The 57,671-nt window shown below is 45.2% G+C and carries 51 protein-coding genes (1 of these 51 running past the window's edge); 28 read left to right on the top strand and 23 right to left on the bottom strand.

Features of this window, described 5'->3' with window-relative positions; translation table 11 throughout:
* Positions 1-557 precede the first annotated feature (557 nt).
* The 19 genes from HUX74_RS18180 to HUX74_RS18095 all read left to right on the top strand — a co-directional run bounded on the left by HUX74_RS18180 (position 558) and on the right by HUX74_RS18095 (position 17,035).
* The gene (locus HUX74_RS18180; RefSeq protein ID WP_004292428.1) at positions 558-722 is read left to right on the top strand and encodes a hypothetical protein; all 165 of its coding nucleotides are present in this window, start codon (positions 558-560) and stop codon (positions 720-722) included.
* 187 nt (positions 723-909) lie between these two features.
* Complete coding sequence (locus HUX74_RS18175; RefSeq protein WP_174647175.1) at positions 910-1,947, top strand: DUF3871 family protein; 1,038 nt, start codon at positions 910-912, stop codon at positions 1,945-1,947.
* Positions 1,948-2,223: 276 nt separating this feature from the next.
* Entirely contained in the window at positions 2,224-2,505 is a 282-nt protein-coding gene (locus HUX74_RS18170; protein ID WP_174647174.1) for a hypothetical protein, read from the top strand.
* A gap of 104 nt (positions 2,506-2,609) precedes the next feature.
* Positions 2,610-4,217 carry a hypothetical protein gene (locus HUX74_RS18165; RefSeq protein WP_174647173.1) on the top strand — a complete coding sequence of 536 codons (1,608 nt, stop codon included), beginning with the start codon at positions 2,610-2,612 and terminating at the stop codon, positions 4,215-4,217.
* Positions 4,186-5,193 carry a hypothetical protein gene (locus tag HUX74_RS18160; RefSeq protein ID WP_254592891.1) on the top strand — a complete coding sequence of 336 codons (1,008 nt, stop codon included), beginning with the start codon at positions 4,186-4,188 and terminating at the stop codon, positions 5,191-5,193. Before HUX74_RS18165 ends, HUX74_RS18160 begins: the two co-directional genes overlap by 32 nt.
* On the top strand, positions 5,178-5,531 hold the full coding sequence (locus HUX74_RS18155) for a hypothetical protein (RefSeq protein ID WP_117867172.1): 354 nt from the start codon (positions 5,178-5,180) through the stop codon (positions 5,529-5,531). Before HUX74_RS18160 ends, HUX74_RS18155 begins: the two co-directional genes overlap by 16 nt.
* Before the next feature lie 173 nt (positions 5,532-5,704).
* A complete protein-coding gene (locus HUX74_RS18150; protein WP_174647172.1) occupies positions 5,705-6,391 on the top strand; it encodes a recombinase family protein in 687 nt (228 codons plus the stop codon).
* Positions 6,392-6,395: 4 nt separating this feature from the next.
* Positions 6,396-6,629, top strand: a complete 234-nt coding sequence (locus HUX74_RS18145) for a hypothetical protein (protein ID WP_117867170.1) — start codon at positions 6,396-6,398, stop codon at positions 6,627-6,629.
* Between the two features lie 235 nt (positions 6,630-6,864).
* A complete protein-coding gene (locus HUX74_RS18140; protein ID WP_371808739.1) occupies positions 6,865-7,518 on the top strand; it encodes a recombinase family protein in 654 nt (217 codons plus the stop codon).
* Positions 7,519-8,673: 1,155 nt separating this feature from the next.
* A complete protein-coding gene (locus HUX74_RS18135) occupies positions 8,674-9,900 on the top strand; it encodes a site-specific integrase (RefSeq protein WP_174647352.1) in 1,227 nt (408 codons plus the stop codon).
* Positions 9,901-10,517: 617 nt separating this feature from the next.
* Positions 10,518-11,120, top strand: a complete 603-nt coding sequence (locus HUX74_RS18130; protein WP_117867167.1) for a hypothetical protein — start codon at positions 10,518-10,520, stop codon at positions 11,118-11,120.
* An 89-nt stretch (positions 11,121-11,209) separates the two neighbouring features.
* Positions 11,210-11,380, top strand: a complete 171-nt coding sequence (locus HUX74_RS18125) for a hypothetical protein (protein ID WP_217451034.1) — start codon at positions 11,210-11,212, stop codon at positions 11,378-11,380.
* Between the two features lie 122 nt (positions 11,381-11,502).
* Positions 11,503-12,738: a hypothetical protein gene (locus HUX74_RS18120; protein ID WP_174647171.1), complete on the top strand. Its 1,236-nt coding sequence runs from the start codon at positions 11,503-11,505 to the stop codon at positions 12,736-12,738.
* A 505-nt stretch (positions 12,739-13,243) separates the two neighbouring features.
* Positions 13,244-13,912, top strand: coding sequence for a hypothetical protein (locus tag HUX74_RS18115; protein WP_174647170.1), 669 nt, complete (start codon positions 13,244-13,246; stop codon positions 13,910-13,912).
* 11 nt (positions 13,913-13,923) lie between these two features.
* Positions 13,924-14,385, top strand: a complete 462-nt coding sequence (locus tag HUX74_RS18110) for a hypothetical protein (RefSeq protein ID WP_174647169.1) — start codon at positions 13,924-13,926, stop codon at positions 14,383-14,385.
* Positions 14,382-14,480, top strand: coding sequence for a DIP1984 family protein (locus HUX74_RS20600; protein ID WP_217451033.1), 99 nt, complete (start codon positions 14,382-14,384; stop codon positions 14,478-14,480). Before HUX74_RS18110 ends, HUX74_RS20600 begins: the two co-directional genes overlap by 4 nt.
* Before the next feature lie 231 nt (positions 14,481-14,711).
* Positions 14,712-15,452 (top strand): hypothetical protein, encoded by a 741-nt coding sequence (locus HUX74_RS18105; RefSeq protein WP_174647168.1) that lies wholly within the window; start codon positions 14,712-14,714, stop codon positions 15,450-15,452.
* Positions 15,439-16,086, top strand: coding sequence for a hypothetical protein (locus tag HUX74_RS18100; RefSeq protein WP_174647167.1), 648 nt, complete (start codon positions 15,439-15,441; stop codon positions 16,084-16,086). The genes HUX74_RS18105 and HUX74_RS18100 overlap by 14 nt, the downstream gene beginning before the upstream one ends.
* A 34-nt stretch (positions 16,087-16,120) precedes the next feature.
* On the top strand, positions 16,121-17,035 hold the full coding sequence (locus HUX74_RS18095) for a YafY family protein (RefSeq protein ID WP_174647166.1): 915 nt from the start codon (positions 16,121-16,123) through the stop codon (positions 17,033-17,035).
* 174 nt (positions 17,036-17,209) lie between these two features.
* On the opposite strand, the gene HUX74_RS18090 is transcribed toward HUX74_RS18095, so the two are convergent.
* From HUX74_RS18090 to HUX74_RS18055, 8 genes are all read right to left on the bottom strand, one after another.
* Complete coding sequence (locus HUX74_RS18090) at positions 17,210-17,830, bottom strand: hypothetical protein (protein ID WP_174647165.1); 621 nt, start codon at positions 17,828-17,830, stop codon at positions 17,210-17,212.
* Positions 17,831-18,206: 376 nt separating this feature from the next.
* On the bottom strand, positions 18,207-18,911 hold the full coding sequence (locus HUX74_RS18085) for a LytTR family DNA-binding domain-containing protein (protein WP_174647164.1): 705 nt from the start codon (positions 18,909-18,911) through the stop codon (positions 18,207-18,209).
* Positions 18,880-19,932, bottom strand: a complete 1,053-nt coding sequence (locus tag HUX74_RS18080) for a sensor histidine kinase (protein WP_174647163.1) — start codon at positions 19,930-19,932, stop codon at positions 18,880-18,882. The genes HUX74_RS18085 and HUX74_RS18080 overlap by 32 nt, the downstream gene beginning before the upstream one ends.
* 19 nt (positions 19,933-19,951) lie before the next feature.
* On the bottom strand, positions 19,952-22,393 hold the full coding sequence (locus HUX74_RS18075) for an outer membrane beta-barrel protein (RefSeq protein WP_174647162.1): 2,442 nt from the start codon (positions 22,391-22,393) through the stop codon (positions 19,952-19,954).
* Positions 22,311-22,607: a hypothetical protein gene (locus HUX74_RS18070; protein ID WP_174647161.1), complete on the bottom strand. Its 297-nt coding sequence runs from the start codon at positions 22,605-22,607 to the stop codon at positions 22,311-22,313. Before HUX74_RS18070 ends, HUX74_RS18075 begins: the two co-directional genes overlap by 83 nt.
* Before the next feature lie 64 nt (positions 22,608-22,671).
* Positions 22,672-23,694 (bottom strand): BT4734/BF3469 family protein, encoded by a 1,023-nt coding sequence (locus HUX74_RS18065; RefSeq protein ID WP_174647160.1) that lies wholly within the window; start codon positions 23,692-23,694, stop codon positions 22,672-22,674.
* A gap of 432 nt (positions 23,695-24,126) precedes the next feature.
* Positions 24,127-25,821, bottom strand: a complete 1,695-nt coding sequence (locus HUX74_RS18060; protein WP_174647159.1) for a hypothetical protein — start codon at positions 25,819-25,821, stop codon at positions 24,127-24,129.
* The gene (locus HUX74_RS18055) at positions 25,805-26,026 is read right to left on the bottom strand and encodes a hypothetical protein (protein WP_131225496.1); all 222 of its coding nucleotides are present in this window, start codon (positions 26,024-26,026) and stop codon (positions 25,805-25,807) included. Before HUX74_RS18055 ends, HUX74_RS18060 begins: the two co-directional genes overlap by 17 nt.
* 339 nt (positions 26,027-26,365) lie before the next feature.
* Here HUX74_RS18055 and HUX74_RS18050 point away from each other — a divergent pair, with 339 nt between their 5' ends.
* From HUX74_RS18050 to HUX74_RS18035, 4 genes are all read left to right on the top strand, one after another.
* Positions 26,366-26,704 carry a hypothetical protein gene (locus HUX74_RS18050; protein ID WP_174647158.1) on the top strand — a complete coding sequence of 113 codons (339 nt, stop codon included), beginning with the start codon at positions 26,366-26,368 and terminating at the stop codon, positions 26,702-26,704.
* Positions 26,701-27,135, top strand: a complete 435-nt coding sequence (locus tag HUX74_RS18045) for a hypothetical protein (RefSeq protein WP_174647157.1) — start codon at positions 26,701-26,703, stop codon at positions 27,133-27,135. The genes HUX74_RS18050 and HUX74_RS18045 overlap by 4 nt, the downstream gene beginning before the upstream one ends.
* A 155-nt stretch (positions 27,136-27,290) precedes the next feature.
* A complete protein-coding gene (locus tag HUX74_RS18040; RefSeq protein WP_174647156.1) occupies positions 27,291-29,888 on the top strand; it encodes a BACON domain-containing protein in 2,598 nt (865 codons plus the stop codon).
* A 109-nt stretch (positions 29,889-29,997) separates the two neighbouring features.
* A complete protein-coding gene (locus tag HUX74_RS18035) occupies positions 29,998-30,474 on the top strand; it encodes a hypothetical protein (RefSeq protein ID WP_174647155.1) in 477 nt (158 codons plus the stop codon).
* Between the two features lie 270 nt (positions 30,475-30,744).
* On the opposite strand, the gene HUX74_RS18030 is transcribed toward HUX74_RS18035, so the two are convergent.
* The 13 genes from HUX74_RS18030 to HUX74_RS17970 all read right to left on the bottom strand — a co-directional run bounded on the left by HUX74_RS18030 (position 30,745) and on the right by HUX74_RS17970 (position 44,860).
* A complete protein-coding gene (locus HUX74_RS18030) occupies positions 30,745-33,291 on the bottom strand; it encodes a fimbrillin family protein (protein WP_174647154.1) in 2,547 nt (848 codons plus the stop codon).
* Positions 33,292-33,321: 30 nt separating this feature from the next.
* A complete protein-coding gene (locus tag HUX74_RS18025; RefSeq protein WP_174647153.1) occupies positions 33,322-34,608 on the bottom strand; it encodes a hypothetical protein in 1,287 nt (428 codons plus the stop codon).
* Complete coding sequence (locus tag HUX74_RS18020) at positions 34,595-35,578, bottom strand: hypothetical protein (protein ID WP_174647152.1); 984 nt, start codon at positions 35,576-35,578, stop codon at positions 34,595-34,597. Before HUX74_RS18020 ends, HUX74_RS18025 begins: the two co-directional genes overlap by 14 nt.
* Positions 35,579-35,901: 323 nt before the next feature.
* Positions 35,902-37,188 carry a hypothetical protein gene (locus tag HUX74_RS18015; RefSeq protein ID WP_174647151.1) on the bottom strand — a complete coding sequence of 429 codons (1,287 nt, stop codon included), beginning with the start codon at positions 37,186-37,188 and terminating at the stop codon, positions 35,902-35,904.
* A 50-nt stretch (positions 37,189-37,238) separates the two neighbouring features.
* A complete protein-coding gene (locus tag HUX74_RS18010; protein WP_254592890.1) occupies positions 37,239-38,132 on the bottom strand; it encodes a FimB/Mfa2 family fimbrial subunit in 894 nt (297 codons plus the stop codon).
* Positions 38,133-38,134: 2 nt separating this feature from the next.
* Complete coding sequence (locus HUX74_RS18005; RefSeq protein ID WP_174647150.1) at positions 38,135-39,511, bottom strand: tetratricopeptide repeat protein; 1,377 nt, start codon at positions 39,509-39,511, stop codon at positions 38,135-38,137.
* A gap of 15 nt (positions 39,512-39,526) precedes the next feature.
* Positions 39,527-40,057: a DUF3575 domain-containing protein gene (locus HUX74_RS18000; protein WP_174647350.1), complete on the bottom strand. Its 531-nt coding sequence runs from the start codon at positions 40,055-40,057 to the stop codon at positions 39,527-39,529.
* Positions 40,058-40,475: 418 nt separating this feature from the next.
* Positions 40,476-41,036 (bottom strand): hypothetical protein, encoded by a 561-nt coding sequence (locus HUX74_RS17995; RefSeq protein WP_254592889.1) that lies wholly within the window; start codon positions 41,034-41,036, stop codon positions 40,476-40,478.
* Between the two features lie 10 nt (positions 41,037-41,046).
* Complete coding sequence (locus tag HUX74_RS17990) at positions 41,047-41,187, bottom strand: hypothetical protein (RefSeq protein ID WP_174646762.1); 141 nt, start codon at positions 41,185-41,187, stop codon at positions 41,047-41,049.
* A 200-nt stretch (positions 41,188-41,387) separates the two neighbouring features.
* Positions 41,388-43,286, bottom strand: coding sequence for a hypothetical protein (locus HUX74_RS20850; protein ID WP_254592888.1), 1,899 nt, complete (start codon positions 43,284-43,286; stop codon positions 41,388-41,390).
* A gap of 78 nt (positions 43,287-43,364) precedes the next feature.
* Positions 43,365-43,907, bottom strand: coding sequence for a hypothetical protein (locus HUX74_RS17980; RefSeq protein ID WP_174647149.1), 543 nt, complete (start codon positions 43,905-43,907; stop codon positions 43,365-43,367).
* Between the two features lie 22 nt (positions 43,908-43,929).
* Positions 43,930-44,313: a hypothetical protein gene (locus HUX74_RS17975; protein WP_174647148.1), complete on the bottom strand. Its 384-nt coding sequence runs from the start codon at positions 44,311-44,313 to the stop codon at positions 43,930-43,932.
* A 115-nt stretch (positions 44,314-44,428) separates the two neighbouring features.
* The gene (locus HUX74_RS17970; RefSeq protein WP_131225502.1) at positions 44,429-44,860 is read right to left on the bottom strand and encodes a hypothetical protein; all 432 of its coding nucleotides are present in this window, start codon (positions 44,858-44,860) and stop codon (positions 44,429-44,431) included.
* 468 nt (positions 44,861-45,328) lie between these two features.
* Here HUX74_RS17970 and HUX74_RS17965 point away from each other — a divergent pair, with 468 nt between their 5' ends.
* Positions 45,329-46,156, top strand: a complete 828-nt coding sequence (locus HUX74_RS17965) for a hypothetical protein (RefSeq protein WP_174647147.1) — start codon at positions 45,329-45,331, stop codon at positions 46,154-46,156.
* Between the two features lie 148 nt (positions 46,157-46,304).
* Here HUX74_RS17965 and HUX74_RS17960 read toward each other — a convergent pair whose 3' ends face one another.
* On the bottom strand, positions 46,305-48,164 hold the full coding sequence (locus HUX74_RS17960; RefSeq protein ID WP_174647146.1) for a tyrosine-type recombinase/integrase: 1,860 nt from the start codon (positions 48,162-48,164) through the stop codon (positions 46,305-46,307).
* Positions 48,165-48,321: 157 nt separating this feature from the next.
* Between HUX74_RS17960 and HUX74_RS17955 the strand changes: the two genes are divergently transcribed.
* Positions 48,322-49,389, top strand: coding sequence for a metallophosphoesterase (locus HUX74_RS17955; protein WP_174647347.1), 1,068 nt, complete (start codon positions 48,322-48,324; stop codon positions 49,387-49,389).
* 1 nt (position 49,390) lies between these two features.
* On the opposite strand, the gene HUX74_RS17950 is transcribed toward HUX74_RS17955, so the two are convergent.
* On the bottom strand, positions 49,391-52,360 hold the full coding sequence (locus tag HUX74_RS17950) for a PEP/pyruvate-binding domain-containing protein (RefSeq protein WP_117600059.1): 2,970 nt from the start codon (positions 52,358-52,360) through the stop codon (positions 49,391-49,393).
* Positions 52,361-52,486: 126 nt separating this feature from the next.
* On the opposite strand from HUX74_RS17950, the gene HUX74_RS17945 reads away from it, so the two are divergent.
* The 3 genes from HUX74_RS17945 to HUX74_RS17935 form a co-directional block, all read left to right on the top strand.
* Positions 52,487-56,419: a two-component regulator propeller domain-containing protein gene (locus tag HUX74_RS17945; protein ID WP_174647145.1), complete on the top strand. Its 3,933-nt coding sequence runs from the start codon at positions 52,487-52,489 to the stop codon at positions 56,417-56,419.
* A 130-nt stretch (positions 56,420-56,549) separates the two neighbouring features.
* Positions 56,550-57,491 carry an ROK family protein gene (locus HUX74_RS17940; RefSeq protein ID WP_117600061.1) on the top strand — a complete coding sequence of 314 codons (942 nt, stop codon included), beginning with the start codon at positions 56,550-56,552 and terminating at the stop codon, positions 57,489-57,491.
* Positions 57,492-57,513: 22 nt separating this feature from the next.
* Positions 57,514-57,671, top strand: the beginning of a protein-coding gene (locus HUX74_RS17935) for a 6-phosphogluconolactonase (protein WP_057097540.1). The gene runs 574 nt beyond the window's last position; only the first 158 of its 732 coding nucleotides appear in the window; its start codon is at positions 57,514-57,516; its stop codon lies beyond the right edge, outside the window.

The raw sequence follows: 57,671 nt of genomic DNA, 5'->3' as shown, positions 1-57,671 counted from the left end.
ATCCCTATTTTTGATTCATATACTGAAAATCAGGAATTTAAGAACTAAATTTCTCTTTTTTCGTACTTATATGCTTTAAGTAGAACACCACAAAGATAGGGATTCTTTTTTATCTAAAGACATTTTACCCTGCCATTTTTTGAACTTGGCAGGGTATTATTTCTCTCCATTTCCAAAGCCCTCAAATCCTTATATATGAGAAAAAACTTGGAGCATTATTAAGCACCATTGAAATAAGGTGCGAGCTTCAAGCATTAATGATAAAAACAATTACCGGGTCACGCTTATTTTCAGACGATGGATAAGATGGAGATTCGATGATGCGTAGCAATTCCAGTATGTGGACAAGACATAAAGTTCCCCACGAAAGAATGTATGCCGCATGATAGGCCAAGTAAATGCGAGGAGCTGTTTACAACGGTTCAACTGTCACAACCAGTCGAAAGACCGGTCTATCTTTTTTCTTCTCCCCCTTCCTTTATTTCCCCTCAAAGCCTTATATATGAGAAAAGTATATAAGAGAAATAATAACTAACAATTTAAAACAACTAAGAGACATGGGAAATTTAATTAAAGGATTGAAGGTCGCAGCTTATGTGGCCGAGATTATCGTGGCAGGTTCCGTAGTAATCGAGCTTGCAGAAAAGTATAGTGGCAAATTCGGAAAAAAGAAGATTGCCACGGGTGAAGTCAAGGCCGTTGATGCTGCGACTGAAAACTGATAGAACGTCTGTGAATGGATTATGACAAGAAAGCGGACGTGATAATAACCGTATTGGAGGTAGCAACTTCAATACTCAAAGGAATAAAGAAGCTAAGAGGTATATTCATAAAAGCAAAGAAATGACACCTCTTGGCTTTTTGTTTTTTCACCGCATTTTATTAACCGACTAAAAAAATAACAAGAGTATGGAAACAATGACTAATGAACTTACTGTCATTCCAAGAACAATCGGAATGGTAACAAGAATGATGGATGCAGTTAATATCGAAGATGCTGTAATCGTATCTGAAGAAGAACAGAAAGAGCATCCTAATTTTATTGAGAGCAACACTTCGGGAATAACACTTGAAGAACTTGAAAGGAACTGTATTGTACCCAGCTTCGGAGACAACCAGCTAACAATCAGCCACCAGAAATTTATCCACCAGGTAGAAGATGCTGCGAGAGTATATTTTACCGGAGAGAACTTTGGAAACACAGAAATCAGAGTATCACATAAAATCCTGGGCAGAGTGCCAAGTGCATTGACCAAGAGGAAGGAGGAACTTAAACCGGAGGACGAGACCATCTACTACCAGAGAATGGCCTTCTGTTTTCATATCCGTTCCATGAGCAGAATGATGAACGGCGAGGAAGTACATTTATGTATTGGAGGTGTAAGAAGCCTGAACGAGGAAAACTTATACGCCCGAAAATCCCCCGAGAAATTCAAGATCTTTATCGGGTGGAGGGTTCGTGTGTGTTCAAATCTGATGCTGACCAACGATGGCTTGACCGGACGACTGGAAGTAATGAGTGATGCAGATATTTATAGTTCAGCACTCAGACTATTTCAAGATTTCAAACCGGAGCAAAATTTGAGACTTCTTGAAAACCTGGGAAGAACCAAGATTTCACAAGAACAGTTCTGTCAGATAATAGGCAGGCTCAGATTGTATCAAGCCTTGCCTGCTTCACAACTCAGAGAACTGCCGAAGGTAATTCTGGGTGATTCCAATGTCAATGCGGCTACGAAAGGCTATATAGAAAACCCTAATTTCGGGTTACGTGGCAGAGAGAATATTACTTGTTGGGATTTGATGCAGCTACTCAATGATGCCGCAAAGCAATCCTACATAGACAAGTTCCTGGAGAGAAATCAGAACTGCACTGATTTTTCTGTAGGTATCCAGAGAGCCTTGAATGGTGAAGATACTGAGAATTATGAGTGGTTTTTGAGCTAGACCTGAAAAATAATTAGCTCACAAGGGAGAAAGAGCTGAAATAACAAATATGGTCCTTCTCCCTTTTTTGTTGAACCCTTTGACAGATATATGATATGGAAGTGAATGATATTATGACATACATAGACAGATTGCTGCAAGGCTGTTCTGATAAAAGATGTGCTGAGATTCTAAAGGAAGTAATGGAGGAATGTCAGTCACGTATAGATGAATGTAAGAAAGGTGCTTATTCTAAATCATTGCAATAGGAATAATATATAAACAATAATGAATATTATGGAAAGATATGAATTGGAAAACAGCAGGGAATTCAAGGCTGCAAAAGAACTTGAACATGCCCTGAACGACTATGGGTGGAATGAGAAAAGGTTCGCTATTGCAGTTACCACATTCCACAGGACCCTACAACAGACCTTATTCAGAAGTATGGTTGAAGTAATAAGAGTCATGGGAAGCGAAGGTTACGGATATGACCTGAGGAACAAGGCTTCCCATGAGATATGTAAGAAGATTGTGGAATCCGGAGTCTTGGAGGACGAGACGATACCATTTATCTAAGACGGTTGAGACATACCGAGATAATATTCCGAGGAGGGGTATTTCCGATCAAAAGGAAGTATCCCTCCTTTTTTATTTACCGACAATTTAAAATTCAGAAGACTATGTTATACTATAATTTTTACGGTTATGAAGAATTCAAGGCCCGTTTCGGACTTGAGAAGAGAGACAATGGTGTGGCGGTAAGAAAGAACAAGATATTGCTGAGCCACCTGAAAAATCCTGCATTGCTCAGATATTGCAGGGAACATAACGACTATACTCTGCTGCATATATATGATATGGCTGACCTACAGAAAAGAGTGGTTGAAGCCGTCTTGAAATCAGGAGAGAATGATGAAAAGCTGCCTTATAGGGTGGAACTGATAGGCAAGACATATTATTCCTCCCGATATCAGACTGACGAAAGCAAGGGTGTATGTGAGGATCTGGATAAAAGTTCAGTCCGCTATGTCAACATTGAACGTAACCGAGTCTTCAAGATGAGGGCCGGAAAGTTCATGAGGGAGCTTATACTTGAAACAGGGATAGGGAAACTTATTTCTCCCTGTGTCGTAAACTGGATTGCAGGAGATGTTTTCACTCAGCAATGGTGTACTTATACTCATGGGAAATCACCTGATATGGAACTTCATGTCAACAATGATTTTGGGAGAATCTATGACAGTAACTATTGTAAAGGGAGTTTCGGTTCATGCATGGTGGATGAGAACAGGACTTCGTTCTATCATGATTCGGTAAAAGCCAAGGCTGCATACATAATAGACAAGACGGGGCTGATTGTAGCCAGAGCCATTCTTTTTACCGATGTTACGGATCAGGACGGCAAGAAATGGAGGCTGCTTGAAAGGCAGTATTCCTCGGAAGGTGATGATGTATTGAAACGCCTGCTTGTGGATAAACTTATTCAGGAAGATTATATTGACGGCTACAAGGTGATCGGTGCTTCCTGTCATGAGGCGAACGCATTTGTGGATGTTTGTGGCAACTCGTTGTCTGACAGAAAATTTGAAATAGATTGTGAACTGGAACTGGAAGACACGCTTTCCTATCAGGATTCTTTCAAATGGTATAGTTATAATCAGAACAAGGCCTATAACTACGAGAACTCCGGGACCTCATACAACCTTGATACAACAGACCTTAATCTTTACGGGGATGATGATGAAGATGATGGGGAATGGGATGCTTACCACCAATACTATTGCGATGATACAAGGCTCTGTTATCGGAATGGAATAGAAATCTGGGTGGATTCAGACAACCTGGATGATTTTGTATGGATAGAATCAAAACGGGAGTATCACCATGAGAACGATTGTGTATGCTGTGACAATTGTGGAGAGAACCTGCTGAAAGATAATGCGGAATACTCCGAGGTGACAGAAGAGCATTATTGCTGCAAGGAGTGTATGGAGAAAGCGGAAGATGAATTCAAGCGGAAGAACTGGTATTATTCCGAGTATGATGAAGCATGGTATGAGAACCTTGATGATATAACCCGGATCAATATTTGGAATGACTCGGAAGGAGTATATGAAGAGAAATCCATTGGTATAGACACTTTGGATGGATTGATTGAGAATGAAGATGTATGGGAGTTCGGTGAGGATGTATTTGACAAGGTAAATCCGAGTACCAATCTCCCGTATGGTTATAAACTAAAAAAAGAAATGAATCATGAATATACAATTATTGAAGAAGCTGTATAGTATCTACAGCCCCAGCGGAAAGGAACAGAAGATGGTGAAGTTCCTCTGTTCCTACATAAGACAACTTCCCGGAAACATATCCGTGTCAAAGGATGAATTCGGGAACCTGTATGTAGTAAAGGGTAAAGCTGAAACTTATCCCTGCCTGGTGAGCCATATCGACCAGGTTTCACACTGCAACCACTCAAAGGATTTCAAGGCGGTGGAGACCAGGGAAATCATATTCGGTTATTCGCCAAAGAACAGGAGGTTTGAGAATCTGGGAGCCGATGACAAGAACGGAGTGTTCATCTGCCTTGAATGCCTGAAGAAGTATGATTCTATTAAAGTAGTGTTTTTCAGAGAGGAGGAGACCGGATGCAGGGGAAGTTCTGAAGTGGTGATGTCCTTCTTCGATGACGTAAGGTTCGTTATCCAGCCTGACCGGAAAGGTAATTCGGATCTGATTACAAGTATCGGATATTCCGGGTTGTGTTCAGACGAGTTCATTGAAGCGATAGAACCTGAGAAATGGAACTATAAGGAAGAAAGCGGCTTGATGACCGATGTTCTGGCATTGAAAGAAAACGGACTTGGGGTCTCCTGCATCAATGTCTCATGCGGTTACTACAATGCCCATTCTGACGAGGAGATAACAATGAAGAAAGACCTGCTGAAATGCCTGATGTTTATAGGGCATATCATAGAGGACTGTACCGGTGTCTATCCCCATGTTCAGGATGATTCATATTTCAGCCCCTATGAGTTTGAGGACGAGGTTTACGATATGCTGAACCATGACCCGACATTAACCCCTGAAGACCTTTATGACATGTATTCCACCAATTTTCCTCATTTCGGGCTGGAGGATTATCGAAGGATATGTAATGACTATCGGATGTTCTGGTGTGATGAAGAAGAAGATATATATGAAGAAGATATATATGAAGAAAAAAGTATGGACTTAAAAACTTTGGAAGTATGGAAAGAGACATGAATTACGATTTGGAACTGGCCAGGTATATCTGGTCAATCCTGAAATCCGATCTCCCCGTCCTTATGTCCTGGGGAGTTGAGATTGAGACGGTGAAAGTGATAAAGTGTGGTATTGAATTCAAGGTCAACGGATTCAAGCATACTGGAAAAGTTCAGATTGTATTGAATGAAGGCTTGGATTTATTTGAAGCTTATCTGATTGGTGAAGATGGAGAAATCAGGGATAAGAGAGAAGACATCTACTTTGATATGCTTGTTTCTGAGGTGGATGAACTTGTAGAGAAAACCGACGATTATGAAAAGAGGATTGCTGAAACATATAATATTATAAGGTATTAGCGGTTCTCTGAGAAATCGGGAAATGTGATAACGGGCTTTCTGTGAGGGAGTAGATTTTATAAGAACTCGAAATCTCATGGAAAGCCTTTTTTATGAACCAACGTGAATGGTTCCATAGATTAGACGAACATCTAACTTGTGGAACCACTGTTAAAACTATTAAAAAAAAGACGATGAAGAATGAAAACCAATATGTGGCTTATCTTCGGGTAAGCACACAAAAACAAGGATACTCAGGACTGGGACTTGACGCACAGAGGGAGATAATACAGAAATACCTCTGTGGAAAAACTCCGGTTGCTGAATATATCGAAATTGAATCGGGCCGGAAAAAGGACAGACCCAAACTTAAGGAAGCGTTGACCCTATGTAGAAAAGATGGAGCAACGTTGATTGTAGCAAAACTGGATAGACTGGCAAGGTCGGTTTCATTTCTGTCCAACCTGTTAGAAAGTGATGTGGATATAGTATTTTGCGATTTCCCACAAGCAAACAAGATGATGCTGCATATCCTGTCCGCAATATCTCAATACGAAGCTGAATTGATAGCAGCCAGGACGAAAGCATCATTGCAGGCCAAGAAAGCAAGAGGATTCAGACTTGGCAATCCGGAACACTTGATGAAGAGACATGAACAGGCTATCCAAAACAGTATCAGGACTTGTAAGCGGAAAGCGGACAATAACCCTAATAATACGAGAGCTGTCGCAATGCTCCGTACATTAATCAGGGAGAACCATACACTAAAGGAGATGGCTGATATTCTGAACAGGGAGGGATTCGTTACTTCCCAAGGATGCTGCTTCTCCAAATCAACTGTATATAAACTGATTAAAAGGTATAACTTAAAAGAGGATTGAAATTATGGAACCCAAGTATGTATTGATTCTAGACTTTTTTGTCGGCTGCCTGAATATCATAAAGCTGACGGACGAAGAGCTGAGAGAATCAGAGGAATATGAGGACTTTGAAGATTTTCTCTTAACCATCGAGGAGAAATACGGATTCAGACTTAATAGTTGTCAATGGATGGTTACAGAAAATCTGGACATCCATTGCTATCAGAACGGGGAAGAGACAGAACCCAATCTGTTATAGCCAAATAAGGAAGAGAAACCGGGGTAATGCTTGGTTTCTTTTTTTTATTTCTTTGACTGTAAGTATGTATCTCTGGGAAATCAGGAATTCCAGAAACGAAAAGTTTTGGAAAGAGTCACCCGTTCATTGTTTTATGGTCATTTGGGAAGGGTGGTCAAATAATTCTTTTAACTAAGGAAAAATGACCGTACCCCACCATGAACCGTCATTCATTTAATTCAAAGTATTAATTGACATGGAAAATAACAATAGAGCGGTGATTTATGCCAGAGTAAGTTCCACCACCGAGCGACAATCCACGGAGCGTCAGGTATCGGATCTAGAAGTGCTGGTAAAATCGAGAAATATGAGAATCGAGAAAATATACGAGGAGAAAATATCAGGCGCGAAGAAAAATTCAGAGAGAGCGGTTCTTACAGAGTGCCTTGAATACTGTTTCTCCGAGGGTATAGGGACACTACTCATCAGCGAACTCTCAAGACTGGGCAGAAATGTTGATGAGGTGCTTAAGAATGTGATGCTGTGTAAGGAGAAGAGGCTGAACGTCCATTTCCAGAAAGAGAACCTCAGCATATTCGACTCCACGGGTAAAGAGCATCCCTTCCTTACCATCTTCATCGCTATCCTTGGAACTGTGGCTGCGATGGAGAGAGAGAATATCAGCTTCCGTCTGCAATCGGGGAAAGCACAGTATATCGCCAAGGGAGGCAAGGTAGGCAGAAAGACGGGATACAGAAAGCCGGAGGAAGACAAACGTAAGCAATATGCCGGTGTTTTCAGGTTACTCGGCAAGGGTTATTCAATGAAGATGATAGCCGGAACTGAAGGGAGTGAGTGTCAGTACGGTCCGGAGATTGAAAAAGGAGTTCGGGCTGTAGATGTATTATAAATCGGAAGGGAAGCTGTGTATGGTTTCCCTTCTACTTTTTTTCTTCTTTCCGGTCTGTGTGAATAAGGAATGACCCGAAGAGAAAAGAGGTACCGGAATTGGATGAAGGGGCTATGACTGGTGTTGATGAGAGGTTGAATAAGAGAGGCTACTTCGTATCCTGCCAGAGTGGAGAGAAGAAGATTGGTTTTGTTCTATTTTTTCTTCTTCTCACTTTGGTAGACTGCGAAGCCGGTCTACTCTTCTATATCCTCATTTAATTATTATTTCACCCCCTTTTTTTTACTTCTCTATATATATTAGCATGTGCATCGAAAAATAGGGGGTAACAATTTTTCATTTGTTATCTTCCAATCAAAATAGAAATAAGAGCTTCCCATCCTATTACAGACAGAAAGCTCCTTCAGAATAAATATATAAATATTAAGGTCATAATCCATCGGCAAAAATACAAATAATACATATGACTCTCAAGGACAAACCGATAAAACATTATGTATTGCCGCCGTTTTTTATCCCCCCACAGACAACTAGAATATCCATCACTCCGTTTTCTATTATGTAGCCAAAGGAGAGATATCAGTGGGGGAAAATGTACGGCGGCAGTATGTTGGGATATTATAATAGGAAAAGATATATTTGTAGTGTCTACACAAATTCATACTTTTAGATAGAACTACTGTCGATATGCTCTGTCCGGTGATGGATGGGGCATATTTATTTCAGGACACAGCAGGAATTCAAACAATAATCATTAACTTTACGCTCAACATGTAACGTACGCATAGCATATTAAATTCATCTCCCGTCTGGTCAATGATGATAGGACGGGTATTTGCTTATCTCATCGAGGCCGTAATTTGAACTGTGTCAGCTAAGGAAAAGAATATATATTATCTCTGGAATAATCAATCAGAAACGAAAAATTGATGATGGCGTAACTGATGTTCAATGACTTATAAGGAAATCCGATGAAAGCCTCGCCGATGCCAAAGTGCAGGGAAATGAAAGGTAACGAGGGCGAACGGTTTTCAAATTATTACCCGGTAACTGGATTAATTCATGGAGAGCTGGAGATTGTTTCCACAGCCTACCTTATTTTGCGTTGCGATGTATAACTTATTGATAACTAATTTTGTATCAGAAACGAATTGGATCGTGAGAAGTACATTCAAAGTGCTGTTCTACGTGAACGGCAGCAAGGAGAAAAACGGTATTGTCCCAATTATGGGACGGGTGACAATCAACGGTTCTGTAGCCCAGTTCAGTTGCAAGCGGACTATTGCCAAAGGACTTTGGGACGCGAAAGGCAACCGGGCAAAGGGAAAGAGCAAGGAAGCGCGGGATGTCAACCTCGCCCTTGACAACATCAAGGCACAAATCATCAAGCACTATCAACGCCTTTCGGACAGGGAAGCGTTCGTTACTGCTGAAATGGCACGCAACGCCTTTCAGGGACTCGATACGGAATACGAGACACTGCTCGGTGCGTTCGACAAGGACAATGAGAGTTTCAAGAAGCGTATCGGTATAGACCGGGCAGAAGGTTCATATCGGGTGCGGGTAAGGTCAAGAAAACATCTGGCGGCGTTCATAAAGAAATGCTACAGGCAGAGTGACATTTCCATGCTTGAGCTTACCCCCGACTTCATCAAGGAGTATGAGATTTTTCTTTCCACTGATGCCGGACTTCATAACGCCAGTGTGTGGTCAAACTGCATGTGGCTGAAAACAATCGTGGCGAAGCCCCATTACAACGGGCTGACACCGAGAACCCCGTTTGCCCAGTACCGCGTCAGCCAGAACGTCAAAGAACGAGAATACCTGACCGAGGATGAGATCAAGACGGTTATGACGCACGAGTTTGCAAACAGGAAGCTGGCTTATATCCGCGATCTGTTCGTGTTCGCCAGTTTCACCGCCCTCTCTTTCGTGGATATAAAGGAACTGACCACCGATGACATTGCGGAAGTGAACGGTGAGAAGTGGATATTATCGAAACGCCACAAAACGAAAGTGAATTTCCAGGTGAAGCTGCTGGATATCCCCTTGCAGGTCATCCGGCGTTACGAGAGGTTCCAGAAGAATGGGCTCGTGTTCCCCAATCTGAACTACTGGTCAATCTGCAAGCCGTTGAAACAGATGATAAGGGAATGTGGGATAAGCAAGAACATCTCGTTCCATTCAAGCCGCCATGGGTTCGCTACGCTGGCTTTGAGCAAGGGCGTTCCGATCGAGAGTGTAAGCCGGGTTCTGGGACACACGAACATAGTCACTACGCAGAAATATTGTAAGATCACCACCGAGAAAATCGACAAGGACCTGACGGTGTTCGGTGATCGTCTTAACCAGTCGTTCCATGAGATTTCAATAGCGATGTGATGGAAAGAACAATTATAACTATCTGCAAAAGCGGCAGTGTAAGCATTCCAAGCGGTAATGTATGGATGTTATAGTTACAAAGTCTCCTTTTGAAGTGGCATTTTCTTTCTACCTGTGCAGCTTTTTTGCGTACCTTTCTTCTATTTTTGTGTTTAAAAAACAGTCCATGATACAAAATAGCGGAATTTATTTGCTGTTTTCCAATAATTCGTCTTTCTTTGTGAATAGTAAAACAGAAAAGTACGATAACGAAACAGAAATAGTTCTAAACATATTGCAAAACTTGTACTGACGGATTATTAGACCTGGTTAAATCTGGAAAATTTGAATTTAGGAGCCTATAATGATTTAGTCAAAGCATGTTCTGTACCCCGACAAGGGGCATGGACTGACTTTAACTTATTTAGACTCCGCGGTTTTTCCAGAACCCTACCAGATGAATAAGGGAAGAGTGGGTACGTGCTCCTTTCTTTTATTCGTATTTCTACCTTTCCGGTTTTTCTTGTTTTTCAAATGTGTTGTGGGTTAAAAGGTTAATGTTTGTTGTCGCGAACTGATATGAACCTTAAACAAAGAGGATAATCTCATTGAATATTGTCATCTTTACAAGAACAATTATGAAACACGTGATTTTTTCACCTTGGGTGGGCAAGCACTATCATACCGGATGGAACGGGAAACGGATGATGGTGTTGGGAGAAAGCCATTATTGTGCTTCTTCCGAGGAGGCCGTGCCACAAATAACCAATCGGATAATAACCGATTTGATGGATGCAGACAGCGAACACGAAGGTTATAAGAATACCTATACGAAGTTTGCTAATGCTTTGGCAGGAAAATTCCTTTCTTTCGATGAACGAAAACGTCTGTGGCATTCTGTCCTGTTCTACAACTACGTGCAAGTACCCATGTCTGGAGCACGCATCTCTCCCACTACACAAGAATTTGCCCAATCAGAAACGGCATTCTTTGAAGTACTCGAAACTTATCGTCCCGGTTGCATCATCGCATGGGGCAAGCGGCTTTATAACAACCTGCCCCGCAGAGGATACCAGTTTCCTGATTTGGCTCTGCCGAATGGTGACAGCATGGAGACATGGGCATACGAAACTTCCGATGGGCAAATCGTGGAAGTGCTACCTATCACACACCCTTCAGCAGCATTCGTTCCAAGCTATTGGCACGAAGTGATACAAACATTTCTCAACCGAATTCCATAAGAAACAACAATATGGATTTGAAATTAATCAGTTTGCTGATACTGATTCTTTTAAATGGATTGAGTATTCAATCTAAAACAGAAAAAGATATGGGAAAAGAAGAATTTTATTGCGAGTATTGCGGACACAAGTTCCCTAATGTCCGCTTGTTAGTCTCAGGCAGTTGCCCGCGTCATCCAGATGGCAGCAACAAAGGTCGCCACAAGCTTTACGAGGGCAGCGAAAAGACAAAGTACACATGTAAGTATTGTGGCAAGTAGTGTCCTTCCATCCAAGTGATGGTGGGAGGCACGTGTCCCTATCATCCGAAGGGAAGCAATAAGGGGGCGCATGCACCGGCATTGTAAACTAATGGAATGTGGAATTATTAAAATAAAAATATATGGGATGGAGTAAAATTTTAGGCGATTTAGCCAAAGATTATGTATCTGCAAGAGGTGTAGAAGGTACTATTGAGGATATCACAAAGCTGACTCAAAAAGGAGGCGAGGTGATTAATATGTTTAGTGAAAAACTTGACAAAAAGTTTGAAGGTGATGCTGGAGACAATGCTTGGGATGATTTTCTTGCTAAGTATCAGGCATGTTTAGATGATAATCAGTATGAAGAAGCTGTAGAGTTGCTTGATTTTTATTTTGAGCAATATGGATATGAAAAAAAATTCAACTATTATTATCTGCGAGCTTGCACTTTAATTCAACAGTGGAATAATTCCGAAGAATTAGGTTTGTCCGAAGAAGATGAAGTCCCCTTGATTATACAGTCAAGTAAAGATATTAAGAAATGTATCAAATTGGCAGAAAATACCGAGCAGAAAGATCTTGCAGTATCTTTGCAAGAAGATTTTAACGAAGTAAACAACCAAAAGAAATATCTGGGCTTATGGGAAAAAGCATTGGGTGAAATAGAAAAATATTGTGATTTAGAAGCCCTATATACAGGTTCTAAAAAAACGGACTGCGAAAAGGCTTTTTCTATATTATCAAATTTATATGATGAAATGGGAGAAGTGAAAAACTGGTTCTATTTCTATAAAAGGGGCAGTATCTATAACACCTTGTTTGCTGCATTCATAAAGATTCCATCAGAGAGAAATTTGTTAAAACCTGAAGAGTTGGATAAATACATCTCAGATGCTTTATATTGCATAAAACGAGCTGAAAATTTATACGAGGGTGATGATGAAGAAGATATTCATTCTTTAAATCTGTTAAAGGAACAGTATAACGAAATAGTAGCCAAATTGAAAGAAGGTGTTGGACAAGAAAATACAGTTTCTTTAAAAGAAAACACTGATACTCCTTCCTCTTCTGATGCGGAAAAGGAGTATTTGGAGGAATTGAGAGAATGTCTGAAAAATGGGATTACTGATAGAGAACACAGATTGCTAGACAGACTGCGTAAATCGCTCGGCATTTCGGTAACAAGAGCTTTGGAGCTAGAAAAATCATTAAGTCCTTCTCTTGCAGATGAAGAACAGGAATATCTTGAAGAATTAAAAGATATTCTGAAGGATGGTAGAATTTCTGATAGAGAACGACGGTTATTAGATAGATTACGTAAGTCGCTCGGCATTTCAGAAGCAAGAGGTAGAGATTTGGAAAAAATGGCTCAATGAGCTTAAGTAAAAATTATTATTAGTTATTATTCAAATGTGGAATGGAAACTCTTTTGGCTTGGATTATAGCAATATGGTGGAGTAATGTTGTTGCCAATTATCATCATTTATGAGATATTGTTATTTATAGGGCATCTATATATTAGTAAGGAAGTAGATTTTGCAAGTATGGTTTATCGTGACTGGTGTTATTGTATTCATAGAATCGATCTTTTTCCTATGTCATAGCAGAAAAGCTTCTGATTTTATGTATTACTTGTATCGTCCATTTGGTATTCCTCTCTCTATGCTTTTAGGAACCCATTGTTAGAATTATGCTAATAGTAGTAAGTGTTGTTTTGTTGCCGGAAGGCCTAGAATATTTCTTGTGGCAATAGTTCTGAAAGTCAAAATTGCATGAAGTTGTTCTTTGAGATAAACTTTATGCAATTTTGATTTTAGCTCTGCACTCTTTTCGCGCACCTCCCCTCTACCTTTGTACTCATCAAACGAAAGAAAAACAGTTATGAGTTGCAGTATTTCTATTTATATCCGGACGAAAGATTGGACGATGGGCAATTGGTGCGGATGCAGCCTTCTGATACGAGAAGGGGGCAAGGCGACTGTGGAGTGGGGAGACGGAAAATTACACAAAGTGACGGGATCTTCCGAATGGATATACGTCACCCATGAATACCCCAAGCCTATATTGCCTTACGTGATTCGCATCTCAACGGAAGAGGATGATGCCCTATGGGGCTTTCAGGATGCCATGCACGAAGTCAATGTGTTGGATTTTGATTGTAGCAGTTGCCCTTCCTTGCGGTTTCTTGAGTTTTCGTATTTGGAGAAATTGGATGTCAGCCGCAATCTGCATTTGGAAAGGCTGGTTTGTGACGAAGGAAGCTTCGCTACACTCGACTTGTCGCAGAATACGGAACTCAGAATGCTGGATTGCCATTATTGCCCCAAACTGGTTTCTTTGGATCTGACTTCGTGCAATCGCCTGGAACGACTGAATTGCTGGCTTTGCGGTTCTTTGTCCCATATTGCGTTGAGTAACCAATCCGTTTTGAAGGAAGTGAATTATGGAGATACCTGTCTGCGTGAGAAATCGGAAAAGCATCTGCTTCGATTGATTGATCGGAATGGAGGAGCCTTGTTTGATTCTTTGTTTAATATGTGGAATGATTAATAGTTGCTGTTATGAAAAAGAAGAAAGGGCGTATTCGGAACTTGATTCTATTCGGTACCATCAAGGATTTGATAGACCGCTATGAATATTCCGAACTACAGGAGGAATTAGGATGCTTGTGTAAGAAGGACGCTCTGTTGCCGCTGATGCAGGATGCTTATGTCCAGTTGAAGGCAGTGATTCCTGAAACGACAGACCGCACCGTACAGGTGGTGGAACGATGGGAATATTGTTCGCCGATGATAGACATGAACTGCCATATACGTACCCGAAGCGGAGAAATACTTTCACCGGTTGCAATCTGTGACTCGTGGCCGGAGCTGATGAGTATGCCTGTCTATTGCTTGAGAAGGCTGAGGATGACGGAGAAGGAATTGCTGGCCGGAATCTTGTGGGAGGTGACTTATTACAAGGATAGCTATCTTGAAAACAGAGGGAAATGTAATTGTAAACTTAAAACAACAGAACTATGAAACTTGCAGAAGCTCTCAGTCTGTGCGCTGATTTACAGAAGAGAGTAGCCAACGAAAGTGAGGCTGAAAGACAGTTCGAATGTACAGGAGGGTGATGAGCCTGCCGAAGACCTAAACGATTTGTATCAGGAACTGGGCTGAAGGAGAACTCATTCATAGTATGATTTGGACAGAGGCGTTTTGGAGCATGGTGCATATTCAGCAAGGGCATAAGCGCATACTGCATATTCCGAATGGGCGGAGCATATCGCATTACCGAATGTCAGCTATGACAAGAAAGAGCAAGGGAGGGACGTGGAACGTTAGAACTTAAAAAATGAAAAAGTATGAAGTACAAAGATGGCTATATTGCGGATTACGAAATGTTGGGTCAAATGACCGTAAAAGAGCTGGAAGATACGCTGATGCGTATCGCCGATGATGTCTATCTCAGCGAGGATGCTAAGAGGGAGCTGGTGAAGATGTACCTAGACGAGCGCAAATGGAAGCTGGACAGGGAGTTTGTCTTTACAGAGGAGAATGTGCGGCGGATGAACGAGATGAATAAGCTTTTTGAGAAACAAACCGCCGAAGTGATGCATCTGGCGCATCAAATCTTTCTGGATGAAATGGAAGTACGGCGGCAGACTCCGGACGGCTATAATCATCTGGAAGTACGGGCAGAACTGCTGATACCTTATAATGAATATGGTGCGGAAGAGGAAAGTGTGGCAGGCTTGGACACTGAGTGTGACGAGATGTTATGGGGCATGTTAGGCTCTCGGGGCATCAACTGGATGCTTGATTCTTTTAGGCTACTTGCTGAATCTGATGCTACTTTCACTACGGTAAGCTGTGATGTAGAGCGGATGATTGTAGAAGCACTGTATGGGTTTCTCGAAAATGGGGAAGTTGACAGGTATAGTTGGATAAGTTTCAGGGAAGAATCGGACAGGGAGAAGGTGAAGGATATCTGTTTCGTCCGCCCGTTTCATAATCTGTATGATTTTTGCGGATTTTCGATGCAGGATATTTTGAAGATAAAGCAGTTTAGACTTAATGTGGAAATGGTGTATGAAAATATATAATGGTTATCCGGATGAGGTTGTGATAGACGGCGTGGAAACGACCGTGCACGACGTAAACCGTATGTTGCTTTCCTTGATGTGGGACAAGCGGCTTTCTGACGGAGATAAGGGGTATTTGCTCTGTCAATATCGCACTGAGCGCCAGCGTTACTTGGATGCGCAGTATGAAATGACAGAAGAGAACCGGAAGTTGCTGGCTATGCAGGAACAAAAACTATCGGATGAAATCGAAAATTGCGAAGTGCGCCTGGAGCGTTTGAAGCAACGTGAACTGGAAAAGAAGGCACAAGGGCTACGCTCGGCCAAACGTATAGCTTATCATTTGGAAATTGATAACCGCGCTCTCGAAGAAGGAGAACCATATAACACGGAAGAGGTGGAACTTTGGGATTATCTGTTCTCAGAAAATTGCACCTTGTGGTCGTGGGGAGTGTCGTATAATTCTGTGGAAGTGCGGGAAGAAGAGGACTCGAGACCGGACTGGCGGAAGAATTTAACGAGGATGATACAGCCTGGTAAAAAGGAAGAATCTTCTTTCAAAACACTCGAATGCTTAAAAAAGAAATATGGTGTGGCTTGGCAGGATGTACAGAAAATCCAACATTTTAAACTGACTATTCAGATGGAATATTAACTTTGCAGAGAAACTCGTTTCCTTAATAAGAATTATGGCTAAAGACAGATTTAAAAAGTACCTTTGGATAGTGAATAAGCTCTACACTACCGGAGGTATCTCTTACAAGGATTTGGTGAAGGCGTGGGAATGCAGTGTGCTGAATGACGAAGGCACGCCCCTGCCCAAGCGTACATTCGATGACTACCGGAATGCGATAGAGGAGACTTTCGACATCAACATCCTATGTGATGCTTCGGATGGGTATAAATATAAACTGTGCGATGCCGAGGGTCTGCAGAAAGACACGGTGAAAAGCTGGTTGCTCAGCTCGTTTGCCGTGAACAACAGTATTTTGGAGAGCCGCAAGCTGAAGCGGAGAATTCTGTTTGAGCAGATTCCGTCGGGCAATGAGTTGCTGATGTACATCATCGAGGCCATGCAGGAAAGCAAGACCCTCAGGCTGACCTACCAGGGTTTCCACCACAGCCACTCGGTCACGTTCTTAGCTGAGCCTTATTGCGTCAAGGTGTTCAAACAGCGTTGGTATATGGTGGCCCGCAGTCCGGAAAAGGACTGCGTCTTCATCTATGCCCTTGACCGCATCCTGCAACTGGAAATGACGGATGTGACTTTCGATTTCCCCGACAGTTTTGATGCCGCTGCTTATTTCCACGACAGCTACGGCATTATGGTGACACCCGATGAACTGGATGTGGAAACCATACGCATCAAGGTGACCGATCACAATCATAAACGGCAGTATTTGCGGAAGCTCCCCCTGCATCATTCGCAAGAAGAAGTGGAGAAGTACAAGGATTATTCCATCTTTACTTATCGCCTGTATCCCACTTATGATTTCTTTCAGGAAGTGCTCTCGCATGGTGCGGAAATAGAAGTGCTTTCTCCGAAGTGGGTGCGTCAAGAGTGTAAAGAAATAATTGACGAAATGCTGAAAAATTATTCGTAATCTCTCCATTAATTAATGGTCATTTCCTCATCCAGATGCACCGAGGAAATTACCCGGTGCATTTGAATGATTATTTGCATTTTATTCTGTAGGTTTATCTTTAATGGACCGGACTTTGTTTTCCTGCTCTTTTGCCGCTTGCTCCTTGAGCCGTGCCTGTTTTGCGAGGGCGGCTTACCTGCGTACCGCCTCCTCGTAGGTTTTCACGTCCTTACGCATCCGGTTGATCTTCCCGTTGTTCCGGTTGAGCTCGAAGAGGTTCTCCAGTCCGGCGATGCTTTCGGGCGATACCTCGCCCTTCATCCTGATGTAGCGGTACTTCAGGTCGTTGTCGATGCGGTCGTAATTCTGCCTTCTTTCAAAATAGAGTGCTGAGCCTAACAAGGCTGTCAGAAGGACGATGCTGGTCAGGATCGCCCAGTCCCATCTGTTCTCAAGCGCGAACGAGTGTCGGATCTCGTTGACGGTGCGCCGGACATCCGCTCCACCCGTCTTTTTGACGGTTTCTTCCAGCAGTTGTCTGATCTCCCCAAAATCGGGCTGCTCCCTCCAGGCGATACAGCCTATCCGGTTGTTGATGGCATGCAGTTTATTCACAAGGGTTTGGGCGAACTTCGCCAGTTTTGCCTCTGTATACTTGCGGTTCTGCCTGTTACTTTTCTCGATTAAAGCCCTGATGGGAGCAATATCCATGTTGGCGGCATTGGTACTGCCGCTTTGTGATGCCTGCCGGCTCTTGCTGAGGGGCAGCAACTCTTCCAGCATGGCGATGATGGTTCCTGTATTTTCTTTCATCTTGATTGTTTTTTAGGTTGTTGTTAAATTCTGAATCCCTTGTTCTTCTTCTTCCGTTGCATCAGCCGGCGGAACTCGGCTTCCTCCGGAGTCTCGGTGCAGGATGAAGGGGTGAGGTCCAGCAGTCCCAATAAACCGCTGATAAGCTCCCCGCTACCGCCTGAAGCCGGGCTGATGCCTTGCCGGAAGGATTGTGCCTGCCGTTCCTGCTCTTGAGTTGCTTCACGTATCTGCCCGTCGAGGGATTGCTGCTGTCCGTTCCTATGGCGAAGACCGACTGAACGAAGTTGGTGAGCATGCTTGAATCCAGGAGGTAATGCAGTACGGAAAACGACCTGGAAGAAGGGGCGGTACCGGTTGGCCGACCGCTTATAGGCTATCTGGATATCAACTTGTCCTTCAATAGGGCATTCAGTACCTCATCGCGTAGGTTGCGGGCTATCGGTATCTTGTGTGTCCCTATGATGAGCATATTCCCTTCTATGGCTTGTACTTTGCTTGTCTGCACAATGTAGGAGCGGTGTACTTGCATAAACTGGTTACCAGGCAGGAATTCCAATAAACTCTTTAGGGGAGAATAGGTGATTTCCTTTGAAGAGGAAGTATGTATCAATACGTAGTTGCCCATACTTTCTATGAACAGAATATCCTGGATGGTCACCTTCTTGAGCAGTTTGTCTGTCTTTACGAAGAGGTAAGGCTCGGGAGTGGATTCTTGCTCTTTCTGTAGCAGTTCATGCACTCTGTTCACCGCTTTCAGAAAGCGGTCGAAGGAAATGGGCTTGAGCAGATAATCGGTTACATTCAGCTCATATCCTTTCAATGCATACTGCTCGTAGGCTGACGTGATGATGACTTTGGGCGGATTACGGATACCGCTTAGAAAATCAATGCCGTTGATGTAGGGCATTTCTATGTCCATAAACAGCAACTCTGGCTGTTCTTTTTGCAACAGCTCGTTCAGTTGCAGGGCGTTCTCGCATTCTCCTGCCAAAGTCAGGAAATCTGTTTTTTCAATGTAACCGCGCAATCCTTTGCGTGCAATCGGTTCATCGTCGGTTATCACACATTTTATTTTCATAGGGTGTCAGTTCAATGGTGAGTTCTGCAAAGAAAGTGTTTTCTTCGGGACATATCTTTAATAGGTGTCTGCCGGGATATAGAATCTGCAGGCGCTTCTTCATATTTTCAATTCCCAGGCCACTGCTCTTTTTACGGTGGGCGATTGCCGGTTGGTCTACAGAGTTCCATGCTGTAAAAACAAGCTTATTTTCAATAGCTTTCAAGGAAAAGTGAATCCAATAGGCTCCGCCGACATATTTGAAGGCATTTTCTACTAGAGGCTGGAATAGGAGAGGATGAATCTCCTGCGTGTGGAGGTGTTCGTCGTATTCCTCTGTAAGTACAAGTCGTTCACTCATCCGTAATCGCTGGAATTGGATGTATGCCTCCAGATAGTCGAGTTCCTGCTTTACAGTTACCTTCTGCTTGATGTCATACAGTTGGTAGCGCAGCAGTTCGGAAAGCAGCTCAATGGAGTGCTTGGCCTGCATGTTGGAGTCTTCTATCTGGAAGTAGATGGTGTTCAGCGCATTGAAAAGGAAATGCGGATGATATTGTGATTTCAGTAGTTTGAGTTCTGTATCCAATTGCTCGTTTCGGAGCTTTTCCAACAGCAAGGTCTGACGCTGGTAGTATTCGGATATTTCCTTGTTACGGATGATTGTATAGTATAGGAGGTTGAGAGGAACATAGATAATATTAATTAGAATATAGTCGCTTATCGGTTTTCCCAATTCTATGAATCCTAATGCATAGGTGGCTGACAAGGCAATGTTGATGGTTGTGAACAGTCCGAGCGTTATGTACGAATACTCTTTGCTTATGGATATTTCTTTTCTGAATATGTATTTATGAAAGATGTTCCGGAGGCAGTAGTCCACTATATAACAAAATAATATGCTCAATAATAGGGCATGTAGCTGGTTGTTGAAGTCAGGCCACCATTCAGTTCCCCGCGAAGGGTCCGTTGCCAGCCTCAGGAAATAGAACTCGATTACTCCTAGGATTAAAGGAGATATCCAACGCAGGAAATGCTTCATTCGGAATTGTTTTAACTGGTTACAAATTTATTCGTTTACTTTCACTTATACCACTTTTATGGGTAAATTCTTTCGGTGTCTCTCCTTTGTGGAAGCGGAAAGAAAAGCCTACGCCCAGTTTCATTCGTATTTTCTCTTTATACCATCCTTGCTGGGTGGCGCTGAATAGGGCTATGTGCATGTAGCGTGAGGAGAATAGATTTTCGGCAAAGATACGCAGTGTTCCCCGGTCATCGAATATACTTTTGCTGATACCGCCGGATACAGACCACATGGGGGAGATGATTGCTTGCCCCTGGGGTGTCTTTCCGTTCCAATAGCCGTTCAGCTCGGCTGTCCATCCTTGGGGCAGATGCAGTTGATGGCCTATGTAGAGCATGGGAGTAAACTTCTTGTTCCGGTATTCGTCTCCATCCATTTGCCAGGCATACTTCCGGTAGATGAGGAGCAGGTTTGTATTAATCTGCCACCACGGGAACGGTTTCAGGTTGGCGGCACTCAGCCGTATGCCTGCTGAATAGTCGGAAGAAAGATTCATGGGCAGTACCAATATGCGTTTGTTTTCTTCGGCCACGTAACTTTTAGTTATTGGATGCCGGGTATAGGAAGCCAAGAGACTCATCCGATAGCGGTTCTTTAGGATATAGGAAAATTCAGCGTTATGGGCAAGTTCCGGTTCCAGGTGGGTATTGCCTTGTTCGTACAGATAATTGTCGTTAATGGTGACAAACGGGTTCAGGTCCCGGTATTGCGGACGTACAATCCGTTTGCTGTACAGAAAGGAGAGCTGGTGCATATCCTTCCACTGGTATTGCATTTGCAGGAAAGGGAAGATATGGGTGTAGTGATTGGTGAAGGAAGAGTCTGCACGCAGGGCATTCCCTGCCAGTTCTCCTTTTATATTGGTATTTTCTACGCGTATTCCTGCTTCCATCTTCCAGGATTTTCCGAAAGATGTATTCAATGTTATATATCCGGCGTTGATATTCTCATTGTAGATGAAGTGATTGTTCAGTGACAGTATTTCTTGCCAGTTGTCATATATCTTATTATAATAGATAGCGGAGTTGTCGATGGATACAAAGGTAGTCTTGCCACCGATACCCAGTGTTGTTTTCTCAGAGAGCGGTGCAACAAGGTTCGTTTGTCCGCAATAGATTTGAATATCCCCTTTCATGTCTCCCTTGAGTAGGCTGTTCCTATATACTTCCGAGGATTCTATGAGTGAGAAACTACTTCGCTGGTCTTGTTTGTTGGCATTGCCGAACAGTTGGAAATCAAAGGAAGCATCCCATTTCAGTTTGTTGGGGGATTGATAGCCGATACTGATTCCGCCAATCAGGTTGTGCTGGCTTGCTTTCAGGCAGTTCTGGGTGATGGAGGAGGAATCCGGGGCTGCTGCGAGTGAATAGAAATCTGAACCAAGCTTTTCTTTTCCTGATTGGCTGAACCAGTTACCGTTGAGATAGCCGTTCAGATTGGCATGCGGAGTCAGCTCATAGTCGGCTGCAATCCTGAAGTTATGGGATTTATATGCGTAGGTACGATGGGCTTGTTGCCCCATATGGAAATCAAGGATTTGTTGGGTGGCCAAGTCTATGTATTCACGGGACATGGTGGTTTCATTAAGGTTGATTCCCTCATAATAGGCATAATCGGTATATAGATTGAACTTGTGCTTGCGCAGGTTTAGATAAATGTTGCCATAGCCGGAACCGTAAATATGTGCCTGATTGTAACCGGTATTCCCGCCGGCAACCAGTCCTTTTATATTTATCCTTTTTGTTTCAATGTTTATCACTCCCGTTTTCCCGGCTGCATCGAGATGGGAGGACGGATTGTTTATCAGTTCTATTTTCTCCACTGTCGATGCTGGTATACTTCGTAAGTAGTTTATCAGTGTTTCTCCGCTCAGATAGGTTGTCTTTCCATTCATCAGTACGTTGATGCCTCCTTGTCCGTCTAGCAGAATATTACCGTTACTTTGAATCTGTACGCCTGGCATCTGTCTCAATGCGTCGTACAGATTGCTTTGTGCACCTGAAATGGTAGCCGAAAGGTTGTAGACCGTTTTCCCGGCCTTCATCTCTACCGGTACTTTTTGTGCAGTAACGGTGATGCCGGACAATACATAAGAATTTTCCTCCATAAGAATCCTGCTTAGTTTGGCGGTTTCTTTGTCGGCGATATTGAAAGGGATGTAGCGGGTTTTGTATCCTACGGCCGATGTCTTTAACAAATAACTGCCATTATGTCGCAGGGGTAGGGTGAACTGGCCTTGCTCTCCGGTGACAGTGCCTTGTACAAAGGAAGAATCCTTTGCATCCAGTCCCACCACGGTAGCTCCTTCTATGGGTAGTTGCTTACTGTCGGTTATTTCACCTTGTACCGCTTGTGCTTGAAGTATGGAGAAAGGCAATAGCAGTCCCCACAAAAGAATTGGAATTCGTTTCATCATCATATCCATTTGTTTTCTGCACGAAAGTAGATATGAGGAAGATAGTAATCAAATAAATAGGATGAATGGCAGGAAATCCGTGATGAACGGTTGTTTGCCAGTCCCAATTTAAAATTAAAGGAAAAGGACTCATTCCTGATGAAAAGTAAGAAACAAGTGCTTTTTCAGGATTAGGATCAAAGTCTGGCATGTCATCGGTGTATCTTTTCTGATTCATACTTTTTATAGAAAAATAAGAGGCAAGCCATCATAAACTTACCTCTTGTACACTGCCTTGACCCTTACTGAAACGGTGAATTTTCCCTCAACATCCGATTCCTGTACACCACTCCCCGTTCCTTCCTTGAATACAGTTCCATCCTTGAGACACCAAAACTTTCACGGTTGGCATTATAGTTGTTGATTGCCATCCCTTCAATGTCATCCTCAGAGATACTATGCCTGCCGAATGTACCGATGAGATATTCCAGGGCAGCATCGTATAAGACACCGTACCGACATAACCATTTTGCTCTTGAGAGTATGGAACTGTGCCTATTTCCATCTTCATAACTGTCCGGATACTCTTTTCTCCATTTCCTGTCCACGTAGTTAATCAGTGTCTTGTCCTTCCATAACCTCTGAAAACCTGTATTCCTCTCAATCTCTTCCGGCGTATGAATGAAACAACCGCCGGAACCACCATGATTATAACTCTTTGCAGCAGGTTCAAGAATGGATGGGTCATATTCAAAGTGGTAAGGAAGCAACGTATCTTTCTCCGGGTTGACATAGACATCAGGATCATAACTCAGGAAGAACGTGCGGCTTAGATTATGACAACTCTTATCGAATTCATCAGTCCTTGGGTATAACCTTTGCTTCACCTGCCGGAAAAGATTGTAATGATGCTCCGGGTCGGTGTTGTCGTGAACCATAGCCGCCTTCACACCCTTGTTGCTTGGAGAGAACCATACTGCGTAAAGATGGAGAGGATTGGCATATTGAATGAGTCTTTCCTTGAATTCTCCTGCCGCCTCATGTGATCCGAAATCGTCAAAGTCAAGCACAAGGATATTGGAATACTGGCGCAGGTTGGTCGGGTCATCGTTCCTATAGTCGAATATTCCGGAAGGTGCTATCATGGGGAGTCTGTGTTTCTCTTCCTTGTAAGCCTTCTCTGTTGTCTGTTTTCTAACCATGTCTGTCTGCTTGGAAAGTTTAGTGTCGGATGCTATAAGTTCAAGGATATGGTCGAAGTTATAATAGATCCTGCTTCTTGAATCACTTGAATTAAAGTAGTAGCTGATTGTTTTGTTTATCATATCGTTATTGTATTTTAGATTGTTATTTGCTTTATTGTATCGTGAACCTCCCCAAGAGACCGACCAGGCTTTACTTTGGAAGAAAGCCGGTCCTCTCAGTATCTTCGTCTCTCAGGAAGAACCACTATTTTTCAGTAAAGGAGCTATGGAAACGGTTGATGAAAGATTGAAGAGAGAGGCTACTTCGTACCCTTCCAGAGTGAGAGAGAAGAAGGATGTTTTTTGTTTTGTTTATTCTTTTCCTCTCACTTTGGTAGACCGCGAAGCAGGTCTCTTTCCTCACTCTCTATTCTATACTCCTTTCATTTAATATATTACCCCCCCCCTTTTTTTTACTTCTCTATATATATTAGAATGTCCATCAAAAAATAGGGGGTGTCACAATAAATCTTATCTTAGCTCCTTCACTGTAAAAAAGGAATCCGGAATATGCTATGCTATCACCAGATTTATCCCCATAGTCTTCAGAACATCAATCAGGGCTTTATATCTTCCCCTTTCTCTTTTGCCTCTTTTTATACCAATCATCTCCAGATAACAGAAAGTAACCTCCTTCGTATATTCACTATCCATGGTTATAGCCCTCTGCATATCCTTGTCATACCTGGCCAACAGTCTGATCTCCTCTTTAATGTTGCTCCTGATCTTCATCCCGTCCAGCCTCTTTTCCCAGTCATTATGAGAAACGGAAGCCTTGCCTATGACCCTGTTCTCATTGAAGTAGGCGTCCATTCTCTCTATGAACCTTTCATCAAAATCATCAGTATGCCAGACCGTATATACCTCACCCTCGATATGCTTCCTGATGCCTATCCTCGTTATGAGCTGTGAGAAATACCAGTCCTTCTGACTGTGCGGGTCAGTGGAGGTACCATAGGCCCTCCGGATCTTTGCCGATTCGGTGTTCGGAAGGTTCCAGTCACCACACAGGAGAATCTGTTCAACATCCCTGTATGAGTTGGTGCTCTTGTTGTCGGTCGCTCCATAATAGGTGACGGTGAACAACCCGGGATCGACACCTTCGGCAACCAGTAACCTCCTGAAACGTTCCGCATATCCGGATTTTCCCGGGCCGTCATCGTCACCGTTTATATCCTTCCAGCATACAATCAAGGAAGGTTTGTCTATCAGCCTGCCTATCCTCTTTACGAATGTGCCGAACCCCGCCTCATCAAAACACTTTCTGGACAGTCCGAAATCCATCCTCTTGAAATCCGTTACGGTGTTGTACTTGCTTTCCGTATCCAGAAGGGTGAAGCGGGTGGAGCCTCTGAAAAGGATATTGCCCGCCCCCTCGAAGATGAGGATATGCGTGGAGATTGTCATGCTCCCGGGACAGAGGTCAACCGGGTAGAATGTAATGCCTACCTTGTCGGTATCGGACATCACCCATGAACCATAATACTTTGGAATGAGCCCCAGCACCACGTCACGCTTCATACGGTTGATCCTGTAGGCCTGGTTGAAGAGATCGTTCTTTCCGCCCCTGATGAAAAGGTCATAATACCGGCCCAGCTCTTCAGGGGGCTTGCAGACGATATTGCCTTTCTCATCGGTCTTTCCGAATATCCCCAGCATGCTCCTGTCGAACTCCACAAAGGGATTGATGAAGGTCGGCGTCTCGTCAAAGATGACATATCCCCTCAGGTCATCCCTTCCCATCAACGTCCTGAAGTCACCGTCGAACGGTGCCACCTCCTTCTGTGGCTTATAGATGAGGAAATGGTTTATCAGGTCTGTCCAGAAGCGTACATGAGTTATCAGAATCACCTTCTTTTCCATGAGCACTCCGGGGTTGTCCCTGTATTGCCCCAGGAAATCGGCTCTCCCGGGGTCACTGGATATGATCATCACATCCTCCATCCTCAATACCCCTTCCACCACAAGGTTCTCCACTATCCAGCCGAACATCTTTTCCAGCTCGTCTTTGGTATCGACACAATATAGAATACCCTCATCATGTTTGTGACGGATCAGGCTCTTGATGCTCTCGGTCTTTCCCGAACCCATCCCCGAGCTGACGATGTATCCGCCACGCCCATCGGGAACATCTATCTCCCCGGTCTTGAGCCTCATCCTGAAACCGGGGCCCGTGGAATGGGGAGTGATGTCAAACAGCTCCCTCATCGCCGCCTCCTTCCCTGGTATCGTCGATTATGACCCACTCGTCCCGGTACTTATTGACCAGGAACTCATAGTATGATATCACGTCCGACTCGTCGAAGTAGTTGTCGTCAAAGTCGGGTTCCGCCTCCTCCCATGCCTTGAGGTCGGCTCTGATCTGTGCGAGGAGTTCTGATTTCCTCACAATTTCTTTCTTGTCAGTCTTCATTGTTTAAAAAAATTAGTTTGATTAATCGATTGGACATGCTCACTGGAACATGCCCTTATTACACAGATTAGGGCATGACTGGAAATGGCGCGCGTTTTTCATATTTGGAGCGCTATTATATATATAAGGTATAATTGCCCAACGTCCAGCATCCTCCCAAAGCCTTATTACCGAAGAAACAAATACCTGAATATAAATTGCCATAGCCGGGAAAAGGCAAAGGGAATGACCGGGGAAATGAACGGCGCTCTTCTTATTTTTTTTCTCTTCCAAATCGCTAAAACACCATTCACAGCCTGCCAGAACCTAATAACTGAATAATAAAATAGCATAAACCCTATGTTTAAAGAGTTCATAAATCAGTTATTGGGACTTGAGCGGGAGCCTATTCCCAATCGTCAGGATACTTTTACTGCACCTGATGTCACCGAAAAAGCGGTATCATCCGAACCTATCTCTGAAAAATACCAAAGAGACATAGAAGCGCTCCGACAGAAATATGGAGACGCTTTTAAAACCGGTCTCTGTATTAATCTTACACTTCAAGAGGCTTTATCAATCATGCATAGAGAAAGGAGACGTATTGACTCCTATTCCGGTCTTGTCTCTTATCTGAAAAAAGAATGGAATATCACACTAACAATCACATCACAAAAAACTAAAACTAAATCATTATGAAGAACTATTTTATAGCAAACGGTGAGATTCTGAACACCAATATGAGCATTAAAGAAATGGAATCACGGGTGCAGGAAACATTAGATGAGAACACTTCCGGAATGGCGCAATTCAGAATAAAGGAAATCAGCGAGAAGGAGCTCAGAATGTTCTTTGTCAGGGACTTCGACTATGATCCAAACAAACCGATCATTTTTGACGCTGACATGGCCTTGATAACCGGAGTGGGAATAGGCGCCTTCCAGCCACAACAAGTCGGAGGATACCCGATGATTTATCCCTTGAGTTTTGCCGGGAAGAATTTCTACACGGATGTAACGGCTTTCATCAGGTTCTATAAATTCCAGCTGTTTGAAGAGACGGGGCAGACAGTGGAGCATATAGGCCTGAGATGCTATTCGGACCGAATCTTAATGCAGATAATCTTTTAATCCTTATGAATGTCTTGGTAGCATGTGAAGAGAGAAGAAAGCTGAGAAGCAAGACCTTTCCCGGGATAGCGGATGCGATGGTTCTCCAGTGGGGAGGAAAAATGGCGGCATAATTACACTATAATGTATGGATCAAAACAAGAACAGATAACAAAATGGCACAATATTTCAGAATAGCGACAAAGGACTTCTGCAACACACTCAAACCCGGCTCTTTCACGGGAGATACGATGATGTGCCCTACAAGAAGTCAAATAGAATCGGCCGGGTTGCATATAAAGAAGGGTTACACCTATGCGGCCGACCAGCTTGTTCCCGAAGACCATATCGAGCGTCTTGACTGGGAATATACTTTCTCCGTGACTCCTGCGACAGCTACCATATCCGCGGCGGGAGGTTCACGGAAATTCACGGTGACCTCGTATAAGAGACAGTACAGTTACAGCAATGCGGGAAACCGTATCTATGTGGAGGGGTCACAGACTAATGTAGCTTATACCTCAGAAAATTCAGGCTCCGGAACATGGACCGCCGCGAGTGATACTGTCAGTTATTCCTCCAATCCCGGTGGAGCGGAGAAAAATGGTATTATTACATGGACTCAGTCTGAATCTTTCGGCTCTGATTCTAAGAAAACAGCTACTGCAACTCATAAACAAAATGCAGACTCTATCAAACCGGATGGAGATGGTTATGGCAATCCAAGAATCACAGCTTTCAGCTATCCTACAGTTATCCCGGCCACCGGAGGTAGTTCGACGCCTAGTTACTCCTATGAACAGACTGTATATTGGGTGTCCGGAAAAACAACAACACTCACATCCGGTGGAACTCCAACCTTTAATAGAACTTCAGGAACAGCAACCGTAAATTCCTCAAGTGGTTTGGCTGATATTGGATCTAAAGGTACAACCCGATCCGGACAAACTACTGTGGCTGTTGTTTCATTAACCATTACAATGAACGGTAAATCCAGTCCAGCATCTAGCGCTAATGTTTATCAAGCTGAGAATAAGATTGAAGAAACATCCTGGAACCCTTGGAACGTATCTGTCAGCGCTGATAGAACAAATTTCCCTAGAGAAGGAGGTACTACAACAGTAAGGGCAAGTGCGACAAGAACCGGTACACATACTTGGAGTTCGGGTTCGACATCTTCAGCCAGTGATTCCGGAACCCCTTCACTGAGTTTATCTAATACTTCCGGATTCTCCTTATCATCCGGCTCTGGAACTTCTGTAACATTAACGGTATCAGTTAACAATGGTGCGGAAAGAAGCACCAGAATTACGGCATCCTATGGAGGAGCTAGTGATTGGGTTGAAATTGATCAGGAAGTAGGTGTTCTTAGTCAAAGTGATACTCAGACAGGTTATAGCATTTCTACAACTCCTACATCATTGAATTGGGATTATGACAGTACGTCCGGAAAGTCCTTCTCGGTAACGTCAAGAGCCCAGGATCAAATAAGATATAGATATTCATATGATGGAGGTAGTACCTGGGGAGATTGGGGAAATTGGCAGAATAATGGAAGTTCATATTCTGCATCCTATAATTCATCAATAACTTCAGGAAGCTCTTATTTCTCCATCTCAGGTAATACAGTGACTCCTGAAGGAAGCAACACGACATTCAGTGCAAATACCGGTACTGTTACAGTTTCCAATGCCGGAGATACAGCTTACGTCTCATTAAGTCAGGATGGTGCACCGGCTGATTATGATTACAGAATATCAATTTCTCCAAGTTCCCATAATTTCTCATCCAGTGCAGGTTCCCACGATTTTACTGTAACTGTTGAACAAAGGTCCAAACCGGTAACATCTTCTTCTTGGGGTTCTTGGAGTACAATAGGAAATAATTACAGTTCTTCCATTAGTGGGACAGGATTTTCCAGATCACAAAGTGGAGATACAGTCACTGTCAATGTAACTTCCAATACAAGCACTACATCCGGAAGAAGCGGAACCCTGACAGTTACCTGTGACTATACTTCCGATCTTACCGGAACAAAACCATCAGCATCCGCCAGTCTGACTCAAGATAAGTATGTGGATATAACTACAAAAACTGAATATCAGTATGAATTTTCTGTAAGTCCTGCCTCATTAAGTTTTAGCGCAGACGGTGGAACACAGTCTGTAACAGTTACTTCCAGGAGACGACCGGTTACATTGACTTATACCAATGGGAGTTTGACTGATGAAAGTGCAGGTTCCTGGTCTACTTGGTCAAGTTATTCCGGAAGAATAAGTAGTGGAACTGGATTTTCTGTTTCAGGAACTTCTGTAACAGCAGGTGCAAATAGTAGTACATCAAGTCGAGATGGTAATTTGGAATTGACTCAAACACAAACATCTAATTATAGTGGTTCTACTAGTAGTTATAAGTCAGACTCTGCCAGCATAAACGTCCCTTTGGAGCAGATGGGTGCAGATATCAAGTCCGTCAACTTCATACATCTGAGTTACAGCTGGCAAAGCAGGGATGGTGCCTATGACATTTACAGCGTATATGCCTCCGCCAGTTATAAAGTCGCCTCCACTGTCATCGTGGAATGCAGGCTCACCTACGGTTCCTCCCTTGGGGCGGGTGAGGAGAACTACGCTTTCACGATATCTCCCGGAAGTACGACATCGTCAGCCCGGAAATGTTATACTTTCGCCGGGAACTATCCGGGTGTGGTATCCGGAACCGGCAGTGTCAGGCCTTCAGAGGATGGAACCTACCGCTACTCCTTCCTGGAATAGACTCTGTAGGAATCCGGCAGCAATACCGTCTCCTGATGTCGGGTAATAGCGGATGCGATGTGCCCCTGCCGGATAAAGGGTAATAATTAACGAAATAAAAAATTAATGTATGAACAAGAATATAGCCAATAACAGTCTAATAATGGATAAGAAAATATTTATAGCAGGCAAGGTGTATGACCTGCAAGTAATGGACAAGGATGAGGTCGAGGCATCGGTGCAGGCGTATCTGGACAGTGCAATAGACAAGGACAGGGTAAGGTTCGAGCTGTGCACAGTCGGAAATATGACCGCCATGTCCTTTCACCGGGGACTTGACTACAGTGCCTATAATGCTGACCCGGTGAAGGATATCATGGATGCCGACGCCTTCATGATGACCGCCCACGAATATGACGGTTTTGAGATGCCTGTTCCTTTCCCTGCACTTCCACTCCCTGGTTTCGGCTATCTCTACCGGATAAAGCAGACCGATTTCCTGGACGCATACCGGAAGAGTGCCAAAATTCTTGGGGCAAGCAGGATAAGGAGTGCTTCCTTGGATATAGCCCCTCAGTCCATTGTGCTGAGGGTACAGAGTCTATGAGCGGAGGATTGAAAGAAACACTGATTGACAGGATAGAGAAGTCGTAGTACAGAGAATGTATTACGGCTTTTTATTCGCTGATGCATAAGAGAACGTGTATTATTTGCAAAAGACTGTTGAACATCAAACTGCTAAATTTTATCGGAGGTAGTGTTAGATATCATTTTACATATTCCCTTCCTCTTACCTGTCATATGAGGCATATTTATAAAAAATGAGGCAACAACCGCTTTTAAGCGGTGCTGCCTCACATTTCCTTTTTCTACTTTCTTATTCCAGTCTAATGTAAACGGTTCTGTTTTCTTTATTAGAGGAATGCAAACCGGCAACGCTCTTGGTCGTTCTCGTTGAACCGCTATTGCCATTGTTACTGACAGGGTTCTGACCCTTGAAAGATATGACAAAGCGGACTTGGGCAAAGTAATGGCTTGTCTGGGCTTGTGACCAAGAATATTGATTTGTCCTTAAGAGGTCATCATTATCCTGAGCAAACGGAGCCCATATATGCAAGGAGAAATAATCCACCCCAGTATTGCCCGTCTTCAATATCAAGACTGCCGAACCACTGGTAACCTTATGTCCGCTCGGTTCGAAAGCTCCGATAGCTCTTAAATTGAACCCACTGATATTTGAGACGTAGGTATTTGCCAAAGTTCCATCGTTTCCATACGTCTGTCCATTCAATACGGCTTCATATTTAGAAACGGCAAAACTGTTTCCCCGATAGGGAGCAATCTCTCTTGTACATAGCTTTCCTGCCAAATGGGGGCCGAAATAAGTATCCAGACGTACCATGTCTTGCTCCGTAGGCATCGTATATATAGTTCGCACCTCTTCCGAACGAGGTGTGAAATTTTCACTCTGTACAGCCAGTTTATTATAGAGTAATACAGCTTCGTATTTACCGCCTGCCGGTTTCTGCTGTTCCGGGCTATTATAGGGATCATAAACATTCCCGTCATCAAATGTTTCAAAAGCATAGATGTAACCGGGAGCAGTCAATATTTTGTCTGGGGCAAATGTAACTCCCGGAGTACCTGTTGCGTTATAGGGCGTAAGCGCCGTGCCATTGGTCATAGTCTTTGTCCGGAGTGATTGCGACATCCAGAACTGGTTATAGCCGATTTTCACCAATGGATATTTTTGTATTTCAAGCTGTCCGCTTGCCGTTTCACGCTTGTCGATCAAGTTATGGGGAATAATCAATGCCTTTTTGCTTCTGTTTTCATCAAAACTGTCGTATGAGACTTTTACCTCATTTGTCGCCCGATCGATGGAAATATACCCTTGCTTGGCCTGCTCATTGGTTATATTAACCGCGGGAAGTTCGAACTTGGAAATTTTATTGGCATCACCATCCCAGTAAATGGTTCCACCGTGCATATGATATTCATGCTTGCCTTCTACTATTGAATTTCCACCATAATCCCATGAGGAGGATTCTGATGCCCCTGCCCAATACATCCCGTGGTCGGCTGTAAACACACCATGCTGGTCTTTTTGGTAATGTGGCTTAGGCCAGCGTGCGATACCTTTTTGTTCTATTCCTGGTATCGAAATTCCTGTATACCGTTCATCTATATCATAAATAAGCCGTAACACTGTTCCCTTATTCAAGTCGGGCAAGTAAGGGATGTCGCTGTTTTCCTTCAGATTATAAAACACCCATGCCTGTGAGTTGATCCACTTGGTAGGTGTATTATCCGCATTTGTCCCTTCCGTTCCGGTATGGTGAGATATGTCTTCCGGCTGATACCGCAAATACTCCCGGCAGAGCAGACCTACCTTCTCTCCGGTCTCGGGGTCGATGACATCCAGCACCCAAGAGTCGTCGTCGCTCAATTCCGGTTGTTCGGGTTTGCTCTTGGTGAGGGTGAAGACGTAGTTCCTGCCCGGTTTCAATTCCAAGTTTGCTTTCAGGCTGAAAGTCTTATTCTTTCCATTTTGCCTAATTTGAAGGAAAGACGTTCCGGCAGAAACCGTCCAGCAGGCGGGAATGGCGGCACGGAACACTCTGCTACCGCTTGATATGTAATCAAAGTCCCACATACGGACTGTACTATTTCGGTTTCCAGAAGCTGTATAAACCAGTTCTTTCTTGTGTGAATTATCGCTATTGGTTATTTCCGTAGTCAGATTGATGTCTGATGCCTCCACGGGTACATTCAGTACATATACCGGTTCGTATCCAGACCCGGTATCATCCCTGTCTATCAGGTTCTCGTCCACTTCCAGCACTATGTTTGCCATCACGTGGTCGAAGTGAACCGTCACTTTATCTGCCCCGTCCTCACCGCCTGTCTCCACAGCCCAAAGCAGGTCGGATGCCTCGTAACCACTGAGGGTAGTGGAGGTGGCTGCGCTGGCCTGATCGGTCTGTACTGAATAGGCAAGGTTCTCCAGTCTCTCCTTTGTCATGTTCTTATCGTAAGGATAGTAGATGACAAATTTATATCCTATCGCCACTGCTCCTTCCGGCATCTCATCCGACGGATTGACTTTTTCAAGAACTTGGCGGTAGGTATTATCGGATACATTCTCAATGTTAATGACACGGTATTCGGTATTGGAAGTCCCGGCGGGACTTCCTTCCGGATTGTAGGCGAAGATACCCAGCCGGTCGTCACTCTCGAAAGTGGAATGGTAAATATCGTCGTAAGCCACGCGGGTTTGCGGTCCGTCGCTTGCAATTACGAAGAAGTAATCATTCAAAGTGGAATCTTCCTTCCCGGCGGAAGCCTCTTGCAGCTCGTCCGTACAAGAAACCGCCAGCAGGGCGACACTTAGCCATGAGAAAAAGTATGTTTTCAGTTTCATAGATACTGCTGTCTTTAGAAATGTCTGTTGTTAAACCGAGTCTCCGTTGGAATCCAGAATCTCGTAATGGTCGTTCACCCAGTCGTGAATCTCGAAGCGACTGTTTCCTCGCTTGTCGATATGGATGACATAGCGTTTACCGGCATCCAGATTCTCCATCTCGCCTTCCAACTCGATGGTGTAAAGTCTGTCCGCATCTCCCATCTTGAACTCAAGGTTACAGATGAAATCCTTTTGCTCAGCAAGATGGATGCGCCACAACTTCCCGTCGTTGTTCATATTACAAGGATAGAGAGGGTCTGTCACCCGCACACGGGTGGTCTGCATGGGATATTCGTCACCGCTCGATGCATTGTAGTCTTTGAAAGAACCGTTTATCAGATTGATTCCTTTTCCCCGGAGTACGCCGATAGTACTGACGAAACGGACATCTCTAAGTGGCGTATCGGCAACTATATCAACTGTTACTGTTTTTTTCTCGAATGTCAGGTGAACAGGACGTGTGGCGGCTTTTGCCGTGATGCCTTGCCCGTTGTTGGTGTAGCAGGTCCAAAGGAAGTCGCTGTTGTTCAGTTGCTCTTTCGTCTCCTGCACATGGTTGATGAAACAAGGGTATTCTGTCCAAGTGTATGTATGAAAGGTATTATCTCCCGTAGATATTCCATTGATAGCTGGCGCACCGGTGAAGACGTATAGATTATTGAACCGGGGCTTTGCCTGTTCTATCTCGAATTGCTCGCCCCAAGAACTGTTGGGATCAGGAGCCCTTTCGGCTGTATTTGTTGCCCAGTTGGGATAATTCAGCAGTTTAAAGAAGGCTTTGGACTGGTCTCCCTTATATGTATTGACTGCTTTTGTGATATCCTCTTCCAATACTGTCCCATCCACATACGGATAATAAAAGAAGAAGCTGTACTTCATCACCCGCCCTTGCTCCACTTGTGAGGTTTCCTGTAGTGTAATCAAGCCGGTCTCATCACATGCCAGCCAGTTATAGGTATTATCCATGCTTCCTTTATAAATCAATACACCGTCTTTATATTCCCATTTGGTATTCGCCATGAAGTAATGGGACTGGTCTCCTGTAACTTCACCGTCTTCCAGGCGAAATCCGAGCACGCACCCTATCAATTCCCCATTTTCGAACGTGGACTTGTTCCCATCGTAGCTTACCCGTGTACTTGCCGGCTTGTCTATCACAAAGCGGAAGCCCTCTTGTGCCTCCTCGTTCCCGGCAGGCAGTGTTTCGTCTGTACACGATAGGAAAATGCACACCATGATGCCAAGCAATGAAATGTATCGATTAATCGTATTCATAATAATAATCTCCTCCTTCCTCTAAATCTTCAATGGTCACATAGAAACGGAATCCGGTAGCCAAGTCCCCTTTCAACCGGTAGAGCCGGTTTGCATTCAATGGAAAGCGTTTACTGTCCATTCCGTCTGCCGGATCGCAGAGAACGACCGGGAATTTACCTTCTTCACTACCATCTTGACCGAGAAGAACCACAGACAACGTAGAACCGGACTTCGGCGGACAGATGGGAAGCACATAACCATAGGCTTCTCCCTTGCCATCCGTATCCGGGGTTATCGTCAATAAGACGCTGGCACCTTCTTCCTCAAAAGGATCAGTGCCGTAATCGTCCGTCTCTTTCTTCTGTAAAGCGATTGCTGAATTCTGTTTTTGATGCGCCACTACCTGAATGGTGGCATTTTCCGGTATGCTTGTAAATGTGGCCTCGATGCCTGCCATGCGGCGATACAGATTTATACTCATCGTCTCGTGGGATTCCGTAGGCGTATATTCGATAGAGCCAGCAAAGATTTCCGCTTTTCTCCGTTCTTCGGCAGTTTTGCCATCCACCAATTTCGCATAAATGGTAGAAGGGGTCAAGCTTTCGTCCGTCGATATTTGGTAAATGTCTTTCTCGTTCATGCCTACGGCAAACAAGGTATATGTCTCACCGATTTCCAACTTGTTTTGCAATGTATAGTTTTGCTCTACGGTTTTTCCGGTTTCCTGCTGCCAGTCCACGCTTTCCGCAGCCATAAACGCTTCTCCCTTGAACAGATAGAGGGAGACATGCTCCACGTGTTGATGCAATTCCGGGCGGATGTCGTCAGATGCTCCTGCCGCATCGTTCCGGGTGGAGATACCGATATTAAACGATACTTCGGTAGTCTGCGGTTTTTCATCTCTCTCCGAAAGTAAGCCTTGCGAACACCCGGTAGCCAATAGCAGTGGGAGGGACAGTAAAAATACCCATGTTCTGAATCGCTTCATGTTCTTATAAGTTTTGAAAGTTATGTCTTTTAGTGCCCGTTTGTCCATACCAGCCTGTACTCGTCTTTTCTCAGCGATACATGTTGTGGCGATTTCAATCAAATTGTCTGAACCGAAAAATACAGTCATTTGGCAATGGAATATGCCTGCTCCAACGGGATCTTTTGTTTACATCTGGAACTCTTGAATGTGAGGAGGCAGTTCTTCCCCCTTTACGACCGGATAATTCCAAGAACTTCCAGAAGCATATAACCTCCGGAAGTCCTTGGATAAGGATACCTTATTTCCCAATTGATATGAATGCTTCAATATAGAAGGGAAAATTACTCGATTTCCATATTATGGATTACTTCCCAGTTGTCATTCACACGCAATACCAGCTCCTGCTTGGTATTCAGGGATTCCGGCTCATCGGGATTTGTACCCGGATTAGTCGGCTCATCCAATGCTCTTGTACCGATTCCGTAGAGGTGATTGCGTACTACATTGTAATTAGTAGCGTTATCGGTATTATCTGCGCCATCACCAAAGCTGCCATCGCTCCAAGAGAAAAGAGTATGTTTGGTAAGCTGTTTGTCACTTGCAGGAAGTTTTACGCTCCATTCTCTCAAACTTGTACCGTCCGATTTTGCCAAACGGAGTGTGAAAGTAGCATTGTTATTAACTTTCTTGAAAGGAATCAGGAAGTTCCCACCGAATACAGAACCTTCGGCATATTTTGTGCCATCAGCTTGTGCGCCTGTCCAGTTGTTTTCGACATCAATAAGACCATTGTTTTCATCGTCTTTTACTGTTCCGAACCAATCAGTCAAATTAATTGTGTAGATGACTTTGTCTTGTGCAGCTTCTGTACCATTGACTACATAGTTGATATGACCATCATTGCTGGTACCGTTTCCTGGCAAGTCGTGGTTACCGAACTTGCCCAGCACCAGTTTGCTGTTTCTGCTTGAAGCCACCAATTGCAGTTTTGCGGCCTCAGCGATATAGGGAATATCCTTCAAGTAAGCAAAAGTACCTGCTACCTGGCGGTTCAAAACAACCGATTCTTTAAACCCTTTTCCATCTTCTACCGTCAATTCCAAGTTGCCGGCAAAGATTTCTTCACCGATTTTATTACCTGCATCTGCTTTAAACGCCAATGTAGTGTTCTCATTGAAACTACCATCTTTTGCAGCATTGGTAATAGCAGTCAAATCATAATCGCTGTCAGTGCTGTAACCGATAGCATAAACCGTATAGGTTCCGACTTCCAGCTTATCTGCTTTGGGAATCTCAATAGTGGTCTGACGGCCATGACCGCCTGTTGTGTACGGAGTCGAACCAGACGCCTTCCAGTCAGCAACAGAGGTTGCATACTTAACAGTACCATCAGAAGCACAAATGATTACCTTTACGTTTTCAATGTTCTGCTTTGCTTCCGAACTCAACAGCGGACGTCCGGCACGTGTCTGCAATCCGTCGCCCGAGCTTGCCACCTGCAATACGAGTTGCTGAACTTCCTCGTTCAAACTGTTGTTGCCCTCATTGATAATGTCAGCATCGTTGCTACATGCGCTGAACAGGACCATTCCGGCTGCCAACGCGTAAAAAAGATTTCTCTTTCTCATTTTGATAAAAATTAAATTAAATTAAATTAAATAAATTGTCTATCGGTTTTTTATTCTATAATCATGCCATGTATCTCTTCCCAGTTATCGTTTACCAGTATATATATGGTGAAATCTCCGTTTCCCCCATATACATACCTCAGTACCGTCAGTTCATTCCGCTTCATCGTGATATTCACGTCTTTCGGTATTAATGTGGGAGTTTCCCGTTGCTCCGAATCATAGAAATTAACATCGAGTACCGAGCCGTCTTTTCTAATAGAGGGTGTCAGCACGGTCCTGGTGACAACTGCCTCCCCCGTTTCCCAGCCTGCCCGGGTATAGACGGAAGTCATGTCTGAATAGTGGAAGCTATAATCCAATGCCCCGTACAATCCGGAGACGGTCTTGTCAGACCAGCGTATTCCATCGGGCAGGTTGACTGCCTGAATGATCAGTTTACCTTTCGTACGTTCCATCTCCACAGTGTAGTCATAGTTCCAAGCGTCATACAGCAGAGTGTCGTTGGTCATATAGATGTCGTTGCCTTCGGTATGTCCGGGATGGAAGGTGATAGTCGTATGGCCACCGTTCTCGTCAAATGGTTTCAAGTCTTTCAGTCCCCCCCATACGGTCAGTATGTAACGTCCATGGGGCAGACAGTTGCAGAAAGTAACGGGGAATGTCTGCCCGTCGCTGGTCACCTCAAAAACGCCCTGCTCCTCCACGATCTCACCCGTGGCGGCGTCGCGCAGCATATAGTACAATGTAGGGACATATTCCCGGAAAGCCAGGTCCTCGCTCTTGCGCTCCTCCAGTTCCACCTTATCCACATTGAAATAGTTCTTGTCTTTCACCACAATATGCACCTGCAACGGCGGGCACGGTTGTATATCGTCTCTCACACAAGAAGAGAGAACCAGCAGGGAAAATAGGAAATAGGATACGATTCTCATTCTATACATATTCATTCCTCCGTTTTTAGTTGTGAACCGTCCAAGTTGGGATAACGTCCGGGTAGCTGACGAAGCAACTCACGGGCTTTCTCGTCATTACCGGTGCGTAGATAGAGTACGGCGAGGTTATTGAGGGCGGACTCCGATTGGGGGAAGTAGCCCAATACCGTGCGATAGACCTCCATCTTCTCCCGGTCGGTAGTCATCAATGTAGCTACCCGCAACAGTTCGTCCTCGTTGAACGCATCGGGACGCTTGCGGTACATATCCAGCAACTCTGCATCGGTTGTGAAGCTCTTGATTATATAGGCATAGGTGTATTCCACCTTCCGGTCTTTCTGTAAATACCTCTCCTTGATCCGGTTCCAGCAAGGGAGACGACGGATGTAACGCTCCTGCACGTCATCGTTGCTGTCGTCGTATTTCTCCAGAATGGTACGCACGGAGGCGGTATCAGGATTGCCATCAGCGACCATCGCGTCCAATACCGGTTGCCATCCCTCAGGACGGGAGCCGGTGACGATCAGGCGTTGTACACTCGTGGGAACGCTTAATCGGGTGACAAGCCATTGCTTGGCGGCATTGGCACGTTTTTCCGACAACCGGGTGTTGAAAGCCAATGAACCATCGGCCGACGCCATGCCGTAAATGCTAAAGGTGGTCAATGTGGCAAGCGTGTCCTGCAGGATGGGAGAAAGCGCCTGTTCCATGTTTTCCAATTCTTTTCGATTATTACCCAATGCCAGATCAATATCATATTTATTGATGGTGAATTGCAGATGCGCCACGCCTTTACCCTCCATCACTTTGGGACGGATCACGAATTGCGGCTCTATCCAACGGACGAGCAATGTCGGCAGTTCGGGCGCTTGGATAGTCGCGACATCAATTGTGTCGATACCCGTGCATTCGCCACACCCATCTGTGGATACAACCGCTACGATACGGGCGTTGTCGGTTCCTTCGGGGAGTTCCACGGTCTCATGGTAAGGCAAACGGATGCTATTTCCGTAACGGGAAACACTGGAGGAGCCTAGTGTCATAGCTTGTTCACCGTAAGGATCAGAATAACCGGTAAGTTTTTCCTGTCGCTTTTTCTTCTTGTGATAGATAGGTGTGTCCAATACCAGTGGTATGTATTCGTCCTTTACCGAATCGTTTGCCCACAACTGGGGCGCAATCACCAGACGACTCCTTTTCGAGAAGTAGTCCTGGGAGATATCGAAACACAAATCCATCTTCACACGGTTTGCACTATCGGGTATCAGCACATAGGAGGAGGGAGTGACCGAGAGTTTTTTCCCCTCTTGCCGACTCGTGGCGCATCCGGTAAGCAAGCCGAGAGACACACCAAGCCATATAATATAATGTATATTGTTTCTTTTCATACTACGGGGGCTGTTTTAGAATACATAAATCAGGGACACGGCCGCTTTTGTTGGTCCGAGGTAGTTCTTATACTTGTTCTCATAACACTTTTCACAAGGGATACGGGGACTTTCCTTATACCAAAGCCGGGCATAACCGATGCCGATGGCGGCTTCCAGGTTCCAGCGTGGAGAGAGAATCCAGTCGTAACCGTAGGTGAAACCGCCTCCGGCCAGATAGCCGTCATAACGTTTGTTTTTGAAGCCTCCGAAAAATTGTGCCCCATGCAGGTGCAATCCTACGAAATGACCTTCGAACTTTTCGCAGAGCCAGTATCTCACTTCCGGCTGTGCCAGCCAGAATCGCATTTTCTTGTCATCCTTAAAAGTCCACGGATTGTAAGCGGCCGCAAGCTCCAATGTAACCTTCGGACCCAATGCAGCTTCCAATGCAGCGTTGGGAGTGGTGGTCATCCAGTACAATCCGTTGGTCTTCAGTACAATGTCCTGCGCATCGGTGGTCTGGAATCCGGCCAACAGCAATAGAAATAAAATCATACGTGTCATTCTTGTCTTCAATATTGGTTTCATTACTCCTGTTTTTCCAACAAACTTTTATAGTGCATCCCAAGGTCCTATCTGGTTGATAGAAGTCTTTGTCAGGAACCGTTCATTGTATTAATAAAGTATTACTGCTGCCCCAAAAATAACAACAAAATAAAAAATAGCATAATAATATATTATCAAAAAACGATATTAATTTAATTTTTTTTTATAGCTGTCCTCCGAACAGGCGAGGGAATAAGGGAATATGAAATCCCCTTTAAAGATTCCACCTACCATCATATATGTCTTATAATCAAAGATATAAATTTGCATATCGGTCTGTCAGAATACATGACACCCCAAAATACAGCTTCACAACCAAAGAAAAATAAGAGAAACCGGGCATTAAACCCAATTTCTCTTGTTGTCTTATCAGTCCCTATGTCACTATCCTGACTTCATGTAAGGAATATGACATGTCCCGATTCTCCGGCAATCTCATATATCTCTTCAAGGCATTGTGTATAGCCTTCATCTTAGAGGGCACCCTTTTCCTCACTATCTCGGAGACATATCGGGCAGCCTCTTCGATAGTCATGAAAAACTCCGGTTGGTTGTCAAAAGAGGCCAGGCAGTAAGGTTCCGGAAAATACATGCCGGTCGTATCATTGGTAGAACAGACACAATTTGCGGGCTCACAGTCACGGTAATACACCTTGACGGACGGAAATGCCCGTTCAATGTTTTCTCTGAGTCCGGACTGCTCGCACCATGCCGTATAATGATTGATCGTGAGCATGTTGCCGTCCAGCCTATAACCGGTTATCTCCCCTCGGCAGTTGAACGCCGTCCAGTCCCCGTCAAGCCTTTCAACCAGATTCCCCAGCCACCATTTGCCAAAACCGTTCTTTATGATGGTGGTCTTTCTCTTGTCCATATACTTCAACACCCTGTGCAGTGACCTTACTTCCTTCGGGTCACCAACGCACTTGTATTCCACATCACACCAATTAGGCACGGCGTACCTCCTTTCCTTTTTGACCATATAAAACTTCGGAATCTCTGCTGACATCATTCGCCGGCTCTGTAAATTTTGAGTGCAGTGGAATAACCTTCCCGGCACTTCTCTGATTCTTGATTTTCTCTTTCATATCAAATTATTAATTAAGTTATTGTTCCCAAGAAAGCACACTCTCAGGAAGTGGTGAAATTCTTCATGTCCAGTACAGTATCCAGTAGGGTGTGTCTCTCCTATTATAAGAATATGAAGCTTTGCAACCTCCCTTTTTATTGTCCGGATTGTTATCCGTTTATATCCGATACGGTATTCAAGGTGCAATTTTCATTTCCCTCATCCGAACATATTATAGCCACTCCCCACGAAATTCTCAGGAAGAGTGCTACGGTCGAGTTTCAGCATCTTCACTACGGAATCCTTCAGGTAGATCTTAGGTTCTCCCGGCAACCCCAGAAGCCCGTCCACCAGATTACGCACATCATCCTTCCCATAATCCTTCTCACCGGACAGCAGACCGACCATATAGAGGTCACAGAAGTCCAGTGTCTCCCTGATTATCAGCAGTGAAATCTCGGGCTCTATCACCGGTTCGGCACTCACGAAGGTCCGGTAGCCTCTGTCATGCAACTGTTTCATCGTGCTGATACGATCCAGGTTGGGTGACGAGTTTCCTTCCAGTTCGTCATGTCCGGTAAGGGTGAATCCAAAGGCCACGTGTTTCTTGCAGACCTCCTCATCAAATCCTCCACCGGCTGAAAGGTAATCAAAGAAAGGTACCACGAAATCCGCATGTTTGGTCAGCAGCTTCACGTTCACGTCGTTTTCCATACATATCCTCACAGCCTTGGCGGTCAGTCCCATCGTCTCGGGAAGCAGCGGGTCGGTGGTGAAGCTGAAGAACAGCCCGTGCTTCTGTATCTCGGAAAGATTTGCCGTCAGCTCCTTCCTGAACCGGTTTATAGGATCATCCCCGTCCTTGAAAGCTTTCTGAAGAGTTGGTGTCGGGGTATAGATTTTGGCGTTCCTTCCTTTTTGCAGGTAACAATAGGAGCACTGGTTGCTGCATCCGTTATAGAAATTGCAGGCCCATCCACTATATTCTCCAGCTTTTCCATTAGGCTGGTATATAGCTTTTCCATGATATTTGTTATTTTCAGGAACAGCCTCACTTACGGTAGCCTCCTCCTTCTCTCCGAACAAGTCATCGAACTCCTTCTCCGCCTCAGAAGCCCTCCGTTCATATTCCGCTTTCAGGTTCCCGTCTTCAATATCCTTGCTGAACTTGTCCCAGCATTCCTTCAACAGCCTGACCTTCCCGTCATTGTCCTTCTCACCTGCAACGCTTTCAGCATCGGTCTTGTCCAGGGTGGTGAAGAACAGGACCAGCAGGCTCACCACGGCTTCCTTCATGCTGTCACCGCACGCGTTATAGACCTCGATGAACATATTGATCGACGCGCTGTTCCTTACCATCTTCGGAATATCACGCCAGCACACCCTGAAGGCATGGAGGATACGCCCGCCACGGTCGATGTTCTCCTCCACACCTTTCAATACCATGGGGAGTCCCTTGTCGGGGGCTTCCATATACTCCGACAGCATTTTTTTCTTATAGGTGTCGGAAAGGTTGAGGATGGTGTACGCGTATTTCTCACCCAGCTTCAGTTCCTCCTGCCACTTGACGGCGGTGGTAAGATTGCTTTTTTCATAACCGGTCTGCGCTGCTATGTAACGTGAGCAGTCCTTCGAGTCCCAGTTACGGTTGTTGGTGTTCCTGACATAGATCCAGCGGTCTATGGGAAGAACAGTCTCCACGTGTCTGAATCTCAGGGTGTGCTTGTAGCTCTCATCCTCTGAAAGTAATTCTACGTGTGCCTGTACCCTGTGAACTCCGTCTGCAACAAAGATAACCTCGGGAACTTCGGGAGAGTCCTTGGTATATTTTTTATCTCCGTCGTTGAGGTCAGTCAGTTCACGTTCAGGATAAGCTTCAAAATATTCCGCTCCAAAGAATATGGAAACAGGTTCTATACAGCCGTCTTTTGTCAGGCTGCCTTTCAGCTTTTTCAGGTGGGGCCTGTTGACCACCCTTCCGAAATCCTTATCAACAACCAGTATGAATCCGGCTGACCGGAGTTCCTCAAGTGTTACGGTTCTTCCATCCTCTATCTTTTTCAGGATCTGTTCCATCCTGTCCATAGTCTTTTCTGTAGGCATATTTTTCTTCTCCATATTTCAGTTAAGATTTAATTGTCGTTTGATAATATAGGGTGGTACCGGTGAGGATACCACCCCGTTTGTTTTCACTTTTTAGAAATGCATTCGCCACTTCTCCTCATGTTCCTCGTGCTTCCAGAATATTCCGGAATCAAGTGCTATATAGGTTCCCCACGAACCGAGCGAGATGAACACATCCGGATTACCGGTCAAAGCCCGGAAGCAGCCGGAAAGATTGTTGTTCAGGGCATCGTAGGGGGCTCTCTTGTTGTCCATCCTCGATACATAGTCCAACAGGCTGATCTTGTCATAGAGGGATGGGTCATAACCATAACGCGCCCGGAACATCTCCTCCCAGTCAAGTCCGAAGAGTCTGTTCCCACCGTAGAAGGAAAGCAGCGTATGGTATCCGTTACCGTAATAATGTCTGGTCCTGCAAAAGTCATATACTCCGACAGTATAAGATGAACCGCTACCACAGGTGTTCATCATATGGAAGGCAAAATCACCGCCGTTTCTGGCCTCGTTGTAAAAAGGGAGAAGGGTTGACAGCCACTCCGGGAAAAACACTTCCAGATCGTCTGCAAGGCCGGGGCTTAACAGGGAAGCCACCGGCAGACTTTTAATAATATCCATAATTCAATATTTTATAATGTTTTTACTCTGTCCAGGTTATAAATGTCAGTATAATCCGGCCCCAATGTTTTACCCAAAGGTTCATATCCGGAAAAGTATTCTTTAGCATGAGCGCGGCGTGGTCAATTGCAGCATGGCTGTAACCGTATCTGTCCGGATCGAAAAGAGGCGCATGGTTCTCTTCATATGGGGACTGCATGTCACGGAACTGCGGCCATGGAGCGCGGAGCTGGAAGACAACACCCACCGGATTAAGAATACCGGCCTGGGAATGCATATAGGCCCGGAATTCCTCCTGGGGACCACCCATACTGTCCACATGCTTCTCCGATACGATATGGATGGCATCGGTATCATGTAATCTGTTATGGCAAGCGTTACATACTGTGATTATAAGTTGTATCATATCAGAAACATATTTCTCTCGGTCTGATGTCAGACCTAAATTTATTTTTGTCATTCTGTTTAAAAGTTAAAAAAGGAGCACTTCGGTGTATCTCCTCCACGCCCTGTTAATGAACTCATTTATTGGGAAAGAACAGCTCCTTGAATAAACAGACCGCTTCCGCAAAAGCTTTCAGCCCGGAAACGATCTGGTTGAACATGAATGCGTTCACGACTTTTTCCGGTATCTTCCCATCTGTTCCACTTATTTTCTGGTGGGACTTATCGTTCTGGATCTCATAACACCATCCTCCCTGGGACGGAGCCTGGGGAACCTTTCTTACTGCCGGTTCCTGCCCGATGGTTGTCTGAGGTACATTGGGGAGTTCCCGAGCCTCACCGGACGGAGGAGCAACCTCGATGTATTCGTTTTCAACTTTATACTTTCCTTGGTTATAGTCATCGATGATCCGTTTCAATTGTTTATGGCTGAGACCGTATTCTTCACAAAACGGTTTGCGCTCAGCTTTCGTTTTCAGCTGGGCTAATTCTAAAATTGGTAATTTCATGTCTATTTTTTTAAGATTATCCACCATTACTTTTGAATGGTGTATTTTTATATCCTGCAACTGTATCCTTGTTACAATCATTAGGCAACACTGATCCCGGACTTACAAATGTACCGGGAGGAGTATTGGAGAGCATTGCCGGACTCCTCCTTAAAGAGTCGCGGCCATAAAGTGCAGACTCATACGCCTGCACATATTATATATTGTACAAAAATTCAAAGAGCGTGCCGAAGCTTTAAGCGGCGGCAAATGTAAATAGTATTTTTTGAGACACAAAGTCTTTCCAATTACATAAATCGCTAATATACAGTATGGTACATGTGCGGTACAGCATTTTTGTAAGAGAAGGGAGGGAATACGGAATTTAGCGGTTTTTATTTCCACTAAGGATAAAACTTGGTAAGATTGGCACGGATGTTGTGGAAGTGTACATGATACAATGAAAAATATAAAATAAATAGAGTAACAATGAAAACAGACATTTTAAATCAGTACCAAAAGATTATGGACAGGGCAATCCGTTTGGCCGACATCAACAATCCGGAGAGTAGGGACATGGAAAGAGTCATGAATGCGGAAGGATTGTATGAGCAGTTGAAGGATATCAACTGGTTTGATTTGTTGCAGGAAATGAGCGAGAACTCCGAGTACTATTCTTTCAAGGGGTATTTCACGCATTATCAGGAGCAACTCCAGAAGGTTATGGACCAATATCCGGCAGACGTGTTCGACAGGGAGGGATACGATTTCATGGATGAAGACAATCCGGTCTTCCAATATTACCGTTCCAGGGATGACGCGGATAATTTTGGGGTCTTTGTTGCATTGCTCCGGTTGCTCCGGAAAAAAATGACCGAGCTGCAAGGCTGCTTTGAACAGAAGGAGGTTCATATCGCCAGATTGGCGGAGGAGAACTTGGCCTATGCCCATGAATATACAAACTACACCTGGGAAAAAGCCGGGGCTGTCTATGACCGGCTGGTGGAGAAGGGATGCCTTATGGATCAGGAGTGGGGAAGGGAAACTTTCTGTTTCAGGTTGACCGGCAGAAAGAAAGGGAACCTTTTTATCACTGTTCTCCTCCAATGGTGCAAGTCCAATATCCTGCTGTATATGTTTTTGAAAGAGCTGGTGCCGGATGACGGTAAAATCTGGGTAAAGTCAGGCGTCTTCTTTCGTCTCAGGGATGGCTCAATAATCAATCCGGAAACGGCCAAGAGGGAATTGCAACGCATGAAGACAGGAAGCAAAAAAAATGAAGGGCTTGTTAGCTATCTTGTCCATGGGGAAAAATAGTGGCACAACCAATCGGGAGGGAAGTGGAGATTCCATGTTCCCTCTCTTTATACTATCAGCCTCATACTGCACTGTCTAAGAAAAGATACGCCCGGGCAACAAACCGGTACCTGGAACGCGGAATCATCAATTGAGAAGGATAAACAAGTCACTCCTTATACCGCTTCTTATACTCCTCCAGTTCCTCCATACTTCTGATATTCAGCACCTCCACGAATTTCAGAACCTTTTCATCGCCGTTCATCAGGGATTCGAGCCTGGCCTCCCTCATAATCTCCCCGTTGAGAAAGATGTTCCTAAGGCCCAGCTCCGTGATATTGTTCTGGAACATCTGTATCAGTACCGCGTCATTCCGTTTGAATGCGATGAACCATACGACAGAGGCAATCCTGGCTACCTTGTCACGCAATCGTGTATTGTCCTTGTATTTATCCTTGTCTATCTCATCTATCCTGCCGATGTCCTTGAGTATTTTCACGGCTTCCTCAGTGTCAGCTAGTTTTGTGATGTCTATACCTTTATTCTTCAGCCTGGAGAGTTTCAGCAGCAGGTCACCGGCAAAGACGTGGTTGAATACGTCTGCCTTTTGCTTGGGCTTGACTGGAGCGGTCGGAACTGACCTCTGTTCATTTTCATCCGGTTCTGTCTGGCCTCCCATATCGAAAATGCCGTCACCGAGCTTCTTCTTGAAAGCGTCCGTCACCTTCCTGGACTTGTCCTTGGTAGTCAGATGGGCGTATATCTTATCCAACATCTGGGTGTCTTCATGGCCGGTCGCTATAATTATATCCTCTCTTGGAATGCCCTTGCGACACATTATGGTAGAAAAAGTATGTCTTGCAGAATGGGTGTGAAGCAGTTCATAGAGGGGCTTGGTATATTTGGTACCGTTCTCCTCATAGGTCACAAGTTCGTTAAGGCCTGCTTCCTGGGCTATAACTTTTAGTTCCTTATTTAATTTAGATCGTCTTTCCTTATAATATTTGATTTCTGCACCGGTATACTTGTCTATGATTTCTTCTGCCATCGGAACTAGAGGAATGATAGCCCTGGCTCCGGTCTTCTGCTGGACGATAGATATTGTACCGTTCTCCTCATCCCTCTCGTTATCACCGTTGAAAAACTTCTGCATGTCACTGACGCGTTGGCCAACGAGGCATTGAAGTATGAACAAGTCTCTTATCTCTGTCTTTTTTTTGATTTGCTTCTCGGTGCCGCTTGGTTGATACTCGTAAAACTGCTTAATCTGTTCTTCTGTCAGTGCGACCTCCTTATTACGCGCAAGTTCCTTGTTGGACTTGTCTTTCATCAACTCGAAACTTTCAAGATTGCTCTCATTCCACTTGAAAGGAATATCAAGTCGTTTGGAAGCCTTTCTAAGAATAGAGAAAAGTGTACCTCCTATAATATTCTTTATGGTAGAAGCTTTCTTACCTTCCTTATTGTCCTCCTTACCCTCTTCAATCAAGTGTTGCTGGTATTTGGTGAATGTATCCAGGTTCATACTTTCCCAAATGTCGGGTATGGAGTTCTCATCCAGAAACCTTTTGAACTTGTCGATGTTGAATCGGTACTGGTCCTTTGAGCTTTCTTTAGTGTCCTTTTCCTCTACGATCTGTTTCATGATGAAGGTAGCTGGTTTCTCCGTTTTTTTCTTCATAGTATCCTTATAGATATATTGTTTAAGTAAAATGATGGCCCTGCGTTCTATCTCCTCAGGGTGGTCGCAAAGGTACTGCTTGTATTCCGAAAAATAAAGTTTCAGCTTGCCAATCTTTTCATTGACGATGGTATTGTTCTTGTTATCCAGCTCAGTCAACCGGCAACTGATATAAGCCTCCTGTTTCTTGACGTTCCACTGGTCCGGATATACCCTTACTCCAGTAGAAAGTTTTATCTGCTTGTTCCTGACGCGTGCTACAAAATAAACGTTCGTCGGTTTTTCGGACTTGGGTTTTCTAAGGTTGAATTTGCATCCGATCTCGTTGATGAAAAACTGTGCATTCATAAGGCGGTTCTTTAAGTTCGTTCTTTTTTTACGTTCTTTAATCCCGTTCTTTTAAAGCACTCAGCAACGAATCTGATTGACTTATAGCCCTTTGAGAATATGCTAGAACAAAACTTTTCACTTGTGAACAAAATCCCTATATTTGCACCCACTTATGATGAAGAAGTTAGTCTACATATCCATTCTTTCTCTGCTGCTCTTGTCTTCCTGCCGTTCCAAGCGGGTGATTACCGTGTCGTTGCCGCAGCCAGTCATGCAGGCAGACAGCGCGCAGCTTGGCGATACTATCGGGTTGCCTGCCCGCCTTTCGCCGATGTTCACCTTTGACCAGTCTGATTTGCGTAATGTCCGCCGCCAGCCGGCGAAGGGCAGGGTAAAGAAACAGCAGATAAAGAAAACGGCACCGGTACAAAAGGTAATTGTGCAGCGAGGTACAAGAATCACATCGAAAACCACCCACGTAGGCTCGGCCTATAAGGGCGTCAGCCGCATTAAGACGTACGACTTCACGCATCGCGACGTGCCTGCCGCCTTCGAGGGCTTCCGCATCGCCTTTGTCTCCGACCTGCACTACAAAAGCCTGCTGAAGGAGGAGGGATTGAAGGACCTGGTCCGCTTGCTCATAGACCAGAAAGCCGACGTGCTACTGATTGGCGGCGACTTTCACGAAGGCTGCCAGTACGTGCCGCCCGTCATGGCTGCCCTGGCGCAAGTGAAGACGCCGTTGGGAACCTATGCCGTGCTTGGCAACAACGACTACGAGGCTTGCTATGACGACATCGTGCGCGAGATGAAGCATTATGGCATGCATCTGTTGGAACATAAGGTGGATACCCTGCGGCGTGGCGGTGAGCGGATTCTTGTGGCGGGTGTGCGCAATCCCTTCGACTTGGCCAAGAACGGCACATCGCCCACACTCGGCCTTTCGCCCGACGATTTCGTAATCCTGCTGACGCATACGCCGGACTATGCCGAGGACGTCCCGGTGACAAACTCCGACCTCATCCTGGCCGGACACACGCATGGCGGGCAGGTGACGCTGTTCGGGCTTTATGCACCGATAGTCCCCTCGCACTACGGGCAGCGGTTCCTCTCCGGGCTGAAGTACAACTCAAAAAATATCCCGATGATTGTCACCAACGGCATCGGCACTTCGCAGAAGGCCATCCGCATGTTTGCCCCCGCAGAGGTGGTGATGATTGTGCTGCATCGGCTGACGGACTGATTTATTCTTCGGGCATCAGCACCACTCCCAGTTTCTTCTTGCCATCCATCTTTACCACCATTGGCTGGCGGAAATGTACATGCCGCAGGTACTTCGTCTCGTGTACGGCAGGCTGTGCATTCAAGAATTCCTGGTTGTATACGCCGTCATTCATAAAGGCGTTGATGGTAAAGTATCCCACTCCAAAGGAGGTCAGGTTCTGGAAGAAGTGGGTTCCCTGGCTGGGGTCTACCCGGTAGTTGGTCAGTCCGGCTTCCACTATCACGCGGGCAGCGCTGATGTGCGGCCACTTCACGGGGATGCCGAGCCAGGTGTCACTGCTACCCCAGCGTCCGGGACCTACAAGGACATAGTTGCGGCCTTCGTCCAGGAACTGCTGGTTCAGCTTCTCTATCTCCCAGGCAATCTCCTGGTTGTGGGAGGCACTATAGTCGTCTGTCTTCACATAGATAATGTCATGTATCTCGTTCATGATGCCATGTCCCAATGAGTTGTAGGAACGGAGCAGTACCTGGTCGTCCGGAATGGCGGTAAGGTCTTCATCCAGCATCTCCTTGGTGTCGACTATCGGGCGGATTTGCAGCAGGTAGAAGGTGCCGGTTTTGTCCTTCTCACGGCTCATGGTGGCGGCAAACTCTATCTCTACGGGACGGCGCATCTCCTGCTCTCCGTATTTCAAAGCCAGTTGCAGGATGCGTGGCAGGGGGAATACGTCGTGTTGCAGAATGTTGGCAAAGGTGATGACTTTGCGTCCACCGGGATAAAGCCCGTCGCGGATAATCTGGTCGTAAGGGTCGTAGGTGGAGGCTATGTAGTTCAGTGCTCCGTCCTTTTCCGCTTCTTTGACGTGCAGTTTCAGCAGGTTGAAGCCGTCGTCGATGGAGAAGTCGTGACCGGCATTGCGCAGGTCGAGGGCATAGAAGCGGGTCTGAGTCTCTTTGAGGGCAATCTCCATTTCGCTGGTTTGCAGCACCTGGTTGGGGTGATAGGGCGAGAAGCGGAGCGTCATGCCGCCGTCCACAATATATTTGCCCAAGCCGAGTGCCAGATTGACGATACCTTCTTCCGCCTTCTCGTCGCCGATGGGGTAGTAGTTGAGCGAACGTGCCACGCCGGACATGCTGGGGTAATAGCGGTCGCCATACTGGTTGCCTACCACCTCTTGCAGGATGACAGCCATCTTTTCCTGGTCGATAACGTTGCTCGTTGCCTGCATGTATGCCTTCGAGTCGCGGAAGTAGACCGAAGCATATACTCCCTTGATGGCATCGCTCAGCATGCGCAGCATCTCGTACTTGTCGTCCAGATAGGGAATCATATAGGTGTTGTAGATACCGGCGAAGGGCTGGTAGTGCGAGTCTTCCAGCAATGAAGACGAACGGATGGCAAGCGGCGACTTCACCACGTCGAAGAAGGTGAAGAAGTCTTCCACCAGACGGTCGGGCAACTTGGCTTTGAGGAAGTAGCGCAGGATGACGTCATCATCGGCATCGGACAAGGCTATCTGATACAGATTGTTGGTATCCATAAACTCGTCGAACACATCGGTACAGAGCACGATGGTCTTGGGGATGGCAACACGGGCATTCTCAAACTCTTCGAACTCGGGGTGATGCTTCACCAGGTTGTCGATGAAAGCCAGTCCGCGCCCCTTGCCTCCCAGCGAACCGTCGCCGATGCGGGCAAAGTTGGAATAGCGGTCGAAGCGGTCGCGCTTGAAGACTGCCACCACTCCTTGGTTTTTCATCTTGCGGTATTTCACGATAGCCTCGAAGATAATTTTACGGTGGGCATCCACGTCTTGCAAGCTATTCCAGGTGATGGGCCGCAGAAACTCTGCCACGGGAAACATGGCACGCGAGTAGAGCCAGCGGCTGACGTGGTTGCGGCTGATGTGGTAAAGGAATGATTCTGCCGGAACAGCAAAAAGAATGTTCTGCAGCTCTTTGAGATTCTTTACGCGGGCAATCTCTTCCAGCGTGTCCGGGTTGCGGAAGATAAAGTCGCCGAAGCCGAAATTGTCTGATACAATACGGCGCAGGTCCACATCCATCTTTTTGGAATTCTTGTCGATGAAGGCGGCATCGTATTTGGCTGCATACGCTACGTTGTCCGATTCGCTGGACTGTATGATAAGGGGTACAAACGGGTCTTCCTTGCGGATGGCGGCACAGAGCTTGATACCGGCCAGTCCGTCCTTCTCGCCCCGTTCTACGCGGGGGAAGCGTACGTCGGTGATGACACCTAATATATTATTCTTATATTTTTGGTAGATGCCAAAGGCTTCTTCATAGGTACGTGCCAGTACAATTTTGGGACGTCCCCTCATGCGCAGTGTGCGCTGATGGGCATTCAGTGCTTCGGTAGAGAATTCCTGGCTCTGCTTCAATACGAATTTATACAGATTGGGCAGGATGGAGGAGTAAAAGCGGATGCCGTCTTCCACCAGCAGGATGAGCTGCACACCCACTTCGTTGACGTCGTGCTCCAGGTTCATCTTGTCCTCTATCAGCTTGATGATGGAAACCAGCAAGTCGGTGTTTCCCAGCCAGCAGAACACATACTCAAAGGGACTGAGGTCTTCATTGGCAATACGCTTGGTGATGCCGTGGCTGAAAGGGGTAAGTATCACCATCGGAATCTGTTCATACAGGTTTTTGATGTATCGTGCCACGTCGAAGCTGTCGTTGTCTCCCGTGCCCGGCATGCAGATGATGAGGTCGAAAGAGATGGAGGACAGCTGTGTCAGCGCCTCCTCGCAAGTGGAAACCTGCGTGAAACGGGGAGGGTAGCGCAAGGAGAGCGAAGTGTATTCATTGAATATCTTTTCGTCGATGCGGCCGTCATCTTCCAGCATGAAAGCATCGTAAGGATTGGCTATCAGAAGGACGTTGAAAATGCGCCGTGTCATGAGGTTGGCAAACTGTGTGTCCTTGAAATAGAGCTGGTTTAATTTGAACTTACTGAGCATGGCTTCTCATGATTTGTTGGTTTCGGAAGGCAAAAGTAATAGAAATCGAACCTATTCGGATAGTTTTTCGACCGTTTTTTTTATATTTATGCGTAATATTGCATCCAAAAAAACAATATATGACCTATGTCTGCTCCATATCCGTTTCCATATAAATCCGTTGCATGTACATTTCTGCTGTTATGGGTGTCCGTTTTTTTGTCCGCTGACTTGTTTGCCGGTTCATTCCGCACCTTGGGTATCAAGGAGGGATTGGGCAGTCGGCAAGTATTCCAGATAAACAAGGATTCAGCCGGATTTGTCTGGGTGTATACTCATGTCGGGATAGATCGTTATGACGGGAATGAAATCAAGCATTACAAGTTGGACAGAATGGTTGATTCCAGGGACAATATCCAGTCTTCCACTACCATGATGTGTGATAAGGAGGGTATTGTCTGGGTTGCATTGAAGAATGGAAAAATCTATGCATACAACAAACTGACGGACTCTTTCCAATTGCGTGTGGACTTGGCCGATTACCTGCCTTCTCCGGTATTGTATAATATTCTGTTTGATGACGAAAACCGTTTGTGGTTGTGTATGTCGAAGGGGCTTTATTCTTGGGAAGAAAGTGCAGGGCTGTCTTTTGCCGGATTGAAGGGGCAATCTGTCCGTTGCATGGTCCAAATGGAAGATGAAGTGTTTTTTGCAGGCACCGACAAGGGTGTCTTCCGGCTGACGAAGGCAGGAGCGGCAGGTTCTTCGTCTTTTGAGACGAGGCCGGTTGGCCTGCATACAGAGATGCATGTGGAATCGCTCTATGTCTTCGGAGCGAAGCTGTTCATCGGTACCTTTTCAAACGGGGTATTTGTGCTTGACGGTCCCGACGGGCGGATACATCCCTTGAATGACCGGATTCCTCATGTACCTATCCGTTCGTTTGCAAGGACAAAGGATAATTTGCTGCTGGTGGGAGCCGACGGTGCAGGTGTTTTTTGCATGGATGTCGCTACCGGAAAACTTTTGAACCATTACATGAATAACGGGGATGATGACAAAAGCTTGAGTGGTAATACGGTATCCGATATTTGTGTGGATGAATCCGGAGTTGTGTGGATTAGCACTTCTACGAATGGTATCAGCTATCTGGATCCGGAGATGCCGGATGTCTATAGAATCAGACACGAACGCAATAATGATAATTCCCTGAAGTCGGACCATGTAAATGTAATGTTTCAGGACTCGGAGGGAGATTATTGGTATGGTACAAACAACGGCGTCAGCCTCTATCAACCTCGGTCACGCAAATGGACCCACTATCTGGACAGTACGGAATATAGTGGCAAAGTGGTATTGGCGCTTGCCGAAGACTCCGGGGGAAACATCTGGGTAGGTGGCTATGGTATCGGTGTCTATTGTATTCATAAACAGACCGGACGGGTACAGAAGAAAGAGAAAAGAAATGTACATCCGGAGAAGGGAATAGCCACCGACTATGTTTATGCCATTTATGCGGAAGGGGATTATATCTGGTTCGGTGGTATTGAAGGAGAGTTTACCCGTTACGATATACGGACGGATACTTATACATATTACCCGATTGATTGCATAGGTGACATAAAGCCGGGTAAGGGGGGCTCATTACTGATTGCCGGTTGCAGCGGGTTGGCCGTCTTTGATAAGAAGTCGGGAGACACGCAGTGGCATCAGACGTTTGGAGACATCTCTCTGCATTATCCTGTCCGTTGCCTGATGCAGTCCTCATCCGGCGATACCTGGCTGGCTACAGACGGGGAAGGCCTTATACGTGTTGGTCCGGATGGGAAAGAGGTGCATGCCTATACCGTAGATGACAATCTGGTTTCCAATTCCATCAATAGTCTGCTGGAGGATAACGAAGGGCGTATCTGGTTCAGTACGGAGAAGGAATTGTATTGCTTGGATTGTTCCCGGGATATTATCATCAGTGCCAATGATTTTTTGGATGTCAGCTGGGGATATTACAACCCGAATGCTGCCCTTAAGTTGAAGAATGGATGTCTTGCTTTCGGTACCGCAGAAGGGGTTCTTTCCTTCCTTCCGTCTTTGAACTTGGGGACTCATGCACCCGTTGAGCTGATTCTGACAGACTTTAAACTGCTTTATGAATCAGTCAAAGCGGGAATGAAAGGCTCTCTTTTGCAAACGAATATCAATGATACCCGGAAAATAGATTTGAAGTATAATCAAAACTCCTTCTCAATTTCCTTCTCTGCCATCAACTTTGCAGTCCCGCATCGTATTAGGTATGAGTATAGGCTCGAAAATCACAATGAAGAGTGGGAACACTCCAATTCAGTGCGGAACGTGAGCTATATGAATCTCTCGTCCGGTAAGTATGTATTCCGCTTGCGGGCATTTGATAAATACACCGGGCAGCAGGTGGGAGAAAGAAGTCTGGACATTGTCATTCATAACCCTTACTGGGTTTCGTGGTGGGCGCTGTTCATCTATTTCATCTTGTTGTCTGTCTTTGTCTACATATTTGTGCAGTATAGGAGGCATAAGGTGAACGAAGGGCGTATAAGGGACAAGATACGTTCCTTTATCAGTATAGCCCATGATATCCGTACACCGGTTACTTTAATAAAGGCTCCGCTGAGCGAGCTCGAAGCGCAGGAGGGACTTCCGGAGCAGGGTAAGAAAACCGTTGCGGTGGCAATGAAGAATGTGGAAAAACTGATGGGAATGATTACTCAACTGCTTGAGTTGCAGAAAACGGAACTGCATGCCGAGGAGTGTCTGAAGGTTTCTCCATACGACATTAAGGCTTATCTGGAGGAAAAAATGGCGGAGTTTCACTTAGCCGCCATGCAGAAGAGCGTCGGGATAGAGTTGGAGGTGGAGCCGGATATGTCCAAGGTTTGGATTGACCGGGAGAAGATGGATCATATCATAGACAATCTGCTCTCCAATGCCTTGAAGTATACAGAGAAGGGAGTCATTCACATACTGGTGAAGACTGCAAGAAAGAAGTGGACTATTGAAGTAAAGGATACGGGTATCGGCATTCCGAAAGAGGAGCAGGGCAATATCTTCCACGAATATTATAGAGCCCAGAATGCCATGAACTTTGAGGAAACCGGTTCGGGCATCGGTCTGATGATTACGCGCCGCATTGTGAAACAGCATCACGGCACCATCTCTTTCAGTAGCGTGGAAGGGCAGGGAACTACGTTTACGGTAACTTTCCCGCAGAGGATAAAGGCGAGCGTGGCGGTGGAAGCGAAGGCAGACGGCCAGGAAGAAGCTCAGGCCGCTACCGGGGCTGTGCATGAAGAAACGGAACGTGCCGGGAAGAATGTCCTTCTTCTGGCGGAGGACGATGCGGATATGAGGGAGTATCTGGTGGACAGCTTGTCTTCCGAATATAAGGTAGTTGCCGTGCCCGACGGCGGAAAGGCATTGGAGACGGCAAGGGAAATCAATCCTGATATTATTATCTCGGACATTGTGATGCCGGTACTGGAAGGTGATGAATTGTGCCGGATTCTGAAGTCATCGGTAGATACAAGCCATATACCTATTATATTACTGACCGCACTGAGTGAGAGGGAAAATATCATCTTCGGACTGGAAGCCGGTGCCAATGACTACATCATCAAGCCTTTCGACTTGTCTGTGCTGAAAGTGCGTATTAGGAATATTCTTCAGAATAGGCAGCATTTGCGCGAAACCGTGTTGGCGATGGATGCGCAGCCCGAAGAGACAGACTATACCAGCCAGTTGGACAAGGAGTTTCTGGACAAGGTTATGAAAGTGATTGAGGAGGAGTTGTCCGATTCGGAATTCTCCATCAATGACTTCTGCCGGATGCTGGGCATGAGCCGCACTTCTGTCTACAATAAGATAAAGACGCTGACCGGGCAGGGACCGAATGACTTCATCCGCATTGTCCGTTTGAACAAGGCAAAAGAGCTGCTGGTTTCCCGGAAATATTCGATAGGGGAAGTGGCGAATATGGTCGGATTTTCTGACCCGAAATATTTCAGTACATGCTTCAAAAAGCAGTTTGGTACCAGTCCCAGCAAAATTTAGAGCCATGAAGACTGCTTTTGAACCACTGCTGACAAGTATTAAACCTTTTTTGTCAGAGAATAAACCCTTGTCTCCCTGATAGTGCGTAATATTGTGGACAGTAAACAATATTAAAAAACGCATATAAAAAATGGAAACGTATTTAGGTCTTGATTTAGGAGGCACGAAGTTGCTGATTGGCGAAATGGATAGCCGTGGCAACATTTTGAGGTATAAGAAATATGACTCCGGTTACTTTAATCAGCAGGCTGCGCTGGAAATCATCAAGTCGTCGCTCGATGATTATATCCGTACCGTGGGCTGGTATGACCAGAAACCGGTAGCGATGGGTGTTGGGCTGATAGGGCGTGTAGATCCCAACGAAGGTGTCTGGCTGCAGATTGACCCGAGCAGGACACAGCGGATTGAGTTGGCAAAGGAACTGTCGGATATATATGGCATGCCTTGCCATATAGACAATGATGTGAAGAGCGCTACAAGAGCCGAACGCGTCTGGGGATTCGGACAAATTTCCAAAAACTTCATATACATAAATGTAGGTACAGGCATTGCCGTGGGTACGGTGATAAATGGGAGACAAATCCGTGGCAGCCATTTCAATGCCGGCGAAGTGGGACACGTGCGTGTAGGTGTGAACATAGGCATTAAATGCGGTTGTGGACGGATGGACTGTGTGGAGGCGATTGCTGCCGGCATAGGTTTTGACAATTGTGCCCGTCTGCTCCGCAACCAGTATGAGACCAGCCTGCATATTCCGGCTGAAAAAGGGGAACGGGTGATTGTGAGTGAGGTGTTTGCACTTAGTCAGAAAGGTGACCCTCTCTGTACGGTGCTGGTGGAGAATGCAGCTGAGGCGCTTGCCAATCTTATCATGAATCTGGTACGTGTGATTGACCCGGACACGGTGGTGTTGGGTGGAGGCATTGTGGCCGACGGGTATATGCACGAGAAGATTCTGGAGAAACTTCATCCTACGACCATGCGTTTTGTCAGCAACGGGGTTGTCATTACGAAACTGAATCCCGGATTTATCGGGCTTCTGGGGGCCGGCGCGGTGGCGATGAATATGTGATTAGGAATTAATGATTAAGAATATGAAAATAACAATAACAAAGAATGAAAAGGAGTTTGACTGCACGGCTGCATGGCGCATCATCGGGCAGATGTTGAATGAACCGGAGAGTGTGATAGGACTTTCGACGGGACGTACTACCGGCAATCTTCATCGGTTGGTGGGAGAAATCTATACTAA

This window comes from Bacteroides sp. Marseille-P8574, from assembly GCF_902825465.1.
GTDB lineage: Bacteria > Bacteroidota > Bacteroidia > Bacteroidales > Bacteroidaceae > Bacteroides > Bacteroides uniformis.
The sequence above is the reverse complement of the archived record's forward strand: the minus strand, read 5'-3'. Positions and strand labels throughout refer to the sequence as shown.

What these genes read in the sequence shown, in the direction of transcription:
- HUX74_RS18140 (WP_371808739.1), top strand. Translation starts at nt 6,865, where the DNA reads ATGGAAAATAACAATAGAGCGGTGATTTATGCCAGAGTAAGTTCCACC.
- HUX74_RS18110 (WP_174647169.1), top strand. Translation starts at nt 13,924, where the DNA reads ATGAAAAAGAAGAAAGGGCGTATTCGGAACTTGATTCTATTCGGTACC.
- HUX74_RS18010 (WP_254592890.1), bottom strand. Translation starts at nt 38,132, where the DNA reads ATGTATAGAATGAGAATCGTATCCTATTTCCTATTTTCCCTGCTGGTT.
- HUX74_RS18100 (WP_174647167.1), top strand. Translation starts at nt 15,439, where the DNA reads ATGAAAATATATAATGGTTATCCGGATGAGGTTGTGATAGACGGCGTG.
- HUX74_RS17990 (WP_174646762.1), bottom strand. Translation starts at nt 41,187, where the DNA reads ATGAAAGAGAAAATCAAGAATCAGAGAAGTGCCGGGAAGGTTATTCCA.
- HUX74_RS17980 (WP_174647149.1), bottom strand. Translation starts at nt 43,907, where the DNA reads ATGGATATTATTAAAAGTCTGCCGGTGGCTTCCCTGTTAAGCCCCGGC.
- HUX74_RS20600 (WP_217451033.1), top strand. Translation starts at nt 14,382, where the DNA reads ATGAAACTTGCAGAAGCTCTCAGTCTGTGCGCTGATTTACAGAAGAGA.
- HUX74_RS18050 (WP_174647158.1), top strand. Translation starts at nt 26,366, where the DNA reads ATGTTTAAAGAGTTCATAAATCAGTTATTGGGACTTGAGCGGGAGCCT.
- HUX74_RS17950 (WP_117600059.1), bottom strand. Translation starts at nt 52,360, where the DNA reads ATGCTCAGTAAGTTCAAATTAAACCAGCTCTATTTCAAGGACACACAG.
- HUX74_RS18080 (WP_174647163.1), bottom strand. Translation starts at nt 19,932, where the DNA reads ATGAAGCATTTCCTGCGTTGGATATCTCCTTTAATCCTAGGAGTAATC.
- HUX74_RS17955 (WP_174647347.1), top strand. Translation starts at nt 48,322, where the DNA reads ATGAAGAAGTTAGTCTACATATCCATTCTTTCTCTGCTGCTCTTGTCT.
- HUX74_RS18035 (WP_174647155.1), top strand. Translation starts at nt 29,998, where the DNA reads ATGAACAAGAATATAGCCAATAACAGTCTAATAATGGATAAGAAAATA.
- HUX74_RS18030 (WP_174647154.1), bottom strand. Translation starts at nt 33,291, where the DNA reads ATGAAACTGAAAACATACTTTTTCTCATGGCTAAGTGTCGCCCTGCTG.
- HUX74_RS18045 (WP_174647157.1), top strand. Translation starts at nt 26,701, where the DNA reads ATGAAGAACTATTTTATAGCAAACGGTGAGATTCTGAACACCAATATG.
- HUX74_RS17970 (WP_131225502.1), bottom strand. Translation starts at nt 44,860, where the DNA reads ATGAAATTACCAATTTTAGAATTAGCCCAGCTGAAAACGAAAGCTGAG.
- HUX74_RS20850 (WP_254592888.1), bottom strand. Translation starts at nt 43,286, where the DNA reads ATGGAGAAGAAAAATATGCCTACAGAAAAGACTATGGACAGGATGGAA.
- HUX74_RS17965 (WP_174647147.1), top strand. Translation starts at nt 45,329, where the DNA reads ATGAAAACAGACATTTTAAATCAGTACCAAAAGATTATGGACAGGGCA.
- HUX74_RS18095 (WP_174647166.1), top strand. Translation starts at nt 16,121, where the DNA reads ATGGCTAAAGACAGATTTAAAAAGTACCTTTGGATAGTGAATAAGCTC.
- HUX74_RS18005 (WP_174647150.1), bottom strand. Translation starts at nt 39,511, where the DNA reads ATGAAAAGAAACAATATACATTATATTATATGGCTTGGTGTGTCTCTC.
- HUX74_RS18065 (WP_174647160.1), bottom strand. Translation starts at nt 23,694, where the DNA reads ATGATAAACAAAACAATCAGCTACTACTTTAATTCAAGTGATTCAAGA.
- HUX74_RS17940 (WP_117600061.1), top strand. Translation starts at nt 56,550, where the DNA reads ATGGAAACGTATTTAGGTCTTGATTTAGGAGGCACGAAGTTGCTGATT.
- HUX74_RS18115 (WP_174647170.1), top strand. Translation starts at nt 13,244, where the DNA reads ATGAGTTGCAGTATTTCTATTTATATCCGGACGAAAGATTGGACGATG.
- HUX74_RS18170 (WP_174647174.1), top strand. Translation starts at nt 2,224, where the DNA reads ATGGAAAGATATGAATTGGAAAACAGCAGGGAATTCAAGGCTGCAAAA.
- HUX74_RS17945 (WP_174647145.1), top strand. Translation starts at nt 52,487, where the DNA reads ATGTCTGCTCCATATCCGTTTCCATATAAATCCGTTGCATGTACATTT.
- HUX74_RS18085 (WP_174647164.1), bottom strand. Translation starts at nt 18,911, where the DNA reads ATGAAAATAAAATGTGTGATAACCGACGATGAACCGATTGCACGCAAA.
- HUX74_RS18075 (WP_174647162.1), bottom strand. Translation starts at nt 22,393, where the DNA reads ATGATGATGAAACGAATTCCAATTCTTTTGTGGGGACTGCTATTGCCT.
- HUX74_RS17960 (WP_174647146.1), bottom strand. Translation starts at nt 48,164, where the DNA reads ATGAATGCACAGTTTTTCATCAACGAGATCGGATGCAAATTCAACCTT.
- HUX74_RS18180 (WP_004292428.1), top strand. Translation starts at nt 558, where the DNA reads ATGGGAAATTTAATTAAAGGATTGAAGGTCGCAGCTTATGTGGCCGAG.
- HUX74_RS18000 (WP_174647350.1), bottom strand. Translation starts at nt 40,057, where the DNA reads ATGACACGTATGATTTTATTTCTATTGCTGTTGGCCGGATTCCAGACC.
- HUX74_RS18055 (WP_131225496.1), bottom strand. Translation starts at nt 26,026, where the DNA reads ATGAAGACTGACAAGAAAGAAATTGTGAGGAAATCAGAACTCCTCGCA.
- HUX74_RS18015 (WP_174647151.1), bottom strand. Translation starts at nt 37,188, where the DNA reads ATGAGAAAGAGAAATCTTTTTTACGCGTTGGCAGCCGGAATGGTCCTG.
- HUX74_RS18070 (WP_174647161.1), bottom strand. Translation starts at nt 22,607, where the DNA reads ATGAATCAGAAAAGATACACCGATGACATGCCAGACTTTGATCCTAAT.
- HUX74_RS17975 (WP_174647148.1), bottom strand. Translation starts at nt 44,313, where the DNA reads ATGATACAACTTATAATCACAGTATGTAACGCTTGCCATAACAGATTA.
- HUX74_RS18175 (WP_174647175.1), top strand. Translation starts at nt 910, where the DNA reads ATGGAAACAATGACTAATGAACTTACTGTCATTCCAAGAACAATCGGA.
- HUX74_RS18105 (WP_174647168.1), top strand. Translation starts at nt 14,712, where the DNA reads ATGAAGTACAAAGATGGCTATATTGCGGATTACGAAATGTTGGGTCAA.
- HUX74_RS18040 (WP_174647156.1), top strand. Translation starts at nt 27,291, where the DNA reads ATGGCACAATATTTCAGAATAGCGACAAAGGACTTCTGCAACACACTC.
- HUX74_RS18020 (WP_174647152.1), bottom strand. Translation starts at nt 35,578, where the DNA reads ATGAAGCGATTCAGAACATGGGTATTTTTACTGTCCCTCCCACTGCTA.
- HUX74_RS18025 (WP_174647153.1), bottom strand. Translation starts at nt 34,608, where the DNA reads ATGAATACGATTAATCGATACATTTCATTGCTTGGCATCATGGTGTGC.
- HUX74_RS18130 (WP_117867167.1), top strand. Translation starts at nt 10,518, where the DNA reads ATGAAACACGTGATTTTTTCACCTTGGGTGGGCAAGCACTATCATACC.
- HUX74_RS18160 (WP_254592891.1), top strand. Translation starts at nt 4,186, where the DNA reads ATGAATATACAATTATTGAAGAAGCTGTATAGTATCTACAGCCCCAGC.
- HUX74_RS18120 (WP_174647171.1), top strand. Translation starts at nt 11,503, where the DNA reads ATGGGATGGAGTAAAATTTTAGGCGATTTAGCCAAAGATTATGTATCT.
- HUX74_RS18155 (WP_117867172.1), top strand. Translation starts at nt 5,178, where the DNA reads ATGGAAAGAGACATGAATTACGATTTGGAACTGGCCAGGTATATCTGG.
- HUX74_RS18145 (WP_117867170.1), top strand. Translation starts at nt 6,396, where the DNA reads ATGGAACCCAAGTATGTATTGATTCTAGACTTTTTTGTCGGCTGCCTG.
- HUX74_RS18060 (WP_174647159.1), bottom strand. Translation starts at nt 25,821, where the DNA reads ATGAGGGAGCTGTTTGACATCACTCCCCATTCCACGGGCCCCGGTTTC.
- HUX74_RS18150 (WP_174647172.1), top strand. Translation starts at nt 5,705, where the DNA reads ATGAAGAATGAAAACCAATATGTGGCTTATCTTCGGGTAAGCACACAA.
- HUX74_RS18090 (WP_174647165.1), bottom strand. Translation starts at nt 17,830, where the DNA reads ATGAAAGAAAATACAGGAACCATCATCGCCATGCTGGAAGAGTTGCTG.
- HUX74_RS18165 (WP_174647173.1), top strand. Translation starts at nt 2,610, where the DNA reads ATGTTATACTATAATTTTTACGGTTATGAAGAATTCAAGGCCCGTTTC.
- HUX74_RS18125 (WP_217451034.1), top strand. Translation starts at nt 11,210, where the DNA reads ATGGGAAAAGAAGAATTTTATTGCGAGTATTGCGGACACAAGTTCCCT.